The organism is Nibribacter koreensis (assembly GCF_039541795.1).
Classification (GTDB): Bacteria; Bacteroidota; Bacteroidia; order Cytophagales; family Hymenobacteraceae; genus Nibribacter; species Nibribacter koreensis.
In genome coordinates, this window is record NZ_BAABGX010000001.1 from 230,686 (window position 1) to 288,356 (window position 57,671).

A 57,671-nucleotide genomic window follows, 5' to 3' on the forward strand; every position below is an offset into this window, starting at 1 on the left:
CACGCATCACTTTGGCCGGCACCAGGGCCATCTTGCGCAAGGCTTCCATGGACTTGCCTGCGTTGTATTCCATGAAGAAGCCAATGGCCGCGTTGATCAGGGTGACCATAAGAATGGCCGACCCATCCAACCACTCCCTAAATAAAAACGAAAGCGCCGCGGCCGCCAGTAGCAGATAGGTAATGGGGCTGGTAAACTGGTGAAGAATAAGAACGAGGACGCTTTTAGGCTTCTGGCTTTCTACTTGGTTTACGCCCCATTGCCGTTGGCGCTCTGCAATCTCCTCTGCGCGCAACCCAGTCTCCAGGTCAGTTGCCAGGGCTTGGGCTAACTGTGCTGGTGGTACCGCATGCGGATGAGAAAGCGCCTCTGCAACTGAGTCCTTCATTGGGTTTGTTTCTCCATAAGTCCAGCCTAAGCGGTACAGCTGATTCTGCTTAGAAGGCGTAACCAGCCCAGCGTCATAGGATTTTAAAGCGGGCCACGGTAGGACAGGGTCAGGTATTTGGGAAAGTGGTTTTGGGAAGCTCGTCTTGGCCGTTGCCTTCGTTTTTGGCCTGTTTTCCAGAAAACAGGCCAAAAACGAAATTGCGTTGCCTGAATGATGGTGTTGCCAGGGTGGTTACAGGTATTCTTCGGCTAATTGGTACAGGCTAAGCCTGAACTGCTTAAAGTCTGCCTCAAAAGCCCTGATCTGGTTCTGAAAGCCTTGGTGCACCTCGCGGTAGAGCTGTTCTTCTACCTGAGCCCGGTTCTGGATTAATTGCATCAGGTAAAACTCATGCTCTCTAATGTCATGGCGGTACTGGTCTAATAGCTCGCCCCTAAAGTAGAGCAGCAGGTTCTGGAAGTGGTCTATTCGCTTTTTGGCTTCCAGATTCTGGACCCGGGTGTTTACCCGTTCTAATAACTTCTGGAAGAAAGCGGTCTCTGTTTTCCAGAAGGCTATGTCTTGGAGCCAGCAAACGCTTTCTTGGTGCAGGTCCTGCAGGCTTATGGATAATAGTAAATGGCCGGAAGTGGAAGTAAGGGTACCCATGTTTTTTTTGCTCAGTTAATCATGGAAAAATAGAAGGTATCAAGAAGCTCCAGGACGCAGGGCAGAGAATTAGGTCCTGGTTCAGCGGCGCACTTGTACTGTACTCAGCAGGAGGTAGAAGTTCGTTTTTAGGCTGTTTTTTCAAAATCAGGCTAAAAACAGACCATAGGTTCAGGGACAATCACACCGGATATTGGCGGAAGTGGGGCGTTCGTTTTTAGGCTGGTTTCTGTAAATCAGGATAAAAACGGAGGTATTACTGTATACTTCTGAGAACGTAAAAGGGTTAAATGCCTTTAAGTAAAACCCCCACCAAGTACGCTACGCTGGCGGCGGCGCCGCCCAATAGCATCGTCTCCAGGCCAGAGGTGTACCAGGGCTTGCTTACAAACCTGCTTTTGAGCGCGCCTATGCTAAAGAAGGCAATGCCGGTGCAGGTACTGCTCCACCAGAATGGGTTGCCCACGCTGTGCACCGACACGTAATTCCAGAGGTAGGGGGCAATGGGTATGATGCCCACCAGCAGAAAAGCGGTAAACGTAGCCAAAGCGGCCTTCCATTCAGAGACCGGCGAAAGGCTGAGACCGTGTTCTTCTTGCAGCATGGTGTGGGCCCATATGCGCTTGTCTGCGGTAATGGTGAGGACCACTTGTTCCAGCAGATCGCCAGTAAAGCCTTTTTTGGCGTATATCTGCCGTATCTCTTCCTGCTCACCCACGGGGTCTTCCTCAATCTCGCGCTGTTCTTCCAGAAGGGTTTTTTCTAGTTGTTGCTTTTCTGTTCTGGTGCCCAGGTAATTGCTCACCGCCATGCTGAATCCGTCTGCCAGCAGATTGGCTATGCCCAGAATGATGACTACCTGTGGCATTAGATTGGCCCCGGCAACCCCAGACACTACGGCAAAAGTGGTCACGGCCCCGTCTACTGCTCCATAAACAAAATCTTTCAGGTAACTGTGTTGCTCCATCTGGCTCAGCCTGAGTCTGACTTGTTCTGGAGTGTGTGATTTTTCCTGGTGTTGTTGTCTTTGGAAAAGTGAAAGCATAGCCAAGGGTATGGGTAAACACAAGAAGAAATAGACCAAGACGGCAGGCGGCGCTGGCTGGAGGGCAGAGAGTATGAAGTTATAACGCGCATCCAAGATTTCTTGTTAGCGCTTAAGAAAGACATTCTACTTTTAACGTTTGCAGGCGTTGCCTCCACCCCTACATTTTGCAGGTATTTATGGGTATTAATCACTGGTCAAAGAGCTTTCTACGCTATTTGTCGGCCAGACTTTGCTGTTAGAAATGTAGAGCTATCTACATTCTGCCTAAAATTGGACGGTGAAATATTAGGCGCACTTGGGCGCTAATTGAATTTATGCGTAAAGAATAGACAAGGGTACTACGGCCCCTGTTTGCCTATTAGCTCTTTATTGGCTCTTGTTGGCCCCGTCATAGTTTGTTCTTCTCCTTTTCATGGGTGAAATGTCTCATGCACCCATTGTGGTTTGCTACAAGGATTGATTACATATTCAGCTTCTTAAAGTAAGTTATGGAGCCCATAGTGTGTGGTACTGATTTTACCTTAAGCTCTATCAATGCGACATTCTATGCTAATGAACTGGCTCATTGGCTAGACACAAAACTAGTGCTCTTTCATGCCACCAAAAGCGCTGCCCCGCCCATCTTAGTGTCAGAGCCTCCCGCCCAGAGCACTGGGCAGGAGCCAGGCCGTGATACAGAGGCGATACGACTTAAACTGCTGGATGATTTGCTGCACAGTCTTCAAAAAAAAGACTGGACCAAACCAATAGCCTATGAGAAAAGGTTGCAGAACGCCTCTTTGACAGAAATGGCGCAAGCGCTGGTACAGGAGGTCCAAGCCGGACTATTGGTACTTGGCAATGAAGGCGCCCAAAATCTGCAGGAAGTCCTGTATTATACCACCGCCGCCAACGTTATTAAAGCTTCTCCCTGCCCTATTCTTATAGTGCCCCCCAAGGCCACGTTCAGGCCGTTGCATACTATAGTCTTTGCCATAGATCTAGAAGACAGGCCCAGGCTGGACACTGCCCTATTGACAGCACTGGCTTCCCTTTTCAAAGCAGAAATCATCTTTTTGTACGTGTTACCCAATCTGGTGGAAGAGGGGTTGGAGGGTTTAAAATCAAGCTTTGTCAACAGGACAAAAGATGTTGCATACCCGCACGTCTCGTTTCATATTGAATTCAATCCGCGCATTGAAGAAGGTATAAGCCAGTACTGCCGCAGAAAGCACGCAGACCTGCTGGTAATGGTCTCCCAATTGCATGACTATACACGCCACCTCATAGACGACTTCTACCACCAGGATCAGTCCTTTCATACCTACCTGCCCATTCTACTGCTGCCCAACCATAGAAAGCTGGACTGATGCAGGTGCTCCATATGCTCCCTTGCCTTCTTTTTATTTTAAGTGCCCGGTTATGGAAAAGTACGTTCTTCCCTTTGCAGAAATAAATTTAAAACAGCTGCCTCAGGTAGGCGGCAAAAACGCTTCTTTAGGCGAGATGTACCAGCGCCTTTCAGGTAGCCAGATAAAAGTGCCCAACGGCTTTGCCACCACCGCCCAGGCGTATCTGGATTTTTTAGAAGAAAATAACCTAACCCACGCCATTCGGCAACACCTGGCCTCACTGGATACCACCAACTTTACTAACCTACATGTGGTCAGCGACCTGATACGAGGGCTTATCCTGCAGAGCGTATGGCCAGTCCCCATAGCAAAGGCCATCAAGCAAGCCTACCAGGAGCTGTGTCAGTTTTATGCGGCTCCCATACAGGTGGCGGTCAGAAGCAGTGCCACCGCAGAGGACCTGCCCAACGCCAGCTTTGCGGGCCAGCATGAGTCCTTCCTTAATATTGAGGGAGAAGACCAACTTCTGGCCGCATGCCTGCGCTGTTACGCTTCCTTGTTCATGGGGCGTGCCATCAAGTACCGGCATGACCATGGCTTTGATCACCTAAAAGTGTACTTGTCCATTGGGGTCCAGAAAATGGTGCGTTCAGATCTGGCCTGCTCAGGGGTGTGCTTCTCTTTGGACCCAGAGTCAGGTTTCAGTCAGGTGGCCTTGGTGACCGGCAGTTGGGGCCTAGGCGAAAACGTGGTGCAGGGAGCAGTGAATCCAGACGAGTTCTATGTGTTTAAACCTACTTTACGCCAAGGCAAGAACGCCATCATCAGTAAAAAAATGGGCTCTAAGGCGCAGACCATGGTGTATGAAAAGACGGGTTCCCAGGCCCAAACCATTGTCAATGTGCCCACGCCAAAAGAAAAGCAAGAAGTGTTTGTTTTAGCAGATGCAGAGATAACCCAGCTAGCACACTGGGTGGTGCGCATTGAAGAGCACTATGGCGTCCCCATGGATGTGGAGTGGGCCAAGGACGGTGAGTCTAATGAGATTTTTATAGTGCAGGCCCGGCCTGAAACGGTGCACAGCCAGGCAGAGAGCCCTTTAAAGATGCACAGCTACCGCCTTACAGAAAAAGGGGAGCTATTGGTGCGCGGCAAAGGCATTGGAGACCGCATTGTGACGGGGGTGGCCCGTATCTTGCATTCCACCAAGGATGCGCATCTTCTCCAACCTGGCGAAATCCTGATCACTGACATTACTAATCCTGACTGGGACCCTATTCTCAAGAAAGTATCTGCTATTGTGACTAACAAAGGCGGGCGCACCAGCCACGCCGCCATAGTGGCCCGCGAGTTGGGGGCTTTGGCGGTGGTAGGTACTATTACCGCCACTAAGGTTATCCAGGACGGGCAGGTACTAACCATTTCTTGCGCAGATGCCCAAAATGGCCTGGTGTACAAGGGGGCATTGGCCTGGGAGAAAGAAGAGCTGGACTTTACAGATCTGCGCACACCTACCACCAAGCCCATGCTTATTGTGGGAGACCCAGACAAAGCCTTTCAGCTGGCAGCTTTCCCTACGGCCGGCGTGGGGTTAATGAGCCTAGAATTCATCATTAACAACAGCATCCAAATTCACCCAATGGCGCTGGTAAAATACCATGAGCTGGAAGATGAGGACGTAAAAGCGCACATAGACCAACTCACCCACCATCACGCAGACAAGCAGGAATATTTTATTGAAAAACTGGCAGAGGCGGTGGCCACCATTGGTGCCGCCTTTTATCCTAAGGAGGTGATTGTGCGCATGAGCGACTTTAAAACCAATGAGTATGCCAATTTGATTGGTGGCAAAAGCTTTGAGCCCGAAGAAGAGAATCCCATGTTGGGCTTTAGGGGAGCCTCGCGCTATTACAACCCAAGGTACCAGGAGGGGTTTGGCCTGGAGTGCAAAGCCATGAAACGGGTACGCGATGAGATGGGCCTCACCAATATCAAACTCATGATTCCTTTCTGCCGCACAGTAGAAGAAGGAAAAAAAGTGATCCAGATAATGCAAGCTTACGGCCTAAAACGGGGCGAAAATGGGTTAGAGGTCTACGTAATGGCCGAAATCCCTAGCAATGTGATATTAGCCAAAGAGTTTGCGCAAGTGTTTGACGGCTTCTCTATAGGTTCTAATGACTTAACCCAGCTCACCTTGGGCATTGACCGCGACTCTTCCATTGTAAGCGATCTGTTCAGTGAGAAGAATGAGGCAGCCATGACCATGATTAGAATGGTCATACAAGCCGCCAAAGAAGAGAACGCGCCCATTGGCTTGTGCGGGCAAGCCCCCAGTGACTATCCTGAATTTGCCCGCTTCTTAGTTGAGCAAGGCATAGACAGCATCTCCTTTAACCCAGACGCTTTTCTAAAAGGCTTGCAAAACATCTTAATGGCCGAGGAAGGACTTACCGCTCGGGTTAGAAAGTAATTTGTATCCGTGAACCTCAGTGGGCGCCTAGCCATTGCAATAAGCTTTCAAAGCCACCTCTAGTGCGTGGTCTACAATAGTTTACAATAAGGTAGGGGAAATGTACCTGTTTTTGCAGGGCTTGCAATACTTGCGCTAGTTTGCTCAAGTCAATTCATTTCCAGAGGGAATGCCGTTTTCCCAGCAATCTAAGGTATGTAGGGTAGTATCTGCTATGTTGCCAAGGGCGTTACTAGTTAAAAATGCTTGGTGGCCAGTGATTAAAACATTGGGCAGTGTCCTAAGCTCTTTAAACAGTTCATCTTCTAAAGGCTGGCCAGACAAATCTCTAAAGAAAATGTTTTTTTCATGCTCATAAACATCTAAACCAGCTGCCCCCACTTGGCCAGAGCGTAAGGCTGAAATAAGTTCTTGGGTGTTGACCAAGCCTCCTCTGCTGGTATTGATTAGCATGACGCCTGGTTTGCAAAGCGCCAAAGACCGGGCATTAATCAAGTACTTGGTTTGTGCGTTGTAAGGCGCGTGCAGGGAGATTATATCTGACTGGCTTAAAAGCGCTTCTAAAGACACAAAGGTAACCGGCACCTTATTGGACTCTGTTGGATTCACGTCATAGGCTAAAATATTGCATCCAAAGCCGTTTAAGATTTTGGCCATGACCTTGCCAATGGTCCCCAACCCTATGATGCCAGCCGTCTTGCCATTCAGGTCAAAGCCAATAAGGGGGTCTAGGCTAAAGTTGTTCTGGTTTATCCTTTCATGCGCCAGAATTAACTTGCGGTTAAGTGCTAAGATGAGTGCAGTGGCATGCTCGGCAATGGCATACGGCGAATAGGCCGGTACCCGGGCAACTTTCATCCCCAGGGCATTGGCCCTAGTTACATCCACGTGGTCATACCCCGCAGAGCGAGTGGCAACGTACTTTGTGCCCAATGCGTGTAGTTTCTCTAACACTGGGCCAGAGGCATCATCTAAGGTGAACAATACTACGGCCTCACTGCCCGTAGCCAAAGCGGCTGTTTCTAGCCGTAAAGGCTCTGTTACATAGGTAAGTTGGTGCCTGTGGTTGGCTCTGTCTAAGTATTCTTTCTCAAAAGGGTGCGCGCTGTATACCGTAACGTGCATGGCGGTAGTTTAAAGATTTAACTTGGTTATACGTAGGCGCGCAAAGTCAATTGATAACAGGGAAGAAGTGTCCTCGCTTTATCAAGTTCAAAACAATGCCGGGGCAAACCGCACATGATTTTACCCCGGCCCAGTGGTCTATTATGATATTTTAACTTGTTTTTTATTAGCGGCAGTCGTTCCCTCTTTTTTAGGAAGAATGAGTTCTAAAACGCCATTTTTATAATGGGCGTCAATCTTGTCTGCGTTAACGTTGTCTGGCAAGGTAAAGGATCTGTTGAAAGAGCTGTAACTGAATTCTTTACGACTGTAATTGCCTTTTTCTTCTTGCTTCTCTTTTTTGTGCTCGGCTGTGATGGTGAGTAGGTTGTTGCTTACATCTACGTGTATATCTTCTCTGTCCATGCCTGGGGTGGCCACCTCAATTTCAAAGTGGTTGGTTTTCTCTTTGATATTGGCTGCCGGGATTTTGCTCATTCCCTTAAAAAAGGGATCCTTGTTGAAGTAGCGATCCATGTTTCCGAAGAAACGGTCTGCGTTCATGACATCTGTCAAGAGGTGAGTCATAGCCATAGGCTCTTCTGACATTCTTTTCAATTTTGTCATAGGTTTAAAATTAAGGGTAAAAATAAAGGATGATTTTAGTGCTTGTAATGGATCACGAGCATGGGGAGGAACGCGTGGGAGACAATCTCCTGCATGGGGTTTTGGGAGAATAAATGGCGCCAGAAGGAGTGCGGATGGTATCCCATTACCAACAAATCAGCGCGGTGCTGTTTGCAAAATTGGCTGATGCCCTCTTCAATGTGGGCACTTTTCTTTTTGTGAAAAGAGGCCCTCGGGAATAGAAGGCGTTTGTGAAGCAGTTCTAACTCATGCCTGGCCATTTGCTTGGTGTCTTGGTCGTCTTCATGGAAAATATGTAAAAACAACACCTCAGCTTGGAACACATCAGCCAGCCACAGAACATACTGTATGTCTGTAAAGGGCTCACCCTGCAGGTCTGTGGCGAAGACAATTTTTCTGAAAGGTATGAAAGAGGCCATGGGGGGCACAATCAGGACTGGACAACGAATACTTTTGATTACATCCAATTCTAGTGACCCTGTCAGCATTCCTTGTAAGCCTTTTAGGTTTTCACTACCCATTACTACCAAGTCAGCGTGTTTCTCTCGGGCTATTTCTGCCAAGGTGTCTTGGGTATAGCCATACCTAATCTCTGTGAAATAGGGCACCCGCCTTTCCAGATTGGCCACTTCTATTTGGTTTCTAGCCTCTGTTAATTTCCTTTGCACCGCCTGCCGTACAGATTGGTCCCGAATAGGAACCGTATAGGGCATGCCCCCATATCCTATAAAATCGGTGCCTACCGGCTCATAAATTGAATGGAATAGAATTACTCTAGCGTTAATCCTCTGCGCTAGGTCATTGGCGAACCGTGCTGCATTCTCAGAGCTTGGTGAGAAATCATAATTGCATACAATGGTTTCCATCCTGATTTACCGGTAGTTGATAAAATAAACAGGCAAGCCAGAGCTCAGCAGAAGTGAGAAATAGCTTAGTCCCTACTGTAATCTATACGATAATAATTGTATTATGGTATTGATAATCAGTATTTTGCTGTGAGAATACTTGCCTTAAGGATGGTAAGCACCTGTGGCAAGTAATTATCGCTTTTATTGAAATACTACTAGTTACTAGCCATATAAGAGCCATTATGGAGGTATTAGGAAAATATATGATGATCAGGAAGCAAATTTAGCTTAGTCATTGGCGTAGGCTTTCTGTTAAAAAATCATGCATCTAATAAAACCGCTCATCGTTAAACTGTTCGTGTATTGAGGATATTTCTTTGACAGGGGTAAGCTCCCCAATAGTTATCATGCACTTCATTAAAATTGACTATCATGAAATGGCAAGGCAGAAGAAAAAGCAGCAATATTGAAGACCTTAGAGGCCAGTCAGCAGGAGGCGGGGGCAGGGGTATTAGTCCTATGCTCATTCTGCCTTTGATTCGGCTTCTTTTCTCTAAGGCAGGTTTGGTGATTGTAGCCATTCTGGCGCTGGTGTTTTTTTTAACAGGTACCAACCCATTGGCGTTACTGCAGCAGTTTGTAGGCGGTGAACCGCAGTATGCCCAATCCTCTAACGCCCAGCAGAGCCCAGAAGAGCAGGCCTTAGCAGAACAAACCGCCATCGTACTGGCAGATACTGAAGACGTCTGGAATAAGCTCATTCAAGGTTACAGGGAGCCCACGTTGGTCCTGTTTTCAGACCAGGTTAATTCGGCCTGTGGTACGGCCTCTTCCGCCTCGGGCCCGTTCTACTGTCCCGGCGATGAAAAGTTGTACATTGACCTGAGCTTTTTTGAGGAGATGGATCACAAACTTGGGGCCGAGGGAGACTTTGCACAGGCATATGTGGTGGGCCATGAGGTTGGACATCATGTGCAGAAACTTACAGGTACCATGGATCAGGTAAACGCTATGCGCGGCAAGTTATCCGAAACGGAATTCAACAAACTCATGGTTCGGGTTGAGCTGCAGGCCGATTTTTATGCTGGTGTTTGGGCACACCATACGCAGCGCTCCACAGGATTCATGGAACCCGGCGACCTGGAGGAAGCCTTGAATGCGGCAAGTGCCATTGGGGATGACCGCTTGCAGCAACGGTCTACCGGCCGGGTAGTGCCGGACTCTTTCACGCACGGTACCTCTGCCCAACGGGTGAGATGGTTTAAAAAAGGATTTGAGACAGGTGACGTGTCACAGGGAGATACTTTTAACGCCACTGTTTTATAAAACTACAGGAGATAAGCAAAGGCAGATAAAACACTAGGAAAGGATGGTATAATAGATTTGACTACTCTTTTTATAAGTATGTTTTTTTTCAAAAATAGTAGTTTGATTAACCAAACCAGATAGCAAAAAGGTAGAAACGAAAAAAGCCGCTTCATGTACATGAAGCGGCTTTTTAGTAGTCCGTAGGGGAACACAATATATAAATATTTGTAACTATTTGTAATTAAAACCCTCTAAATGGCTTTTAAATAGAGTTTTTATTGCTGGTGTTTATGGATATTTACAGGTGTTAAAATAAAAACTGTTACTTATTTGTTACTCATATTCCCTTTTCCTACGTTTGGTGCGTGCTAGTTGCACCCTCTGAAAATCCAATAAAACTATGGCAAAGAAAAGCCCCGCCGCCGAGGCGGGGAAGGTATCCCAGACGCGCGTGGTCGTGAAGGGAAAACTGGTGAAGCTGCGCGCCCGCAGACTACCGGCGGGCGGCGAGACGCTCTACCTGGACTACAACGAGGGCGGGAAGCGCCGCTACGACTTCCTGGGTCTGCACCTCATGGAAAGCGCAAAAACTTCAAAAGACCGGCAGCAGAACAAGGACAACCAGCTGCTGGCCGAGCGCATCCGCTCTGAAAGGGAGCTACAGCTCTCCAAGAACAGCCTCATCGTGAAGGCCTCGGTCCAGCGCCGGGCGGACTTCCTGGCCTACCTGGACGAGTACGTAGAGTCCTACCCCAAGAAGGACCTGAGGGTGATGGAGGCGATGAGGAAGCAGTTCAAGGCCATGCTGGGGGAGACGGGCGCGCTACCCTTCTCGGAGGTGACCGTTAGGCTCTGCTCCAGGTTCCGCAGCCACCTTGAGGCCAAGTGCTCCGGCTCCACGCCCTACAACTACTTCAAGAAGTTCCGCAAGGTGCTTAGGCAGGCGGTGAAGGACGGGCTGATCGACCGCAACCCGGCAGAGGAGGTGGAGAACCGCTACGCCGAGGGCATCGAGAAGGAGGTGCTCACCACGAAGGAGATCCAACTGATGGCCAACGTGGAGTGCTACCTGCCAGAGGTGAAGCGGGCCTTCCTCTTCAGCTGCGTGACGGGGCTCAGGTTCTGCGACATCCAGGCACTGGAATGGAAGTGCATCGCGGGCTCTGTCATCCGGCTCAAACAGCAGAAGACCTCCAAGGAGGTGGTGGTGAACCTCAACGGCACGGCAATAAGACTTTTGGGAGAGAAGACAAAGTCGAACGGGAAGGTGTTCGAGCTGCCCTCCAGCACGACCTGCGCCAAGCACCTGCAGAACTGGGCCAACAAGGCTAAAATTGGCAAGAAGGTGACCTGGCACTGCGCCCGGCACTCCTTCGGCACGAACCTGCTCATCTCCGGGGCGGACGTGCGTTCGGTCTCGGGCCTGCTCGGGCACTCCAGCCTGGTGGAGACCCAGAAGTACGTGAGATTGGTTGAGTCGCTCAAGGAAAAAGCAGTAGAGAAGCTGCCCGAGATTGTTTTCTAGTTTAAGTGGAAGTATCTTAATTTAGATTGGGTTAAGGTCATTTAAAGTACCATACTTTAGTAATTCCCTGAAATATTTTCGGTCTACGGGAAAAATATTTTAGGCCATTTCTTTTCACTTTATTTACAGGTAATACCACTTTACTGATAGGTAGTTTGCTTTTATTGGAAACAGCTTGTCTTTTGTATTTAGGCGACGTTTAGTATGGTTGGTTATAAGCTTTATGAGCTTTAAATTGCATGCGTAATCAGATCATATAGCAACAGTGATTATGATGCAACGTTCTTATCCCTATTCGGTGAATTGTAGTGGGCAAGGCTACATTCGATCAGAAAGGGCATTAATTTATTTGTTAAATGAAGAAGGCCGTGATTATTGAGTATATCAATTTCCACGGCTTCCTTCGGCAATCTTATTAATGATGAATAAAATCGTCAACTATCTTGCCCAGATTGAAGCTCTATTAAAGGTTCAATCAGCATCTTCAAAAAAGGTGCTTACTGTAGATGAGGCCTCGAAGTACCTTGGCCTATCCGATTCCATGCTCTACAGCCTCACAAGCCAGCGGCTCATCCCTCACTCCAAACCATCCGGGAAAAAGGTTTTCTTTGATAGGGAAGACCTTGAGCGCTGGGCGCTCAGCAACCGCGTCCGCACCATTGAGGAAATCCAGCATCAGTCCAACGGGAGGAAACCTAAAAGCAATTAGCCATGCAAGAGATTAGACTGATCCAGCTCCAGACACAGGAGCTGCGGATGATCGTGCGCGAGGAGTTGCGCCGGGTACTCTCCGAGACTGGGCTTCTTAAAGCAATCGGTTTGCACGAGGAGCTGCTCACCATCGAGCAGGCCGCCCAGATGCTGGGCCTGGCCAAGTCCACCATCTATGTGCTCACCTCTAGGCAGGAGATCCCCTGCTTTAAGAAGTCCCGCCGTCTTTATTTCAGGAGGAGCGAACTCCTCACTTGGGTAGAGGCTGGAAGAAGGAAGCCTGACGGAAAAGAGACGGTTTCACCCTCTAACAGCCACTCTGATGAATAATGAGAACCCGCTGCTGCAGATCAGCCAGCTGGTCGAGAGTACTGCAGCCATGGTGGCCTTACACAGCAGAAGGTTGGAGGTATACCTGAAGAGCACCTATGACCCGATGGAGGTGAGGCAGAAAAGGATAAACCATGTGCGGGAGCTGGAATCGCTACATCAGAAACTCGTGTCTGTGCGACACCTTCTGCCTCAGTCCCTTTTATCGGAACTACTGACAATCCATGCCCTCTTTATGGAAGATCCGGAGCTGACCGGAGCCATTGTGGAGATAAGGCGGAAGGGCGTGGCCTTTGTCCCGTCCAAGGCCGGGAGAACCACCCTCACCATCACTTTATATTAATTCAAATCAATGCAGATACAAGTTAACACATCAATGGATCCCGACTCGCTGCAGACTCTTATGCTCCTGAGAAATTCCCGGGAGCGCCTGAGGGAACGGGTGAAAGGAGAGATCATCTTCGCAAAGCCTCTGCTTTTATTTCAAGAACGGGGCATCATCTACCCGAACACCATAAACATCATCCAGGGAAAGACGGGCGTGCACAAGAGCCGCCTGGTGGAGGCGATCTGCGCCACCCTGCTGGCCAGAGAGCCCGGCCATTCCCCGAACTCCATCGGATTCAGCCGGGTGGAGCCCGCCCAGCGGTTCAGGGTACTGTACGTGGACACGGAGAGGAACGAGCGGGACCAGTTCCCGTTCGCCCTCCAGCAGATTAAGCGCATGGCAGGTTTCGGGATGGGGGACGAGGTGCCCGAGTTCGATTTCTTCTCCCTCATCCAGGTGCCCAGGCTCCGGCGCTACCAGGCGCTTGAGCTCTACCTGACCTTAGACCTGGAGAGGGTGCCGGGCGTGGAGACGGTGGTGGTGTTGGACGTGATCACGGACTGCGTGGCCAACTTCAACAACCCCGACGACAGCATGCTCCTGCTGGATTTCCTGAACCAGCAGATCTCCCACCACAACATCACCTTCGTTTGCGTGATCCACGAGAACCCGGCCGGGGGAGACAAGCCCAGAGGGCACGTGGGCACCGAGCTGATGAACAAGTCCAGCTCCCAGGTGCAGATCGCCTTCGAGCAGGACAGCAAAAGGAAGGAGACTGAGCTGATAAAGGTGACGACACTCAAGAACAGGGTCATGGCCAAGCAGCCACCCGTGTACATGCGCTTTGATGCAGACAGACACGAACTGGTGTTGGCCGAGGAGGAGCTGATCCGGCAGGGGGAGGATGACCGAAGAACAAAGCTCAGCCAGGGGACATTGCTATCATTCCTCTCGGTTAATCTGAAGGAGCCCATTGCCAGCGGGGATTTGCTCTCGCTGGTGATGGATGAGTTCGACTGCAGCAGGACCACCGCCCTGGCCCGGGTGAAGGAGCTTTTGCAAGAGGGGAACCGGCAGCTTATCTCCGCGAATGTGACAGGACCAAGGCTGGAGAAGCAGAGGCGGGGGAGGAACGAGTTCTACTCGATAGTCATCCCCAACTAGGTGTCTTTAACCGATAGGTACAGGTGCAATGGCCCTTATAGGCGCGTTGCACCTGTACCTATTTTTTTATGACTGATCCGCATGCCTTTTAGGCCTCACTTTACGCAAATCCCATATAAAACCAAGTCAGAGCAATAACGAATTACTTTAATCTGCTTTGACGGAGATTGATCCCAGATGCACTTGGATATAGGTTAAAATAACCATAACACCACCTACTGAAAATGAGGTAGAAAATAAGTGTGAAGGATCTGATGCGGCTATTCCTAAGCTTTAGGTTTGGGGAACCAACTTAAAGCATAAAAACTATGGAAAAAAGACAGGATCCCCTCACCGGGGAGGAGTTCATCCCGGCCAGGCGCAACCAGCGCTTCGCCAGTCGGGAAAACCAGGTGCGCTACAACAACCTGGTCGCTCAGGGAAAGCGTGATGCCAAACGCGAAGTGGACAGGGTCTTGGACATGAACCGGACGATCCTTTTGCGCTTGCTTGGGGAGGCCAAGAGTGCGACCCACAGTCAGGAGTATCTTGCCGGGGCCGGCTTCGATTTCAGTGCCTTCACCCAGGTGTTTAAGGTAGACGGGGGGCAGCGCATCTCCGTCTATGATATGGCTCTAAAGCCGCTGGGAGATGGCCGATTTACCATCACAAGATGTTAAGATGGGAGAAGTATTGGAAATCGGTCAGTTCGGGGATTTGCTACCATTGGCGTCCTTGCCGCCAGTTGTACATAAGGATAATGGATCAGGATTTTTGGTTTTACTACTCTTCCTGCTTTTGGCTTTTTTTGTTCTTTGCCTGGTCCTGACCCTTTTAAAGAAAGAGGACCAGGCGAGAAAAAAACACTAAAGTATTTACTTAATCAACTTGTACTTACCTGCCTTAATTTTTTTATAAGGCACAGTTAGGAATTGGACTTGGTTTTTCTAGCAAATTTCTAAGTTCGATTTTCTAACTGAGAAAGTTACAGTTCCTTTTTAGGAAGCACAGTTGGACTTGGTAGCAAACCGAACACAAATCGACAATAATGACCCTTGAAAAATAGAAAATAACTAAACAATCAGTAATTAGAAAGCACGTCTTAGGCAAGCTTAGCAGGCCTCAATACAAAGAACTGATGTTGACTTGGCCAGTGAGTTTAACAACCCCATTGGAACCGACGCGCATGAAGTTTTCATCATCTTATTGCTCACGTTATACGATAGAGCCATTTGATCTTTCAGAGGAAGAATTAAGGCTGTATGTTAACCTACTTTTCTTTAAGGCAACCAACTTTCTTGAATAATGCATTACAAGGATACATGGAATCTTCATATCATAATCAAATTACTGTATTCGCCAATTCATAAAATAGTTTCAACATATAAGCTTCCTTTCTTAAATAAAGTTAATAAAGCTACAACGCTATTAAAGCCAGTGTCTATTGGGCCTTATTTGACAAGAACCTGGAAGTGCCGTACGGTGAAGAGGAGTTAGAGCTGAAACAGCTACCGATGCTGGTCATTTTATAAACTGAGCTTGCCTACCAAAATAGTATTGAATTAATACTTACCTTTTCAATATTGAGGATATGAAATATTAAACTCATCTAACTTATACCAAACCCTTTATGAACAAGCATTATTTACTCTCTCAGACCAAATCAACTGGTTCTGCCTATCTGTTCTTCCTGCTCTTCGGCGCGCGCTACATCTATCTTGGCAAAATAGCCGTCCAGATCCTATTTTGGACCAAGCTGGTGGCCTTGGCATCTAGGCGCTGATAGACCTTTCACCATGCCCGGCAAAGTGGCTAGGCACAACGCCCCTATCTTCCAGCAAGTGGAGCAACTTGAAAACAGGAGAAGGAAGCTAAGCACTTAAGACAAATGCAGATGATGCCTGTTGCATCTGGAAGATAGCCGCAACCAGCAAATTTTGATCTTTTCTTACAGCCTTCTTATTATTGATTAACACTGGCTATAGAGCAGACGATGAGGATGTAATCAGGCTTCAGTTTGATTTAGAGATGTGTAAGATGCCGCATGATGGACTTTTCCAGCAGATAAAGGGAAAAGAGTAAATTATCCACCTATTAAAAAACAAATAATCGCATGAATAGAATATTTACTAAAGATGAAATCAATAGTGTATTGGGGAAAGAGAGCTTTTGGAATCCAACAAGGCTGGTGAACACGGTTGGGTATGTCTATGGCATCCCAGCTTTTGACACCTTGTTGGATGGGAAACTTTTTACTGAGGCTGGTGCATTAATCAACATTATGCAAAGGCCCAACGGCTTACAAATAGAGATGGCCAGAAATCTTAAGTGGCACTCTGTTCCGCTTCTAACGTCTAACATCACTGAAATCTCCCTGGAAGACAAAGAGCAGATCAAGGTGCAGAAAGAAAAGTCTGTCATCGGCCGCTCCATTGTGGGCGGTTTGCTTCTGGGGCCGGTGGGTGCTGTCGTTGGCGGGATGAGCGGAATAGGCACAAAAGAGGTGAAAGGCGAAATGCCCGACTTGATGATTTCCATCAAACACAACTCTAATGGACCGGAGGAGGTGATCGTATTTTCTTGCAAGTACAAGGACCGCAAAGAGGTAGAGAAGTTTTTCAAAGCGCAAAGTGCATTTGTAAAAACACCTGCAACTACCTAAGTCCCAACCCGACCATGGAAACGAAAATAAAGCAGCTCCAGCAGTTATTGCTGTGCCAGGAGGAGATGCGTGCAGTAAAACAGACTGACCCGCGCCCAGTGCTGGACCAGATAAAGACAACCAAACATCTTATTGAAAGCATTGAGGAGACGGTGCCCGGTTCCATACGCCGCGCAGAAAGAGAGCTTTATTATGCTGAAGACCAAGCATTAAAAGCCCAAGGGGATGATGCCGTCTATACAGCGTATGCCGCCGTTACCATGTTCCTTTCTGAAATAAACTCCTTACCCGAATAAATCCACTCCTCCATGAATGTTGAAAGCATTTTACAAAAGATAAACCTGTTTGAAGAGCTAGTCACTAAATCAGGCTTTAAAAGAGACCTGGTTGACTTCATAAACGCCTTGCAACAGCCTCAAAACAGGAATATAAAATTCATGACAGAGGTCTCAATTGCAATTGAGCGTCATTGGATGCAAGCGATGAACAACTCCCTTCCTACGGAATTGAAGCTTATTTTAAAGGATTCCGAGCCGTTTACAGAAACCGACTTCCTTGCTCAGATTGAAGATATAAACTCTGATGCAACTCTGGACGCTGCATCCTATTATAATAAGCTTTACGGCACAATCACCTCCCTCAATCAAAAAATGGAGGTGAACATCACGGAGCTAAATGTTGTAAAAAACTTCTTCAAGAAATATTCCAACGCTGTAGACGAGTCACTGGCTTTGGATGAGCAACACGCTCTGATCTCGCTTATATTCAAAGACCTGCAGTCGACAGGGAGTCTCAAGGAGTTTTCCAAGGTACTCCACCGTTGGAACAGAGCCCTGCTGGTTTACCACACGCTTCTGCAATCAGACCCGCCAAAGGATATTGAAATAGCTGAGATCCAAAACGGATCAATAGATGTGGTTTTAAACCTGAACTTTGACATTGCGGTTGATCTTGCAAGCTTGGTCCAGACGGGAATGACTGTATATGGGTTGTATCTGGCCTATAAAAAGGGACTCGGCAAGCAGATAATTGAAAGTTACATGGGTAACCAGAAGCTTATCGCCAATGAGGCAGAGAGAGAGAAGCTAATGCTTGAAAATGTGAAAGAGTCGGTATACAACAAAGCCTTGGAACAGCATGCGGAACGGTTAAAAAAGGATAAGAAGATAGAAAAAACGGGGGTTGAGAAGAAGGCAGCTGAAATCACAAGGATCATAACCGATCACATCGTTAAGGGAAACTCTGTCAAGCTGATGTTGCCTCCCTTCCCTGATGTAGATGAAGAGGACGGGGTTGATCCAGATGAGTACAAAGAATGGGTGGCCGCCGATGAATTATCAAAGGGCTTGAGACAGGCTACCGCCGTGGCCAATGCCAATTACAAGTTGCTTTCAACCGAGGATAAACAGCTATTATTGGATAAATATTCTATTAAAGAGGACGGGGAAAACAAGTAACAAAACCTGCTCTAACATCTTGTAAACTAATCATATAAAGCTACGGAAAACCGTGGCTTTTTTTCGCACGCGCTTTCCTGAAAGGCATTCTACGACTCTAATCAAACCTTTAGCCCCATATATACCAGACCCCAAACAAGCGTTCCCAGTGTGATGATGATTGCCAACCAAGTGGATGACAATTGCTAGTTAGCCTTTAATAAGTCTTTCAATTTGGTGGTGTAGCATGGCGAGAGGTTGCTGTTCTGCATCTGCCATTTGCCGCTGGTGCCCTGCACCCCATAGAACACTGACTTGAACCCGTAGCGCTCCCTAAGCCCGTCCAGCGTCTTCATTAAGTTAGAATCCCTCTGTCTGGTGTCCGGCTCAAAGAGGCTCTGTTGCACCTGGTTGGCCGGGCAGATACCGGAGACGATGACGCCGGTCTTCTTGTAGCGGAAGCCTTCACGAAAGATGACTCTTAGCGCTTCCAAGGCGGCGGGCAAAATCACCAGCTCACTGCTGCTGGGGCTGTCCAGTCTCACCGTGCGGCTGTTGAAGTACATCTGGCTATCCTGCCCGAACCGGCTCGTTTCCAGAAAGACAGTGAAGGCCATGGCGCAGCTCTTCTGCTTCCTCAGCTTAAAGGCACAGCGCACGGCGTGGGTGCTCAGCGCCTCCTCAATATCGCTCAACTCAGTCAATGCCTCCCCGAAGCTGCGGGAGGTGCAGATGTTCTGCTTCGCGGGTGGCATCGTCTCCAGATCCAGGCACGGCTCCCCCCTAAGTTCCTTCACGGTTCTGAGGCCCAAGATGGTCAGGTGCTTTTTGATGAAACTGTCTGTCTGCCTGGTCAGGTCATAGGCGGTGTTTACGCCGAACTGGGAAAGCTTCCTGGCGTAGCGCCGGCCGATACCCCACACGTCGCCTATCTCCGTCGCCTTCAGTGCCGCCTCTATGTGTTTGGGATCCGTCAGCACCAGCATCCCGTTCGCCTTCTTTGATTTCTTGGCCACCCGGTTCGCCAGCTTGGCCAGAGTCTTGGTCCGGGCCACGCCCACGGCCACCGGGATGCCCGTCGCCCGGGGCACCCGCTCCCAGATGGCGCGGGCGTACTTCTCAATATCGACGTCCAGGAAGTTGCCCAGGTCCAGGAAGGACTCGTCGATGCTGTAGACCTCCACATGGGGGGAGTACTCAGAGAGCACCAGCACCACGCGCCGGCTCATGTCCCCGTACAGCTCATAGTTGCTGGAGAACACGTGAATCCCGTGGAAGGCAATGGCGTCCTTTATCTCGAACAGCGGAGCGCCCATCTGGATGCCGCAGGCTTTGGCCTCGTTGCTGCGGGCGATCACGCAGCCGTCGTTGTTGGAGAGCACCACAATTGGCTTACCGTTGAGCTGGGGCTGAAAGACGCGCTCGCAGGAGGCGTAGAAGTTGTTGCAGTCCACTAGGGCAAAGAGGCTGGTCATGGCCCTACAGCTTACGGTGAATGCCCACCACCACGCCCCAGAACATGCCCTGCTCAGGGGAGTCTATTCTGATGGGCTGGTAGGTTGGGTTCTCAGAGTCTAGGTAGGTGGCTTCTTTTTCTATCCTCAGCCGCTTGATGGTAAAGCCCCCGTCCACGAAGGCCATCACGATATTCCCGCTGAAAGGCTTTATGTCTTTGTTCACGATGGCCAAGTCCCCTGGGAGGATGCCAGCACCAGTCATTGAGTCACCTACTACTTCTACTAGGAAAGTGGAGGCGGGGTGGTTCGAGGCGTAGGTGTTGAGGTCGATCGGCTCGGAGCCGTAGTCTGACGCGGGGCTGGGGAAGCCGGCCCTGACGGTGGTGGTGAAGAGCGGCAGCGTATTTCCTTGGTCTATGATGACTAGGAACCGGTGCTCCTCAATCGGGTGTAGTGGGATGACAGTTGCCTCCATGCGTTCTTGCTTTAAAGTCGCATTTTACGAACAATATTAGCAAAAGCTATAAATTTGGCTAAAAATACTAGTAAATATAAATGTCAGATTATTAATAGGACCAAGTATCAAGACGCTACCAAGAGTACTAAACTCTGCACAAGAAATTGCCATCCAATGCCTTAAGGCTATCCCATTAAGGCCATAGTAAAAATATCTGTACTCTACCTTACTGCCCAAAAAGCTTTAGATAACTTTATTTAGACTTAGAAAACCACAGAACTATAAATACTTCTAAATAGCTTTCCCATACGGTATATGCATGTAAAATAAGGTCTTTACAACTTTAAAATTAATTCTAAGATTAAATAGGGTATTGCATTGATTATGAGCCGAATTAAAAATTTTTTGGCCAACGACAAGTTCACAATAGAGAAGCTCGAATAAAGGATTTCATTTTCTTCCTCTAACTTGTAAGGTTAATCTGGTATCAAGTACCACAGCGCCCTTTCATTACCCATCACCCGCATGTCTGAAAACAACAAGAAACAACTGGAACAGCAACTCTGGAACATAGCTAATACCCTGCGCGGCAAAATGGACGCCGATGAGTTCCGGGATTATATATTAGGCTTTATCTTCTACAAGTACCTGTCTGAGAAGATGGAGCTGTACGCCAACAAAATCCTGACGGAGGACGGCCTTACCTACCATGACATAGACGAGACCACCGAAGAAGGGCAAGAGTACCTGGAGGCTATTAAGGAAGAGGCGGTGCATAGCCTGGGCTACTTCCTGAAGCCGTCTGAGCTGTTTAGTGAGATGGCGAAGAAAGGCAACTCTGACAACAAGGAAGAAGGCGCCAGCAACTTTATCCTGGACGAGCTCACGCAGGTGCTCAAGCACATTGAGCAGAGCACCATGGGCACTGAGAGCGAAGATGACTTCAACAAGCTGTTCGAGGATTTGGACCTGACTTCTACCAAGCTGGGCCGTACCGAGGCCGCCAAGAATGAACTTATAGCCAAAGTGCTGGGTCACCTGGACAAGATTGACTTCAAGCTGGAAGAAACCGAGGCCGATGTGCTGGGCGATGCCTATGAGTACCTAATTGGGCAGTTCGCGAGTGGGGCGGGCAAGAAGGCCGGTGAGTTCTACACGCCGCAGGAAGTGTCTAAAGTGCTAGCTAAGCTGGTGACCACGGGCAAGACCAAGCTAAAATCTGTGTATGACCCTACCTGCGGCTCGGGCTCGCTATTGTTGCGTGTTGCCAAAGAGGTGCAGGAGGTTTCCAAGTTCTACGGACAGGAGCTGAACCGCACCACCTACAACCTGGCCCGCATGAACATGATTCTGCATGACGTGCACTTCCAGAAGTTTGACATCAGGCAGGACGATACCCTGGAGCACCCGCAGCACCTGGGGCAGGAGTTTGAGGCCATTGTGGCTAATCCGCCTTTTTCGGCGCAGTGGAGTGCTAACCCTTTGCATATGTCTGATGACCGCTTCAGCCAGTACGGCAAGCTAGCTCCAGGTTCCAAAGCAGATTTCGCATTTGTGCAGCACATGGTGCATCACTTGGCCGAGAACGGAACTATGGCACTGGTATTGCCACATGGCGCGCTGTTCAGGGGCGGTGCCGAAGGGCACATCCGACAGTATCTTATTGAAGACCGAAACTACTTAGATGCTGTGATTGGCTTGCCGGCCAACATCTTCTACGGTACTTCTATACCAACCTGTATTTTGGTGCTTAAGAAATGCCGCGAGCAAGCTGATAATATTCTTTTCATAAATGCCAGCCAGCATTATGGCAAGGAGAAAACGCAGAACTATTTGCGGGTAGAGGATATTGAGAAGATTATTTCTACCTACCGTGAGCGCTACCCTGAAAATAAATATAGCTATGTAGCCCCTTTGAGCGAGGTAAAGGAGAATGGCTATAACCTGAACATTCCGCGCTACGTGGACACTTTTGCCGAGGAAGAAGCAACAGACTTGCAGGAAATAGCAAACTCCCTATTTGAACTGGAAGAAGAAATGCAACAGACAGACAGCATTATTGCTGGTTTTTGTGAGGAGTTGGGAATTACTAAACCTTTTTAAATGATGGAAGCAGAAGTAGTAGAATTAATAACAGAGGTGAAGAAAGTGCCAATGTTACGGTTCCCTGATTTTAAAGCTGAATGGAAAAAAAATCAACTGGGTTCTTTTACGAAGATTTATGATGGTACCCACCAAACTCCAATATATACAGAAACTGGAATCCCATTTTATAGTGTTGAGCAAATAACAGCAAATGACTTCGAGAATTGTAAAAAGATTTCTGAAGAGGTATATGAGAGGGAGTGTAAAAGAGTAAAATTAGAGAAAGGAGATATCTTGATGACAAGAGTTGGAGATGTTGGTACCTCTAAATACTTTGATTGGGACGTAAAAGCTTCTTTTTATGTAAATGTTGCAGTAATTAAAAAATCAGAAGCAGCAAATAATAGGTTTATTGACCAATATATAAAATCTTCTTTTTTTCAAAAAGAGCTTTATAAAAGAACAATTCATGTAGCCTTCCCAAAAAAAATTAATTTAGGCGAAATTGGAAAGTGCAGCGTAAATCTCCCTTCTTTATTAGAACAAGATAAAATAGCATCATTCCTTACTTCTGTTGATGATAAAACACAGCAGCTTGCCAAAAAGAAAGACCTGTTAGAGAAGTATATGAAAGGGGTGATGCAGCAAATCTTCTCTCAGCAGATTCGCTTCAAGGATGAAAATAGGCAGGATTTTCCAGAATGGGAAGAGAAGAAGCTAGGACAGGTTTTTGAACGGGTAAAGACCAAAAATGCAAAGAACAATAAGAATGTCTTAACTATTTCGGCGCAGCAAGGCTTAGTCAATCAAGAAGACTACTTTAATAAATCTGTTTCAGCTGAAAATGTAACTGGTTACTACTTGTTACATAAAGGTGACTTTGCATATAATAAAAGTTACTCAAAAGGCTATCCTATGGGTGCAATAAAGAGGCTAACAAAGTATGACAAAGGTGTTGTTTCAACTTTATACATCTGTTTCAAAATCAAAGATGGAAGTTCTGAAGCATATTATGAGCAGTACTTTAATAGTGGTTACCTAAATAGTGAATTACAAAAAATAGCCCAAGAAGGTGCTCGTAATCACGGCTTGCTTAATATGAGTGTGGTTGAGTTCTTTAATGACATTGAGCTACCAAGGCCTTCGGAATCTGAGCAACTAAAGATTGCTGCATTTTTGTCTGCTATTGATAATAAAATAGAATTAGTAACGACCAAACTGGAACAAGCCAAGCTGTTCAAGAAGGCCTTGTTACAGCAGATGTTTGTATAAAAATATGGTAACAACAGAAAACTTAAACCATCTTCTAGGCCATTCTAAAACTATCATTAGTCATCAACGCGAGTTAAAAGCCGCACGAGGAGAGACCTTCAATGTTTTCTCTGTCCTTAGTTTGGAGCGTAGAGAGAATAAGACGCATTCAGCTTTCTTAGCCGAATTATTGAATCCCAAAGGCACTCACTTGAAGGGAAGTATATTCTTAAAGCTTTTTCTGAAAGTAATTGGTGATAAGGACTTAGATACTTCAAATGCACAAGTTAAGGTAGAGCATCATATCGGAACAATAAATGATGTGGCAAAAACGGGAGGCAGAATTGATATTTATATCTGTGATAAAAAAGGATATTCCATATCAATAGAGAATAAAATTGACGCTGGTGACCAGAATGCCCAAGTAGAACGATACTGTAATTTTAAGAAGGGTACTAATAAAGTATATTACCTCACACTTAAAGGAACAGAACCTTCTAGCTCTAGTTGTGGCGAGCTTAAAAGTGGTCAAGACTTTCAAGTTATTTCATACAAGGAGCAGGTTCATGAATGGATGACAGCCTGTTTAAAGGAGTCTGTTGACCATCCTATACTTCGGGAAACCATAAAACAATACAAGATTCTTATTCAGAAACTAACCTCTATAATGGACAAAAGCCATCAAAACAAGCTGAATGATTTAATGCTCACCCATATTAGGGAAGCTGCTTACATATCTGAAAATTTTGCAAAGGTTAGTGGTGCCATTAAAGAAAAATTAAGACAAGCAGTCATTACTAAACTAAAAGAAGTACTTGACCCTAAATATGTGGTATATCCTGGACATCCGGCTGATAAGTACTACTCCCAAATATGGATAAAATATGATGGGCTTGAAAAAAGCAATATGTTTTTTGGGGTAGAGTCTTTCAGTGGCCAAGGTCACAAGGGTGGAGCCCTCTTTTTAGGTGTGTACAGTTTGAACGGTAAGAAAAACGAGTATACCATTAAAAGTGAACGCTTTACAAATAATTGGTATAACCTGTCAGAGATACCTAATTATGAACAGTTTAGTATGAATTTAGCAAATCCTGAAACCCTTCAAAAGCTTCATTCAGATAGTGCCTTTAAGGAGGAGCTTGTTAACCATATAGTTTCTGAAGTTGAAGCTTATCTTCAACTCAATGATAAACCATTACATGACTTTTTAACGTCAGTAAAATAATGGGCACACAACCGGAGCAGGTACTGGAAGATAATTTGGTAAAGCAGTTGCAGGAGCTGGGCTATGCCTTTGTAGCTATCAAAGACGAGACCGCTTTACTGAAGAACCTGAAGAGCCAGCTGGAGAAGCACAACCAAGTCACCCTCACCGATAAGGAATTCGGGCGCGTGCTCAACCACCTGAACAAGGGCGTTGTCTTTGACCGGGCCAAAATCCTGCGAGACAAGATGCAACTCACCAAAGACAACGGCGAGAGTATCTACCTGGAGTTCATTCAGCAGGAGCACTGGTGCCAGAACCAGTTCCAGGTAACGCATCAGGTAAGCATGGCAGGCGCGTACAAAAACCGCTATGACGTCACACTGCTGGTGAACGGCCTGCCTTTGGTGCAGGTAGAGCTCAAGCGCCGAGGCCTGGAACTGAAGGAGGCGTTCAACCAGGTAAACCGCTACCAGCGGCACTCCTTTGGGTCTTCCCATGCTTTGTTCCAGTACGTGCAGCTGTTTGTCATCAGCAATGGGGTTAACACCAAGTACTACGCCAACAACAAGCACCAGACCTTTAAGCAGACCTTCTACTGGGCAAACAAGGAAAACAAGCTCATCACGCAGCTAGAGGCCTTCACCAAAGCTTTCCTGGAGCCTTGCCACCTGTCTAAGATGTTGACCAAGTACATTGTGCTCAATGAAACGCACAAGGTACTCATGGTGCTCAGGCCATACCAATATTACGCCACCGAGGCTATCATTGACCGCGTGAAGAACACAGACAAGAACGGCTACATCTGGCATACCACCGGCTCGGGCAAAACGCTTACCTCGTTCAAGGCCAGCCAGACTCTCATGCAGCTACCCAAGGTGAATAAAGTGGTGTATGTGGTAGACCGCAAAGACCTTGATTTTCATACCAGCCAAGAATTCAACAGCTTCTCGGCGGGAAGCGTAGACGGCACCGATGACACCAAGGCGCTGGTGAACCAGCTTTCGGGCAACACCAAACTTATTGTCACCACCATCCAGAAGCTCAACACGGCCATCAGTAAACTGCGGTTTTTGCCTAAAATGGAAAAACTACAGGAAGAACGCATCGTCTTCATCTTTGACGAGTGCCACCGTAGCCAGTTCGGGGAGACCCACAACCGCATCAAGAAGTTCTTCCCCCAGGCGCAGATGTTTGGCTTTACCGGCACACCCATCTTTGCTGAGAATGCCGTGAAGAATGAGCTAGGCAAGCGCACCACCAAAGAACTCTTTGACGAGTGTCTGCACAAGTACCTCATCACTGATGCCATCAAAGACGAGAACGTGCTAAAGTTCAGTGTGGAGTACATTGGCCGCTACAAAGAGAAGGAAGGTAGTACTACCAACATTGACATTGAGGTAGAGGACATAGACACCAAAGAACTGCTGGAATCACCGCAGCGCCTGGAGAAAATAGCGGATTATATTCTGGAGAACCATGCCCGCAAAACCCACAGCCGCAGCCTTACCGGTATGTTCTGCGTGAGTAGCGTAGACGTGCTCATCCGGTACTATGAGCTTTTCAAAAAGCGCAAAGACGAAGGCAAGCACAACCTCAAAATAGCTACCATCTTCAGCTTCACAGACAACGAGGAAGACAAAGGCGCCAACGGCATCTTGCCAGACTATGAAGAGGACGGTCTATCTATGGCCGCTGACCCGGCCGCTCCCTATACTGCCAATAGCCACACCCGCGAGAAGCTGGACGCGTTCATCACAGATTATAATACCCTGTTCAATACTAAATTCTCTACCAAAGACAGCCAGAGTTTCTACAACTACTACAATGACATCTCTAAGCGGGTAAAGAAGAAAGAGATAGACCTCCTGCTGGTGGTGAACATGTACCTTACCGGCTTTGACAGTCCGCCGCTCAACACGCTCTATGTAGACAAGAACCTGAAATACCACGGGCTCATTCAGGCCTACAGCCGCACCAACCGCCTGTACACCGAGCAGAAGTCGCACGGCAACATCATCGTGTTCCGGAACCTCAAGCAAGCGACCGATGATGCCATCGCGCTATTCTCTAATAACAATGCGAAAGAAGACATTGAAGCTATCATCTTAGAGCCATATGAAGTCTATGTGGCCAAGTTTAACGAGGCTTGCCTGGACTTATTGAAGATTGCGCCCACTGTCAAAAGCGTAGACTCCCTGCCCAGCGAGGACGAGGAACTGGAATTCGTGAAAGCCTTTAGGGAGCTCATGCGCCTAAAGAACGTGCTCACCACCTTCGCCGACTTCAGCTTCGAGGACCTGTCCATGGCCGAGCAGCGTTTCGAGGACTACAAGAGCAAGTACCTGGACCTCTATGACAAAGTAAAGACCGGCACCGCCAAAGAGAAGGAGTCCATTTTGAACGATGTGGACTTTGAGCTGGAGCTCATACACCGCGATGAGATTAATGTCGCCTACATCCTCAAGTTGCTGGCCAAACTAAATGGTGCCACGCCTGAAGACCAGCAAAAGCAGAAGAAAGCCATCCTGGACATGCTCACCGGCGAGGCCACCCTCCGCAGCAAACGCGAGCTGATTGAGAAGTTCATAGAAGAGAACCTCCCCCACATTGAAGACGCCGACGAAGTGCCCGAAGCCTTTGAAACCTTCTGGGCCCAGGAACAGCAAAAAGCATTAGCCGCCATCAGTCAGGAAGAAAAACTTGACCCCATGAAACTGCAAGCTCTGTTAGGTAATTACCTGTTCACAGAACGTAAGCCGCTACGGGATGATGTAATTGACATGGTGGAGGTAAAGCCATCATTATTGCAAAGGAAGGCAGTTTATGAACGGGTACTGGATAAGGTGGTAGGTTATGTGGATACTTTCATTAACGGCATGGGCGTCAGAGTTTAGTTTATTATTAGTAGATATATTAAGTGAAAAATCTATTTCTTAAGCATTTATAAAAGACATGTACTTAATAAATCCAGATACCAATAGCCTCTCAAAAGTAGACCAGGTTACTTTTACTGACTTACAATATTCTGAGAGATATCATTTGCAGGAATGGCTTGCTAAAAACCCAGAAACCCTAGGCGAGGACTTTCTTATCATCCAAAAGGAGTTCAGTGGCTTTGACGACACGTCAGAGCGCTTGGACCTTTTGGCCTTGGATAAACAGTACAACCTTGTGGTGATTGAGAATAAACTAGATGATTCAGGGAGGGACGTTGTTTGGCAAGCGTTGAAATATGCCTCCTATTGCTCCACATTGAGTGGAACTGATATCATCCAAATCTACCAAGGGTATTTAGAAAAGTACTTTCCCGGGGAGCAAGCAATTGAAAAGCTTCATACATTCTTTGAAAACGATGACGATTATGAGCAAAAGCTAAACCAGGAGAATAGCTTGAGAATAGTCTTAGTCGCTGCCAGATTTAGGAAAGAGGTGACATCCACTGTGTTATGGCTTTTGAATTATGGTATCAAGCTACAGTGCCATCGTGTGACTCCCTATAAGATGGGGGAAAAAGCTCTCTTGAATGTCGAGCAGATTATTCCATTGCGCGATGCTGAGGACTACACAATCCGATTGGCCAAGAAGGCGCAGGACTTGGCCCAGGTCCGCCAGACAAGCAGTCATCGCCATGATCTGAGGAAGGAGTTCTGGTTGCAACTCTTACCTGAGATTAACAAAAGAACCTCTCTATTCCAAAACATCAACGCAACTAAAGACCATTGGCTCTCAGCAGGATCTGGAATGCGGAGCTGTCCGTATTCATTTAATATTACCTGGCAGTCAGCATCTGTGATGCTGAACTTCACAAAGGAAAGCAAGGCAGAGAATGATGCCCTTTTCCTTATGATGTTAACGCGCAGGGACGAGATTGAGAAAGCCTTTGGAGAAGTACTTATATGGGATACACTAGACGGCAGAAAGTCCAGCAGGATTGAATTCAAAAAAGAAGGCCTTAATTATTTTGAAAAGAGCCAATGGCCTGAGATAATATCCTTTTTGGTTGATGCAATGGTGCGTCTTGAAAAGGCATTAAAGAAACAACTATCACAAGTGGCCTCTCAGGTTTCTACGCAGAATTTACATGCATTGCCTTCAACAGTTTGAAGCAATTAAACCTAGGTCTAAGTGTCTATTCTGAAACTAGTTTACTTTGGGCAACGCCCTAGCTTTGGGATTAATTTCCATGATGAAAAATAAGCTGGCTTTTGTAACTCCATTTAGTAAAGGTTTAGCCAGAGTAATATATAATAATGATTCCAGGGTCCACCGCTGATTCTGGGGTATTTGTAAGCAGGGTGGGAGTTATAACTGATTTCCCCAACTGAAAACTTTAAGAAGACTTGGAGATTGTAATAGGTCACTTTCTGATTAAACATATCCTCCGTTATAGGAAGATAAACTCATAAAAGTGGGAAGGCATTTCTTCATTTTATATAAAATAAAGAGGCCACCCTCCCGAGGTGGCCTCTTCTAGATAAGGCGTAGAAATACGCCTTGCAAAGGCTGTTAGCGAGCAATCACAGAAAGTTGACTAGGCTCTCCAATGTAAGCATGGCAACCATTGTGGGCAAATTTATGGTTTTGATCCATAGACTGTACACCCGTTACCAGGAACTCTCCTTTTTCTGCTTCTACTAGGTTGAAGGCTCCTGCTGGTACGACCATTTACCTAAACAAAAACATGGCTCTGGTCAGAAAGTCAAAGAGAAGTAGACAGAGGATGTGTCATGCCCTAGGAGAGGAACCGCGGTTAGTTTACTTTTTCCCTTAGATAGTTTTCGTTCCGCCAGGTTGTACAACAGCAAAGAGCCTTTGGCAGACAGATAACCAAGGGCTGCACCCGCCATCACATCGGTAGCCCAATGGGCGTTGTCGTTGATGCGGGAGATTCCCACCAGCGTAGCCAAGCCGTAGGCCAAAGGTGAGACCACCCATTGTTTACTGCCATACACGGAAGAAACTGAGGTGGCCAAGGCGAAGGCCACAGTGGTATGCGAGGAGGGGAAGGAGGTGTTGTCTGACACTTCCATACCCCAGTCATAAAAATGGTTTTCGTTGGTACTGCTGGGCCGGTAGCGGTGCACATAGTTTTTTAGAAGGCCCGTGGCACCGCCACTAATTAGCAGGCTGCCCATAGAAACAAACCCCACCTTCTGTAAGTTGGCATTTCTTAGGGCAAGCCCCACCACCGCCACTGTGCCGGAGACGGGCAGTAGCAGTCTATGTCGGCCAAGCGGTTCTACTGCCTTTGCGAACAAATCTACCGGCTGAGTTCGATGGCTTTGCATGTATTTCTGAAGCGGCTCGTCCACCCATGCATACGTGGCCGTCCAAAGCGCCCCACCACCAAGCACCAAACCTGTTACCTTAAGCGCATGTATGCTTTTAGGTTTGTGCTTGTCAGGAGCCAGTGAATCCAGGTGCGCGGATGATAATGCCAGTGAATCTACTGAAGTTGCTGGCTTTGTCTCCCCATTGGTTGGTATGGACTGGCCAAACGACCTTCCTGACAATAAAAGCAATAGGATTATCTGTGCGCTAAACAATTTCATATTGGTTGGCCAGTTTAATTATTAGTCCTTGATGATTAAGGAGTTCCCTTACTTTAAAGTAATTGCCAAGGCTATGGCATCTGCCACCAATCCTGTGTCTCGGTTGTAATGGTCATACCGTAGCTCTAGGGTATTCAGTTTCTTGATGCCCAAGATGCCATCGGCTGAGTTGTAGCGTAGGTTCAGGCCAAAGAGATGGCTCACAAACTCAGACAGGTCATAGTCGCTGGTGTAGAATTCGTTCTGACGGTCATGTTCTTTGTAGGGCGCAAAGTAGTCTGCCGCAGACTGGGTGTAGTACCGGTAGAACGGGGACACAGACAGGAAAGGCGTCAGCTTGTAGGGTAACTCTACCTCAGCGGTATGCGCGGTGATGCCCCAGTCATCTGTGTAGAAGCGGTAAAAAGTCTTGACCAGGATGCGGTCCGTGGCGAAGTAGTTTAGCCTGATGCCTACCGGAATTTTAAAACGCGTGTCAGGCAGTTTTTCTACGTTCACAGAATTGTCCGTAAAATACACCCGTTGGTAGGGCGTGGCCAACTGTCCCGTTTGGTACGCCAAATCCAGCATAGCCGACGCCTGTAAGCGTTTATTGATGACCTGAGCCAAAGAGACAGAAGCATTGTAGGAGTTGCGCGGATTAGTGCCGCCGGCGTCTGGGTTGTCAACCGGCCCCGAAGGCGTTTCCAGGGTCCTCAGTTCAATGGGGTATATCATGCTCCAGGAGTCCAGGAAAGCGCCCAGGGACAAGCCCACCTCGCGGCTGCGGTCCTTAGAGAATTTAGCGAAGTTCACGTTCACCCCTTTGGAGAAATAATCATATTCGGTAGAAACTGACAGTCCCGCGCCTATGGTATACCCTTTCACGTCGTCCTGCATGGCCCATGACAGAGAAGGGTAGATGCGGTTGTCTCTGGCCGAGGCAGAGGAAATTGTGGTAGGGTCTATCAAGTCTGAAGACGCCGAAGAGTAATGGTCGAACCCAACCTCCAGCCTATAAGAGTGCAGTCGGTTTCGGGCATCGCCGCGGGCCATGGTGATGTCAAAGACGGTGGCAATGTCGGTGAGCTCTTCGGTGCCTATGCCGCCGGTCACGGCAGAGTTGTTGCCGTCCTGGGTGTAGTAGCTGGACACGAAGTTGATTTCCTGGGTCTTGAGTTTGCGGCTTTTAAAGGCCGTGCTGTCTTGTTGAGTGACCTGCCCAAAAGAGCTGAGAATGGAGAGAAAAAAGAGCGAGGCGTGCAAATAGATCTTCTGCATCTTTTTAAGTTTTAGTTACAGCCGCAACCACCGCCCGTCTTGCCGCCGTTGGCTCCAGAAGCACCCTCGCGGTACAGCAAGAAATTCAACTCCGTCTTCTGCACCTTGCGGGCGCTCAATACCATTTCGGCGTCATTCAAATACATTTTGTTGTATTCCTGCACCGTCTGGCACGAAAAAAGGCTCCCCGCCGAAAAGAGTAGTAGGAGCCTTGCAAAAAGCCTGGTGTTATTATTCATGCGGTCACCCTTATATTTTTTGAGCAGTGTACACGGTTATCATCATCCACCACTAGGCAGGCTATGTCCCTCATCTGGTTGATGAGTTCCAGGCCCACTTTTACGCCCATTACCATGACGGGCGTGGCCATGGCATCTGCCAATTCTGCGTTGGGGCAGAGAATGGTGACGCTCTTAATACCTGTAACGGGCAATCCGGTTTTTGGATTAATGGTGTGGCTGTATTTTTTACCGTCAATGACGGCAAACTTCTCATAATTGCCAGAAGTGGCCACGGCCATGTCAGAGATGTTGAGTTGCGAGAAAGGCTGATGCTTGGCGTTAGGGTCTGCTATGCCAATGGTCCAGGGCTGCCCATTAGGCTGATGGCCCCAGGCAGTCAAGTCACCCGCGGCGTTTACAATGCCGCTTTGGACGCCCAGCTGTTGCAAGATCTGCTTGGCGCGTTCAGCGGCGTACCCTTTGCCAATGCCGCCAAAGCCAATGCGCATGCCTTTGTGCATTAAGAGTACGCTTCTTTTTTCTGGTTCAAGCAGTACGTTTTTATAATTGACCAGCCGCACGGATGCCTGGGCTACTTCTTTAGAAGGCAGGGTCGTCATGGCGGTGTCAAAGTTCCAGAGGCTTTTGTCTACGCTACCGTAGGTGATGTCAAAGGCCCCTTGGGTGAGGTCAGAGATGCGGATGGAACGGTAGATGAGGTCGTAGACCTCAGGGGAGGGGATGACGGGCGCAAGGCCGGCCATGGCGTTAATCTGGTGGGTCTCGCTGGTGTCTGAGAAGGTGGTGAGCAGCTTTTCAATGCGCTGGATCTCGGCAATGGCGGCGTCAATGACGCTATCTGCCTCCTGTTGGCTGCCGCTGGCCACCGTCAACTCAAACCGATTCCCCATCAGCTTCTGGACCCGTCTAAACAACTGGGGTGCAGGGGCCAATGGGGAATCCGAGGAGGTCATTATTTAGCAGATTTCAGTTGGGCTATAAAGGCCGGGGCGTCTTTGGCGGGAATGCCTTCCCATTTCTTCACCACTTTGCCGTTTTCGTCTAAGAGCAATGTTAAAGGAAAAATACCGCTTTTGTTATACTGTTCGGCTAGTTTTTCATTGAGGCCCATCTGTGCCTTGTCCAGCTGGTTCTTCTTCAACCTTGGGAAGTCTGCGTTCAGCAGCACCAAATTCTCAGATGCGAACTCCTGGAACTCCGGATTCTCAAAAATCTGCTTTTCAAGCTTTATGCACGGGCCGCACCAGTCAGAGCCTGAGAAGTTAAGAAGGATGTAGGTATGCTTGTCATGCGACAGCTTTTTGGCCTGGTCTAGGTTTTTCAACCAGGTAGGATTGCCGGACAGAAGCCAGGCGCTCAGGAATACAAATAGGAGTTTCATAATTTTATCAGGTTAGCAGTAGGATGTATTAAGAAAAGGCAGCGTATATCACTAAGACAACAACCATGCCTTGCTTGGTTCCTGCCAGCCATTAAAGTGGTATTTATTAGAAGGCTGAAGAGAAGATACTTACCTTGGTTATATAAAGCGATAGACCTACTTGTAAGATAGAGTTTTGATCCGAAGGCGTTTTTTGGCTGTTTTCGTTAAAACAAGCCAAAAACGATGTATAGCAATTCAAAAACGATGTATAGCAATTAAGAAACTAGCCCTATAGTCTGTATAAAGTCATCCTTTCGCATAAACTCAGGCGCCAACTCTGTTCATGAAGACCAAAGGGATTTCAGTTAGTGATGCATACAAGCAAGTATTTAATTTATATAGTTGGCAGAAGATTAAAAGGCATACCAGCAACAAGAAAATGATAACCATTGACAACTACCTAGACAGCCACTACATACACCGGAGTAACTGGCTGAGGGCCGCCGTGCTGGGGGCTAATGACGGCATCATATCCATCTCCAGTCTGGCCATCGGCGTAGCGGCTGCCAGCACGACAAGAGACCCAATTCTTCTGGCAACGGTTGCCGGACTGGTGGCCGGGGCATTGTCCATGGCGGCTGGCGAGTATGTGTCCGTTAGTTCCCAGACCGACATCGAAAAAGCCGACATTGAAAGAGAGAGAATAGAGCTGGAGACAATGCCCAAGGCTGAACTGCAAATACTTGCGGAGATTTATGAGAAAAGGGGGCTGAAGAAGGAAACGGCCTTACAAGTGGCAAAAGAGTTAACCGAGTCAGATGCCTTGGGCACCCACATACGGGATGAATTGGGAATTAACGAGATAAGTCAGGCCAATCCCATACAAGCGGCCTTTGCCTCGGGCGCGGCCTTCACGGCAGGCGGGCTTTTACCTTTGTTGGTGATACTCTTTGCACCCGTTCATAGTATGGAGTATTATCTCTACGGTTTCACGATCCTGTCACTCATTGTTCTCGGGGCTGTTTCTGCCAAGACAGGGGGCTCAAGTATGAGTATGGCAGTTTTGAGAATTGTAGTCTGGGGATCGATAGCCATGGGCTTGTCCGCCCTGGTTGGATATATTTTTGGCGTCAATGTATAGTCCTAAACCCCAATAACATGAACTAAGCGCATTTTCACCTAGTGGTAAACCACTTGCCGATCATTCTACCGATCGTGGGGATAACTTTACTGTTGGTAGGCTTTCTATTTAAATCAGATTCAGTAAAACGAACGGCCTTCCTGGTTTTTATCATAGGTTCCCTGACTTCTATCGCGGCAATGACAAGCGGCGAGGGGGCGGAGGAATTCTTAGAGAATATCAGTGGCGTAACTGAAAATTACATTGAAGAACACGAAGAGTCTGCCGAGCTGTTTTCAGTCCTAACCTATGTTTTAGGCGTGATGTCAATGATTGGGATGTGGGCAAACTATAAGCAAAAGTCATTTTCTAACGTCGTAAGCATGGCCGTCCTGGTTTTCGCGCTGGTGGTGATTTATTTCGGCAGGGAGACTGGAACGACTGGCGGAGAGATACGGCACACGGAGATTAGATCAGACTTTAAGGCCCCATCGACAAAAAATAATGCTAAAGCCGAAGAAGAACTATAGAAGACTAATTTAGCCTCTCTTGAACAGCAAGAAAAGTTGAATAAATCATTTAATATTCCTGATCTATAAGACATAACATCACTTCTAATTTAAATAAAAATTTAATGCTTGCCGTTTTGATAGGTCTGTTATACTTTTGATCCTCAGATGAAAAAGGCGCTCATAAAGTTTCTTTTATCGCTTTGTATCCTGCTTTTGGGTGGGTTCAGTTACCTGCATGCCCAACCCAACAATGAGAGTGCCTACCTCTCTTCTTCTAAACCGGGCATAGGTGCGGGGTATTTAGCCAGTGTTGGTGAATTACAGCAAGACTTGGGCTATTCCCTTAAGTTCTCTGAACCGGCTACCAAGGAAAACCAGATCAAACTCTATTCGCCAGAAAATGAGGCGGAGGAGGAAAAGACTTCTTTATTTAAAAAACTGGCTGAGAACAGCATTTACCTAACTGCTGTCTTCTTCGCCCATGTCTTAGCATTCCTTTTAGGCTCTCTCACAAGGATCTCCCTTCTTTGCAAGGGCCTTTTTTATTGCCCTTCCAACAGAATACACCTCCTGCTTCAGGTTTTCAGGAATTAAGGCAAACTTTCCTAGGCTTCTAACTCCGCCTAATCTTATCCTTTTTATTTCTAAATGGTTGGCCTTTGCTAGCAAATGCTAATAGACAGGCAAAGGACAGTCTTGTTCCTACCGTGTAAATGCCATTTAGATTTTCATCTCTTGCTCAGAAAGATTTGATATAGCAACCGCGCAGGTTGTGGATATGGCCTGCGCTCCTCTTGATTACCAAAACAAAATGCCCCTGCCGTCAGGCCAATGCGGTGCGCCTAGCATCAAATTTTACATCCCATACTTTTAGTTTAACCCAAATTACCATGAAGAGAATTTTCATGCTCCTGAGTTTGAGCACCTTGTTCTTTCAGACAAGCTGTGAGTCAAAAATAGAAGCAAAGGAAGAGAAAACAGAGTTTCTAGTAACCAGCCCTCTTAAAAAGGACACCTTGATTTCTAAGGACTATGTAAGCCAAATACACGCCATAAGCCATATTGAGGTAAGAGCCCTGGAAAAAGGCTACCTGCAGAAGATCTTTGTGGACGAAGGGCAATTGGTTAAAAAAGGGCAACTCATGTTTCAGATTATGCCCAACATGTACCAGGCAGAGCTGGAGAAAGCCCAGGCCGAAGCCAGTTTTGCCCAGATTGAATACCAAAACACCAAGAAGCTGACCTCTAGCAACATTGTGTCTCCCAATGAATTGGCCATGGCGCAGGCCAAATTGAACAAAGCGAAAGCAGAGGTGTCTCTGGCGCGGGTCCATCTGGGTTTCACGCAAATACGGGCCCCGTTTGAAGGGATAATGGACCACTTTGAGGTTAGGTTGGGTAGTTTGGTAGACGAGGGCGAGTTAATGACCACCCTGTCTGACAACCGCCAGATGTGGGTGTATTTCAATGTGCCTGAGTCTGAGTACTTGGACTATAAAACCAGCCAGAAGGGCAACAACATGAAGAAAGTCAAGTTGATCTTGGCCAATCAGCAGGTGTTTGAGTACCCGGGCCTAGTGGAAACCATAGAGGCTGACTTCAACAATGAAACCGGAAACATTGCCTTCCGAGCCACTTTCCCAAATCCAAACGGCTTGCTACGCCATGGCTCCACGGGCAACATCCGGATGGAGGTACCCATGAAAAACGCCCTGCTCATTCCGCAGAAAGCCACCTTTGAGGTGCTTGACAAGAAATATGTCTATGTGCTAGATAAGAACAATGTGATACACTCAAAGGAGATTACCGTAGCCGCCGAACTCCCCCACATTTACGTGGTGCAGAAAGGTCTGGGCGAAACCGACAGAGTCCTTCTGGAAGGCTTGCGTCTGGTGAAGGAGAATGAGAAAATCCACCCCAAGTTTGTGGAGCCAGGTAAAGTAATGTCTCAGTTAGAATTATATGCGGAGTAGGTCCCTATTCCCAAAAACCAGAAGACATGTTTAGTAAATTTATACATAGGCCCGTATTCGCGATTATAATATCGGTCATGATTGTTTTTGTGGGCGGCTTGGCCATTAAACAGCTGCCCATTTCCCAGTTCCCGGACATTGCGCCTACCACGGTCAATATTTTCATTGCCTACCCAGGGTCCAGTGCAGATGTGTTGGTGAACTCTACGCTCATTACCTTGGAGCAAGCCATTAACGGGGTGGAAGGCATGCGCTACATTGCCTCAGATGCCACCAGTGCGGGGGAAGCCACGCTCAGAATCATCTTTGAGCCGGGCACCGACCCCAATGACGCGGTAATTAGGGTGAAAACCCGGGTAGACCAAGTTATGCCACTTCTCCCAGAACTGGTACAGCGAGAAGGCGTGGTGATCACGCCCATCCAGCCCAGTATGTTGATGTACGTCAACCTCTATTCTAAGGAAAAGAGCATGGATGAGAAGTTCCTGTTCAACTATGCCACCGTGAAGATGATTCCAGAGATACAACGGATAAAAGGCGTGGCCCGAGCACAGATATTAGGTAGCCGCCGGTACGCCATGCGCGTTTGGCTGAACCCAGAACGTATGCGCGCCTATAAAATCTCTGTAGAAGAAGTGATGGAGGCACTGGCCGAGCAAAGCATAATCGGGAGGCCGGGTCGTTTGGGGCAAAGCTCCGGTATTGCCGCCCAGTCCCTGGAATATGTGCTTACCTACAAGGGTCGCTACAACAAGCCAGAGGAGTATGAAAGCATTATTGTAAGGGCTAACTCAGAAGGGGAGAGCGTCCACCTAAGTGACATTGCCACGGTAGAGCTGGGAAGTGAATTCTTTGACATTTACTCCAACCTTGATGGAATGCCCTCGGCGGCCATTGTATTGAAACAAAACTACGGCAGTAATGCAAGTGACGTAATAGCAGACGTAAAAACGCAGCTGGAGGAAATGAAAGCCTCCTTTCCTCCGGGCATGGACTACAAGATCAGCTATGACGTGTCGCAGTTCCTGGATGCATCCATTGACCAGGTATTGCACACCCTGCGGGATGCCTTTATCCTGGTGGCGCTGGTAGTGTTCATTTTTCTGGGCGACTGGCGGTCTACTTTGATTCCTATTCTGGCGGTGCCGGTGTCCTTGATTGGTACCTTCTTTGTGATCCAGTTCTTTGGGCTTTCCATTAACCTTATCACGCTGTTCGCACTTGTGTTGGCCATTGGTATTGTGGTCGATAACGCCATTGTGGTTGTGGAGGCGGTTCACGCCAAGATGGAGGAAACCAACCTTTCACCTTACAAGGCTACCATTGAGGTGTTGCGGGAAATTGGCGGGGCTATTATTGCCATCACGCTGGTTATGACGGCGGTGTTCGTTCCCTTGCTGTTTATGTCAGGCCCGGTGGGTATTTTCTATCGGCAGTTTTCCATCACCATGGCCAGTTCTATTGTCATTTCAGCGGTGATAGCGCTTACGCTTACACCTGTGCTGTGCTCCATGCTGTTGAAGAACAACCACGGGAAGCCTAAAAAGCGAAATCCTTTGAACAGAGCATTAGACAGTTTTAATAATGGTTTTGATAAACTGACGGGCAGATACGTGGGACTGCTCAGGACCATTGTGAGCAGAAGATTGCTCACCTGGGGTATTCTCCTTGCTTTTTGCGTGGGAATCTTCTTGCAAAGCAAGTTGCTACCCGCAGGCTTTATTCCTAATGAGGACCAAGGCACCATCTACGCCATTGTGCAGACGCCGCCTGGCTCTACGCTTGAGACCACTAACCAGGTCTCGCACAGACTTCAGAAAATTTGCGAAGAGATTGAAGGGGTAGAGTCCGTGTCTTCTTTGGCCGGGTATGAGATCATGACCGAGGGACGAGGATCTAACGCCGGCACCTGTTTGATCAACCTCAAGCCTTGGTCTGACCGGGAGCATACGGTGAAGGAGATTATGGAAGAGTTGGAGGAGAAATCTAAAGGCCTGGGCGCAGTGGTGGAGTTCTTTGAGCCTCCCGCCATCCCAGGGTTTGGTTCTTCGGGTGGTTTCTCCATGCGTCTGCTGGACAAGAACTCCAGCACCGACTACCAGGAGTTTGATAAGATCAATAAGCAGTTCATGGAGAACCTGGGCAAGCGGAAAGAGCTGACTGGTTTGTTTACTTTCTTCGCGGCCAACTACCCTCAGTATGAACTGCAGATTGACAACAACCTAGCTATGCAGAAAGGCGTGTCTATTGGCAAGGCTATGGAAAATTTGAACATTATGATTGGTAGTACCTATGAGCAGGGCTTCATCAAGTTCAACCAGTTCTTCAAGGTGTACGTGCAGTCAGACCCTAAATTCAGAAGGATGCCCTCTGACATCTTGAACCTGTTTGTCAAAAACGACCAAGGCGAAATGGTGCCTTACTCTGCGTTCATGAAACTGAAGAAGACGCAGGGGCCTAATGAGGTAACACGTTTCAACTTGTATAACTCTGCCCCCATCCAAGGGCTTCCAGCTAAAGGATACACAACGGCAGACGCTATTCAGGCGGTGCAGGAAGTTGCGGCGCAAACACTTCCGAAAGGTTATGACATTGCCTGGGAAGGCCTTTCTTATGATGAGTCCATCAGGGGGAATGAGTCCTTGTATGTGTTCCTGGTGGTATTGCTGTTCGTCTACTTCGTGTTGGCGGCCCAGTACGAGAGCTTTATTCTGCCGTTTGCGGTGGTGCTTTCGTTGCCCGTCGGGATTTTTGGCTCCTTCTTGCTCCTGAAGCTGATGGGACTGGAAAACAACATTTATGCCCAGGTAGGTATGATCATGCTGGTGGGTCTGTTAGGAAAGAACGCGGTATTGATTGTGGAGTTTGCGGTGCAGAAACGTCTACAGGGCTACACCATTCTGGAGGCCGCCATTGAAGGAGCCAAGGTACGTTTCCGTCCCATTCTCATGACCTCCTTCGCGTTTGTTGCCGGTCTGATTCCTTTGATTGTTGCCACGGGCGCAGGAGCCATTGGTAACCGTACTATTGGAGCCTCGGCTTTGGGTGGTATGTTGTTCGGGACCATTTTCGGGGTGGTCATCATTCCGGGCTTGTACTACATCTTCGCTAAGATGGCGGACGGTCGTCACCTAATCAGGGATGAACATGAAACCCCTTTAACCGAAGGGTATGTCTACGCAGATGAAAGTTTATCCCTCATTGAAGAAAAGTAAAATCATGTATAGAAACAGAATTTATAAATGGGTGGGGGTAGCTTTTGCTTCCCTCACGTTTACGGCCTGTAATTTGCCTACGCTGGTGCAAAAGACAGCCAATACGGCAGTGCCTGCAAGTTTTGTCAACTCTCAGGATACTACAAACACTGCCCAAATGAGGTGGCAGGAGTTCTTTGCTGATCCTAGCCTAACTGCACTGATTGACACCGCCCTTCAAAACAACCAGGAGCTGAACATTACCTTGCAGGAAATCCAGATCGCCCAGAACGAGGTGCTTGCGAGAATAGGAGAGTACCTGCCGTCTGTGGGACTGAGAGGCGGTGCCGGCGTGGAGAAAGTGGCCAGGTTCACCAACATTGGCGCCATGGAAGCCAACATTGATATGGAGCCGGGCCATAAAATGCCCGAGCCACTAACGGATTTGATGGGAGGCGCCTACGCCACCTGGGAAGTGGACATCTGGCACAAGCTGCGCAATGCGCGTAAGTCGGCCGTGAACCGGTACTTGGCCAGCGTGGAAGGCAGAAACTTTATGGTCACCAACCTGATTGCCGAGATAGCCAACTCCTACTATGAATTGTTGGCCCTGGACAACCAGCTGGCCATAGTGCAGCAGAACATGAAGCTGCAAAGCAGCGCCTTGGAGATTGTGAAGGTGCAGAAAGAGGCGGCCCGCGCTACTGAACTTGCCGTGCGCAGATTTCAGGCCCAGGTGTATCATACCCAAAGCCTGCAATATGACATCCAGCAGAAGATTGTAGAGACAGAGAACCGAATCAACCTCCTGGTGGGCAGGTTCCCGCAGCCGGTGCAGCGGGGCAGCCAGACGTTTGAGGACCTAGTACCCAAGACCATTCAGGCAGGTATTCCGGCGCAGTTGTTAGTTAATAGGCCGGATATTAGGCAGGCAGAGTTACAGTTGGAAGCATCCAAGTTAGATGTGCAGGTAGCCAAAGCCAGGTTTTACCCTTCTTTAGGTATTTCAGCGGGAATAGGCTTGCAGGCCTTTAGCCCAAGCCACCTACTGGAGCCAGAGTCTATCCTGTTTTCATTGATAGGAGATGTGACCGCCCCGCTGGTGAACAAGAATGCCATTAAGGCCATGTACTTAGGGGCCAACGCCCAGCAGTTGCAGGCCGTGTACAACTATGAGCGCACAATTCTTAACGCGAACATTGAGGTGGTGAATCAATTGGCTAAAATCAATAATCTGGAGAGAAGCTATGACCTAAAGGCGAAAGAGGTAGAAGCCCTTGCCCAATCCGTTGATATTTCCAATCAATTGTTCCGGTCTGCCCGGGCAGATTATTTAGAGGTGCTACTTACCCAACGCGAGGCGCTGGAGTCTAGGTTTGACCTGATAGAAACCAAAATGCAGCAAATGAATGCCATGGTGAATATTTACCGGGCATTAGGCGGCGGCTGGAAGCAATAGATTCTAACTAAAAAACTATAATCAAAGCTCAAGGCAAATCTTCTTATTTAGAAGTTTGCCTTGAGCTTTGATTATAGTTTTAAATGCTGTTCTATTATATGAAATAGAATTTTCACTTTAATTTATATAGAGTGTTAAAGAAATTAAATCTTTATCTCATAAAATGGCCGTTTCTTGAGGCCGTTTAATATTTTGACCAGTTGAGCGTGACTTACTCTATAACGTCTCAATCATCCGTCTCACGAATCAAAACAATTATTTGATTCGTGAGACGGATGATTGAGACAACTAATAAGTCGAAACGGTATTGATCAATAGGTGCGATAAGGCTTAGATTTGAGGCCATCCCTATTCTAGGATTGGGGTCCTGAAGGAGCAATCATGGTTTTGAGTACTGCCGTGATAGCTGGATAAATCCTGGCGAAAGTACAAAGCCGGAAAATGAGGTCTGACTTTGAATTGGGGAGAGTAACAGAGGATGAAAATTTATTTGTTACTTTTTTGTTACTCTAAGATGAAAAAAGCCGCTTAAACGTAAGTTAAAGCGGCTTTTTGAATGTTAATCTGTAGTCCGTAGGGGAATCGAACCCCTGTTACCAGAATGAAAATCTGGTGTCCTAACCCCTAGACGAACGGACCATCTGTCGGTTTTGATGGTGCAAATATAGCGGGGTGATTTTGATTTGCAAAAGCCAAACCAAGAAAAAATATAGAATATTTGCTTTGTTTCCTTGCTAAAAGAAAATGACAGGGCGCTAAGTTAAAGTAAAATATTAGGTGTCAGATTGTTAAAAGTCAGGATTGATAAAAGGTGGCTTTTAAAAGTTTTTGCATCTGACCGCCAAAATAATCTTTTGTGGTGCGATTAAACAGCTTCAGTTTTTTTAGACTTGAAAAGCTTACGAACCACTTTGACTATTTTCTCAATGATAAAACCCAGTACAATACCCGCCAAGGCAGACACCAACACTTTCACCAACCATTGAAGAATAGGAACCTCGGGTAATGAAAGGATTAAATTCTCTAAAGCATGGTGCAGGAAGGGAATACCATGAATCACGATTTCGGCACCCACCCAGAGCATAGCCGCCGTGCCCACATACGCCAATATTTTAAGAAAAGCTGGCATTCTTTTAACCAAGCCACGGCCAAATTTTTGCACTGCCGGATGGAATTTGTCTTTGGCCATGTGCACGCCCATGTCATCGGCTTTTACAATGAGGCCTACAAAACCGTAAACCGCCACCGTGATAAAGACTGCCACAGCCAACATGACAATGATTTGGTTAGCCAGTGGAGTATCTGCCACGGTGGAATAGGTGATGGCTACAATCTCAGAAGAAAGGATTAAGTCTGTTCTTACGGCACCATCAATCCTCTCTTTCTCTAGTTCTTCGGGCGTAATGACCTTCATCTGCTCCACGTTCTCTGCCGTCCCGTCACCATGGTGTTGACTAAACATAGAGTGCACTTTCTCATATCCTTCAAAGCACAGATAGGCGCCACCAAGCATGAGTATGGGTGTGATGGCCCAAGGAGCGAAGAACCCCAGCAACAAGGCCGCCGGGCTTAAGAAAATGATTTTATTAAAGAGTGATTTCTTTGCAATCTGAAAAATGATGGAAAGCTCCCGAGACGGGTCCAAGCCCACCACGTATTTTGGTGTTACTGCCGTGTCATCTATCACAATGCCAGACACCTTTCCGGTGGTTTTTGCCACCTGGGCCGGCACGTCATCCAAACTGGCCGCACTCACTTTTACAAGCGCCGCTACATCATCTAATAAGGCAAGAAGACCTGAAGCCATTAGGTAGTTCTTAGGTTAAATTGTATTTTGTAACATGCCCATGGTAGCAAAGGCAATCATAATCTGAGGTAAATTATCCTGCCAATATACTGTTTTTTGCCTGTTTTCCAGAAAAGAGGCCAAAAACGAAGTAGTATTTAAGGACATAAAAACGGCAAAAGCTGGCAGGAAGACAAAGCCTAAGCAGAGCTATCTATGCATGACATGTAGCGCTAGCCAAACACCTTAACGGACTATCTTAGAGCTACGCCTATATGCTTATTATTCTTGAATGAAAGTGGGTAGCAACATAGGCAAAAGATAGTTTTTAGCAAATATCCGATAAGACTAGTGGTTGCTTATGCTTTTGGTATTACCGCCTTTAGGTTTTCCAAGTTATTGATACTTAAATTAATATCTGAAAAGGAATTTTACCTGCCATGCTTGTAAGAGGCACCTACGTATTTGTGAATTCTATTGCGCTAATTGGGTTGGCTTTTTAGAAATCCTGAATAGAACCGTGGCTACCAACACACCAATAAGCCCTATGCCTACCCAGGCAGTTGCTATTATCTGAGGACTATCTGGCAGGGAGAGGGTCTGATGCTTTACTATGATGCCATAGAATGCCCAGATACCTACCAACCCTACGGCTATGTTTGTCCTGGTATAGACAACAAACAAGACAATGCCCGTGGCTACCGCAATCATGATCATAGTCCATAGACTGGGGCTTAAGGTAAACCCATTCCAACCCAAGCCCACCAAAGCTGAGCTGACATTGGCAACCGTCGCGATGATGATCCAGCCAAAGTACAAGCTCAAAGGAACCTGCGTTAGCCACCGCGAGGCTCCTGACCTGCCAGCATTGTAAATGCCTATGCGTAGGTGAATGGTTAGTAAGGTCGCTAACTGAAGGAAGATAAGCAGTACAGACAACAACAGCCACTCATACACCCAGGCAATGGTCCAGGCGCCGGTGGCCAAATTGTTCAGCATAAACAAAAAGCCAATCCGTTGCAGGTCTGCATTTGCTTCATGTTCCATTGCCTCTTTGAAGGACTTTACTAAGTGGTACACGCAGAAAGCGAGCAGTGCCACGTAGATGACTCCCCAAATAGAGAAGGTGATGCCTGCCGGAGTGAATAGAGCTGGATACTTGTCTGACACATCACCAATGGTCTGGTCATTGAAAACTCTTGTCTGCGTTAGTTGAGAGGGGATAAGATGCAGGAGAAAAAACAAGGTATTCAATACAGCCAATGTCTTAGGGGATCTTATCATATAGGTTCTTGGTCCTTAAAGTAAACTTCTATAATAGGGTTAAACATGCTCTTAACCAGAGCCAGAGACTCTTTGTTTTTAAGTAAAAAGCGAAAGAAATGTACTTGCATCTGGTCTTTACTATCATCAATGCTCTTAGCGCCTCATGAAACCAACAGGACTTTAAATGATGCTAAAGCATAGAAAAGGGTAAGATAACCTCAATATACTGGAACGCTTCCTTGGAAAAGCTTACCTATCTAGCTCCTCTAGCAAATGGCGCAGGTCCAGGGGCTTGGTGTACATTTCTAAGGTTCCGTCTGGTTTAGAAGGCCATGCCTCTTTTGGTTTATCCCAATACAACTCCACGCCATTGCCGTCAGGGTCATTGAGGTAAATGGCCTCAGACACGCCATGATCGCTGGCTCCTGTAATGGGATATTTGAGTTGCCGCAGTCTGTCTACTATCTTTGCCAGATCCTTTCTGGTAGGGTAGAGGATGGCGGTATGAAACAAGCCCACCCCCTCTTTAGTGGCTGGTGGAGCGCCTTGGCTGTACCAGGTATTTAGCCCAATATGGTGGTGGTAACCGCCAGCAGAAATGAAAGCAGCCTGGCTGCCGTAGTGGGTGGTAATTTCAAAGCCTAACACATCGCAGTAAAACGCGAGTGCCCTGTCCAAGTCGGCCACTTTGAGGTGTACGTGCCCTATGCGGGTGTGTGCGGGTACTACATAGTCATCAGCCATTCAATCAAAATTTTGGTTGGATCATAGTTTCAAGTAAATGCTACCTTATGATGCCCGAGTGCATTTACTTTTTCCTTCAACTTTCATGACCAATTTCTGACAAGATAAAAAGAGACAATTGCTAAGCCTTGGGTGATAAGCCTGTTGCCAAGCTAAAAACAAGCATCCTCTAGCTAGTAACTTTTATGGTGGTAAATGTTAATAGTGCTTGCTAATTGTCTTTTGCCTGCCATCTTTTTTTTAATCATGTTCAACTTTCTTTACCACATCAGGAAAAGACATTGAGTTAACATGAAATCACAAGCATCCTATTAGTTTATGTAAGCTTAGGTAACCTGCCGAACAGTTGGTTATTGAAACGTGAAAACTATCATTTTGGATAAATTTTATAATCCTTTGCGAATAGAAGTCTAGGCCTAGATTTGTTCTTTTCTTGATTATAAAAAAAGGTGAAAAGGACTTCAACGATGCTTCTCACAGCCGTGCCTTTATTATAAAAGGAATGATTATGCAATAGAATTGACAATCTAGTTGAGTGAGCGTGCTAAAGCCCTAGGATCAAATTCTAAAATTACTATGGCCATCTGCCTGTGAATAGGTTTTTATACTTTTTCTAGATTAGAAAGCAGTGTTCTGCCAACGAATCATGTAAACTGGCAACGTAGATGTAGAACATAAAAAAAGCCCGCCTTTTAGTAGGCGGGCTTTTTTTATGCATATGTTGTTTAACCTATTCAGCTTTCTGGTTAATGTACCCTTTGGCAAGCTTGTTTAGGAGCGTATCTGTCTTTTGCTCCTCCTCCAGAGTAAGTCTCAATAATTGAGCAGCTTCTGCGTGGCCTAGGCGTTCAGCATAGTGAGCGGCGGTGCCGTACCCGGCAATCTCATAGTGCTCAATGCGTTGGGCAGAGGCAATTAGACCGGCGTCTTTTACTTCTGGTTCTGCATCTTCTTCAATGGTCTCTTCGCCTTCCTCAACCAAACCTTCCATGGCCTTGCACTTCATGCGGCCTGGGCTAATGCCAACCAATTCGCAAACTTTCTCTAAGCGAGCTTTCTGTTCCTTGGTTTCTTCTAGATGGGTTTCAAAGGCCTTGCGCAATTTGGCATCTTCGGTGGCCTTCGCCATTTTAGGGAGTGCCTCAATCAATTGCTTCTCGGCGCTGTAAAGGTCTTTTAATTGATGTTCAAAAAGGTCTTCTAATGTTCTTAATTTAGCCATAGCGGTATAGGTTCTGTTGGTTTGTGTTCGGAAGGTCTATACGCGGAGGGCCCTAAAGAGTTGATGCCTGATATGCAGGCCTTAGCCATTTGCTAGGCAAATAATCTCACTTCTTAAGCCTGTTTTATAGCCTTAAGCATCTGTCAATCATGGTTTGATAGCCTTCTCAATAAGGCAGTAACTAATACCGAACCACTTTTTCCTAAATATAAAAATACAAGAAGTAGAGTTATAGCGATCGGGGATGGCTTGTAATGGTTTTTTTTACTGCGTGGACGGCAGCCCATCCCAGATCTTCCCTGAAATTTTGTTTTGATCTTTATTGCTGAAAGGCCGTGTCCTTATAAGCAATGCATAGGGAGTGGTAGGCGTGTTGCAGTCTGTCTGCGCAAATGCAGAAAAGATAAAACTGCCAGGCAGAGACTCAGTAATGTAGGTCTCATGATTGAGGCGCAAGAAACAGTCCTTAACTATTATGAAAGTGTTAAAACGAAAAAAGCCCCTCAGAATGAACTGAGAGGCTTTTTAGTAGACCGTAGGATGGAATTATCGAACCTTATTCACAGTGACTTGGCTTTGTTTTGTCAGTTTCTTCAGCTGGAAATCAAACTCTGAAACCCTTTGAAGTCATCTGGCCATAACTTCTGACATACAATTGCGGATAATAAAATTAGAATTTCAATTTTAACGGTCTCCCAATTTAAACTTCATTCACATAAACCCTTGAAAAGAGCCATGTATATGATGCAGTAAAATCTAAAGGGAGCCCAGCCTAGTCGTTTAGGTCGCGGGAGTCTGTGGTAACGGTGTTGTCTGGCGCGATGATGATGTCATATTCGTGGCACTCGTCCATTTGCACGGTCTTCACTACCTCGGCCTTGTCTACCGTGATGGTGAAAGTGACCGTTCCCGCCGCATACTGCCTGGCGGCAGAGGTGGTACCGGCCGCCACGTTGTTGAGGTTCTCGGTGTTGCCGTTGGAGGTTTTAATCTGCACGCTGGCTTCCTTCGTGCCTCTGTTGATGATGCGCGCGCTTGGGTTCTCGCCTTCGCACTTGTCGCAAGCGCTCAGCGTCGCCAGGGAAATACCCGCGGCTAAAATAGTAATGAGGGTTTTGAAAGATTTCATATCGTTTCGTAGTTATGATGCCCGGGTAAGGCATGTCTTACCGAGTTGATTGCAATCCATTTGCATATTCATTTTCAACCATGGTTGTACTCCCGCAACCTTCAAATATAACGATTTCTTCTGGGCGTGAATAATCTGGGAGAATTTTAAAATTAGATGCTGGACATATTTCCATTACCCATCAAACCAGCTCATTCAAGCTTGAGAAGGAGCCTCTTATCATCAACTCGGCTAAGAAGATACAGCTAAAAAGGATATAGTAAGCTCAGCTATAGCCCCGGTAGCAAATTGGAATATTCAGATAGTTTGGAGTTCGTTACAAAGTACCTGGCAGAGTCATGTTTATGCCAGCAATAAAAAGGCACCTCACGATAATGAGGTGCCTTTTTTGTTAAAGCGTTGCCAGATGCTAAACTACAGTGCGTCCACTCTGGCTTCCACCACGGCCTCGACGCTGTCGCTGATGAGCGAAAGCAAGTCATAGCCTGTCTTGGCCTCGATGGCGTCTACCGTGGTCCTGTACTGGCGCCAGTCAGAGGTAACGGTCTGGTTGTTGGGCATGTCCACGGCAATCACCCGCGTGCCGGTGGTCACCCGGGTGGCGTCATTCTCGCCGTCGGGGATGATGACCACTACCTTCCAGGTGTTGGAGGGAACGGTCACCCTGCCGTTGGCGATGGTGGTGGCGTACCCGTTGGAGCCGGAGCCGCCCACTCCGTAGCCACCGGAGATGACGTAGACCTCATAGCCGCCCGTGAGCAGGGAGCGGCTGTAACTCTCCAGGTTCGCCCAGCCCGTCTGGTTGTTGTTGGGGGCCTGCGGGATCATGTTGGTCATCAGGAAGGTGCGGGAGTTGTCGTCCACCGTGAGCGTGCGGTCCGCAGACGGACACATGTGGCCCCGGTCGAAGCCGCTCAAGCTGTAGTCGGAGGCAGTCACCTGGTACCAGCCCGCAGGAAGTGTGACGTCCGCCCGGAAGTCATCCTGGCGCGGGGTGCTTCCCAGCCAGGACTCGTCCAGGTGCCAGCTCACCCAGTTGGCCGTTGCCTTGTCCCTGCTGTAAGACATCACGAACTCGTCCTTTCTCAACAGGTAGTTGTTGTAAAGGGCTACGTCCGTCATTGCGTTGGAGGGGTTGCCCAGACTCAAATGAACTGAGCCTGCCGTACCCGTGGTGTCTGCCGTGCCACCCCCAGTTGAGCCACCCCCGCCGGTGCTACCGCCGGCCGTGCCGCTCACGCTGAAGTCGTCGATGTTGATTCTGAGGCCAGAGCCGGATGTCTTCTGTATTCTGAACCTCACGCCAGCGGTGAAGTTAACGGCAATGGTTACCGGTTGAAGGGTAGTGGTGGAGGTAACAGTGTTGCCCTGCTTCACCCAGGTGGCGCCGCCGTCTGTGGAGGCCTGGAGTTCCCAGGTGCTGGAACCGTCCGTTCCGTAGGTGGCGTGGCTCACCGTTACGCTCTGCGCCTCCTGCACGTTGAACTGCATCTCCAGAGAGCCCAGGTCTCGTATCCTCACCGACTTGAGGCCCGTCTTGCGGTCGGAGTCCAGAGTCCCAATCAGAGATTCATTTAGGAGCCAGTTACCGGAAGGGAACGTTACCACTCCTGCGCCGTAACTCCCCTTGGAGCCGGCCTCGTAGTCCTCGCTCACCGCAGGGGCCACGACCGCTGGGTTGGACTCCACGCTGACATCATCCAGGTTCAGGCGACTGGTGGTGGCGTCTGTCTTTCTTATCTCAAAGCGCACCGGCCCTGAGACGTTCAGGCTGATGGTGGCCTGTTGCAGGGTGGTAGAGCCCGCGGTAAGGCGGCTACCGGCCAAGGTCCAGGTAGCCCCCGAGTTGGTGGAGTAGTACACCTCGAAGGAGGTGGACTTGTCCTTGCCGAACTTGCCGTAGTGGACGGAGAAGGACTTGGCCCCGTCAGGGTAGTCGAACTGCATGGTGAGCTTGCCGCTGTTCTGCAGGCGGGCCGAGGCGGTCCCGCGCTTGGCGTCGGAGGTGCTGTTCCCGATGAGCGCGTCTTGGAAGTTCCAGGAGCCGTCCGTGAGGGCCACCGTGCCCAAGGTGTAGCTGGTCTTGGTGCCGGTCTCGAAGCCTTCTTGGTGCAGGACGCTGGCGGCCTGGGTGCGGCTAGCAGAAACAGGGGAGGCGGGGTTGATGAGTTCCTGCTCGCATCCAGGCAGGAAGAGCAGAGTCTGGAGGGCCATGAGCCATCCGAAGAGGTAGAGTTTTTTCATAAGTGAGGGTTAGGTTTGAAAGTGGGCTAAAGCTGAAAAATCCCTGGCGTCTTTCAAAGCCATACACCGAAACTTAACAAATATTTAACCCTCAGTTATATATGGTTTCTCTATCTAACAGAATTTGTCAAAGTGGATTACTAAGTTCATTGCCCTATTAGACACAGGCCACAAAGCAAAAGTGCTAAGTCACCTTATACAATACAACAATTTTTATGAGTGCTGAAATAGTGACATAGAATCTTATGATTTACATAACACATGTTGTATCATAAGATTTGGCTATGGGGTGTAGTTAGGCAATAAGGTTAACTAAAGGTAGGCTAAAAGTATCCATCCTTTCCCGATTAGCCATAAATCTCCCAGCCATCGTTAGTGTAGATCAACCAAATTTAAACTTGATGGAAGACCAAGCTCGTCCAAAGGATGAGTCCTATCTGAGCTTTTAATCAAGCTACATTTCCATTCTTCAAAGCCCCCCTCCAAACCACACTTATGCACCCGAAGTAGACGTGGCAGATATCACTTTGCGATTGCCATGAGGGGCTCCTTAGGATTTGGGCCAGCCTCACCAAGGGGCTCGGCAATCAGACCCTCACTCCCTCCGCGTGTGCCTAGGCACCTCTGCATATTCTGCCATATTACCTTATGGGCTTTTCTCGTTTGGCCTCCCGCTTAAAAGGCTTTCAGGCGTCCTACGAGTTAATAGATGTTAGCTGATGTTTTGCCACCTAATCTGGCACCTTTTTTAAAGGGCGGATTTTATTCCATCCTCGTAAAAAGATGCCTCACCATGGTTGTGCCCTCGGTAGTAGTTGATAAAGCAATTAGACATGGGTGCTTTAAATTAAATGAGATCAGTGGCGCGAGTATTTATTTGGCTAGGGTAAATGTGTGACTTTTAATAAATTGCGCCAATTTTTTTAAATCATACAATTTACATGAAAAACATTTACCTGTTTATTTGTGCCATGCTGTTCTCATTCAGTGGAATAGCGCAAACAATGGTCATCACAAACGGCGTTGTATCCGTTGACGGCCAGAATCTTTTCAAGATCAAGAAGACCCAGAAGGGCAACATGCTTCTGCAAACCATGCCAGAGTTCACCATCTATGACCTGCAAGACGTGCCTCGCTTAAAATGGGAAGGCGACCAGGGGACCCTTGTCTTTTTGGATGACAACAAGTCCCATCTTCCACGCACGGCAGACGCCTACGAGAAGAGCATTGCTAAATTCATCATCAAGGACTCCATCTTCACCAAGGCTGGATATAACGCCGGGTATAAAAAAGCTTGGATAGAAAAATACGGGGGCTATTACCATTCTAACAAAGCCGTCACCTATGACAATAAGGGACTGATAGTCCGGGATAAAAGCAAGTCGGTAGAAACACTAGAGAACAAGATATTGCAAGACGGCCTGATCATAGGAACCCTAAGCAATCACACTGTCCCTGGCAATGAGGGCAGGCGTGAACTTCGCGTATTTAATTCAAAGGAGGAAAACGTGTTGAGGGCCTTTTACGACTGGAGCTCAAGTATGAACCAAGGCGGGGATTTCAAGATTGAAATGAACCTGGTAAAGGAAAAGGAGACTGATGAACTAAAGGTGACAGGCGTTAACAACCTGAACAAGAAGATACTGGAATATCTCGTCGTGAAAGGGTATTTGTAGTATATAGATAAGAATTTGCCTGTTGTTGCAGGTATTCTATAAATTAAGAAAAGGCCGCTCTTTCACAGAGCGGCCTTTTTTATGAAAAGCAGAATACTATAAAAGATTTTCCTTTAGCCGGCCTCAGTAAATAAGTCAGTAATTGGTTTTGCTGATTGTCTCTTTGAATATTCAAAAACACACTGCCTAAGCCTTTTATCGTTCTTATTTGAAAATCCAGGTATAGTAGTTATTTGTCTCGCCAGCCTTTCCTTTTTCTGCGGTATACTTGACTAAAAGAAAAAGCACCATACGGTCACCAGGCATCACTTTGCTCTTCAATTCTGCCAAGTCTAGCATATTCCCACCTACAGTTGTTTGTTCCATTGCAATGTAACCGCGCGCCAGGGTAATGTTAAACGCCTGCACCTCATATTTGACGCCTTCCTGGCAAGCATTGTTCTTTTTAAGGCGCAGCGTGACCTTGCCAGTTGGAATGGCACCCTCTGTAAGCTTAACTTGTTTGTCGTCGTAAATCTCAAGCTCCGGAGATAAGCATGGGGGCTTGGTTTGCGTAGTTTTGTTTTGGGCAAACGATACTGCGCCCCAGAGGAGGAGCGCCAGCGTGCAGAGTACTTGTTTCATTTGGTTCATAGTGGTAGCAAAGGCAACAGGGAGGGCTACTTGGCTCGCGACTGCACCGGCCAGGGGAGGATGAATGGGAATACTCGGTTTAGGTTCAGTGCCCCAGCCATTCATATGGTTTAGGATTGCCTTATCTAAAAGTGATGATCTTGATGACGGGCTTGGTGAAAGCCTTCTTCTGGCCCTTGGCGTTTGTGCCATAGAAATGCGTGACTTGGATAGTCACCCTGTCACCGGGCTTCGCATTGTCGCGCCATGGTACGGCTACGAAACTGCTCCCTTTGAAGCTTCTCTCGTCTACCAGCTTACCGCCTTTCATATAATATGCCATGCCTTCTACCGCTTCGTAGGCGACGGCGGCGGGGCACGAGGTGTTAGGCTCCAACCTGAAGGTGAAAACACCAGGAAAGTCCAAGATCGGGGCCGTGTCAGCCAATGCTTTCTCTGATGCACCAAAGGCTACCATGGTGGGGGAGTCGCAGTTGGTCTGCGCTATGGAAGTGAACGATATGGAGAGTAGTAGAAGCGTGAGTAACCTTATCTTCATACAGTTGGGATTGAATAGGTTGTCAGTCTAGAGAATGAGTGTGGGTGTTATTCGCAAAGTTATGAGTTTTGGTTAAAATTATAAACCGCTTTCGTTGAGCAAGGTGAGCACTGTGTTCATCTAAAGATACCTTGTTTAAAACCTTTTTGCGAACGTCCAAAAACTGAGTGTGTTTTGTGAAGATTTACGCCTTTTTATCTCCTGCCTTATCATTCATTAAACATATCTATTAGACTTTCTGCAACTTGGAGCATGGAAGAAACTTTCAGTAAATCAACTGAAAATGATTGCCGGTATTAGGTTATTGATTTACGAATTATGACACCAAAAAGTCTTGTGAAACACCTGACAATAGATACCTACTTTTAGGTATTTGTGGATTAGAAACCATTTTTTATTTTCGCCAAAAAGCATAACTCTCTTATGTTTAAAGCATTATGGCTGTGAGGTGCGCACCATTCCTGTAATTAGATACAGTTTGTATTTCAAATCAAGTACTGTCATGAAGGCAAACAGCAGTGCTAAAAAAACTCTTCCCAATACATTGACCTGATTTTCTTGATATGTCCCAGTCCTAAGATGACACAGGAAAGATTGCAAGTCCACCTGAGCCTGTGGCCATTTTCGGAAATACCTTTGGGAATCGCTTAATCTGTACACCAAACTTTGTTATATGAATAGAATATTTACACTAATCTTCCTATTCTTACTCCTCGTGCTCTGTGCCAATGCGCAGGTAGGCTCCTGGGTGACTAGAAAGTCCCTAGGCAATGACATGTCTGCCAGGGAAGAGCCCGGCATGGCGTCCCTCAACAACAAGCTCTACATCTTAGGCGGCTACAACAGTTGCGGGCCAAAAGATTTTACGGAGTATGACCCTGCCACTGGAGTATTGAGGAAGCTACAACCCCTTGGTTCAAGTTGTGCCAATGCTATACGGGGGCGCAGTCTATTTACCGTAAAAGGTAAGATCTATTCCTTTAATGCCTACGGCACCGGCGTGTCTGTGTATGATTTTGCAAAGAACGAATGGACGCATGAAAGGCACCTGCCGGCAGATTTAAATCCAGATGCAGGTTTCGTGGTGAACGATACCATCTTTGTGACCTCCCAAATGGGTAATCACTTCTACTCCTACAACATAGTGTCTAAGACGTTTACGAAGAGAGGTAATTACCCTGGCCCCAGTAATAACAGCGGCACCATTGCTTTCAGTGTAAATGGGAAAGGCTACTGGGGGGGAGGAACAGCAACCAACACGAACCCATTTTATGAGTACAATCCCACCACAGACTCCTGGACTCCAAAGGCTGCCATGCCTTATCCCTATACATATGGGTCTGCCATTGGCCTCAAGGGAAAAGGCTACGCAGGCCTGGGCGAGCACCCTACCCAGAAGTCCCAGCTCTGGTACGAGTATGACCCTGTAGCCAACACGTGGACCAGAAGGCAGAACGTGATGGACGTGCCTGACGTGGGCACCAATACGCCATATCGCATCACCAAAGCTGGGATTGCCGCCATCGGGGATGACATATTCATCTTTGGTGGTAGCTTCGGCACTAATCCTCCTAAATATTCAGACAATCTTTTTCAATATAGCACCATATCCCACACTTGGCAAACTACGGATGAGGAGTTAGGTGGTAATAGAACCGAAGCCGCTGGTGTCTACCTCAATGGGAAAATATATGCGGGTGGCGGGCATGACAGCGAAAGCCTAGACGATTTCTGGGAATACAACCCAGCTACCAATCAATGGGCCTCTAAGACCCCATTCCCTTCCACCCACGCCCAAAGAGCCGCAGTGGAGCTGAATGGAAAAGGATACTTCATTGGCGGTTATGATAGAAACATTCCGTATGGTTCAAATGGTCAAAACTACACAGATGCCTTGTTAGAGTATGATCCAGCTACCAACCAATGGACTTCTAAGGCGCCCTTCCCCGGGGGCAGAAGGACAAGAATGGTAGCGTTGGTTTACAATGGAAAGATTTACGCGGGTATGGGAGCTAACACAGGTAACACTTCTACCAAAGATTTTTGGGAATATGACCCCGCCACAAATGCCTGGAGACTTTTAGGGAACGCCCCTTTTGAAGCAAGCGATGGACATTCGCTCAGCTATTTTGTTTTAGGCGACGCCGTCTATGTGTTAAGTTACAGAGGTACTTCCGCAACTGTCAATATGTTCAAGTATTCCTTCTCAACCAATACCTGGCAAATCATTCCAGTGTCGGTTCCAGGATATAATACTACAGCTACTACTAACCAGGCTTATGTCTACAACGGGAAGGCATATTTAGTGCTCCAAGGCAACGGGTATGATGAGAAAATCACGGTATTTGATCCTGTGGCTAATACGTGGCAGTATATTATCAACAAACCCTTCAGTACTAACAGCAAGACCATTGTCTCAACTCCATCAGGAATCTATTTTGGATTCGGTGAGAACGGTAGCAATCAAACCTATGGAACCTACTCCTCAAACGCATGGCATGAGCTCAAGTTTGACATGGGGGTTTCACAACAGGTAGGCCTCTTCACGCCAACGGTAGGCAGTATTTCCAATCCTCCAGAGTCTTGTGGTTCTTACATGCTTCCTCTCAACTACGCGCATACCATTTATGACCTGGACGGCAAATTGTTCTCAGCGGTCATTGCCGCTACCAGTGGCGGTAGTGGAGTATGCCATGAGGTCAATTCCATAGATACTCAGCAACCCTACAGAACCATGGTAGGCAAATTCGACCAAGCTTACAGTGAGCACGTTATGTTCTTGAACAAAAGCATCTTGTTTAAAAACAGGTCAAGCCTAGCGAACGGCACCAATTTAAGGCTGTACTATACTACCACTGAGCTGAACAAGTTTGTGCAGGCATTCAACACCAAATACAACACCAGCAAAACCATCAATGACATCAAGATCATGCGGTACTTTGGGAGTACCAATGACCATGACCCATTGAATAACATGAATCCGCAGAACTTTGGGGTATTCACTTCGCTCACTGGAACATTCAACAACTATGGTCCTGACAAATATCTGGAGCTTACCAGTGTAGCCAGCAAGGAAATAATGGGCGAGTTGTATGCCGTCCTGACTATGGATGCCACGCCGCCTGCGCCAACCGTGACCACGCCTGTTACCTATTGCCAGAATGCAACGGCTAGTGCCTTAACGGCCACGGGCGCTAATCTAAAATGGTATGCCACGGCCACTACCAGCACCAGCCTTTCCTCTGCACCGGTGCCTGCCACCACGTCGGCGGGGACGGTTTCTTACTGGGTGAGCCAGACGGTAGAAGGGGTGGAAGGCCCAAGAGCCAAGATAGACGTAACGGTCAATCCTTTGCCAGGTCAACCATCTGGCGCCGGAACGTGGGCCAGCACTATCACATATGGTACAAACGCCACCTTTACGGTCAACTCTGTCGTGGGGGCCACTTCTTACAACTGGACAGTGCCTGCAGGGTTTGAAATTGTAGCAGGACAGAATACGAATGCTATAATCATAAAATCCACTAATGGATCAGCGACCGGGGCAATCTCTGTGAAGGCGGTGAATGCCTGCGGGGAGGGCATTGCCTATTCAAGAATCATCGCTTCCTCAAAAGCCACGCCAACCGTTGCCTTCGATGATGTCACCAGGACCTATAGCCCAAGCACGTTTACCTTAGCGGCTACCACCAATTCTTCAGGAACGGTTTCTTATCAGGTGCTGGAAGAACTCACCGCTACTTATCCAGGGGATGTCGCGCTCTCTGGTGCTGGCAACAGTGCGGTGACCGTTGTCAAGTCTGGGAAGGTAAAGGTTAGAGCCACTGTGGCCACAGACGCCAACTACCTGGCGGGCTCAGATGACATGGAGCTCACCATCAATAAGGCTACGGCCACAGTTACGCTCTCTAACCTCACGCAACAGTTTGACAACACGCCCAAGGCCGTTACTGTTACTACCAACCCAGCCAACCTAACAGTGCAGACTACATATAACGGCTCAGCCACGGTGCCTACGGCGGTTGGTACGTATGCTGTGGTGACGCAGGTGGTAGACGTTAACTACGCAGGCACAGCCAATGGCACCTTGACCATTAATACGGTCACGTCTTCTGTTGACTTAGAAGAAGCTCCAGTGATGAAACTGTACCCTAACCCGTCCACCGGAAAGTCGCTACTGGAGTTGGGTAAAGGAAACAAGGCCGTTGTGACAGTGACCAGTGCATCTGGCAAACTTGTTAGCCAGTCCACAGTGAAAGACCGTATCGAGATAAATCTGGAAGCCTTGGCCACAGGAATCTACTTCGTGACGGTGCAGGTACAGGACAAGGTGCCAGTGGTACTAAGATTGTCTAAGTTTTAAAGGAAAAAATATCCATCGCATTTAGTAAATAAATTGAATAGCCTCGGTTCTTTCTATATATGAGAGCCGGGGCTATTTTTAAGTATAGCATTATAGTTCAATACGCTTTTATCTATACATCATATCCACTTTACCGGAAAGTCTTCCTTCTTATATGTTTTGTGTCCCAGAAAACGGCCTTCATATGAAACGGAAACTGACCATGTAGAATTAAGCCATTATCAGTGAAGTTGGCACCTTAATAACTCATCTCATTATAATAAGATAGTTTTTCGACTCTGTGACGGGCTCAAAATGTTTTAGAATTAAAATGGTAAGCTTAGAAAGTTGTACGTATATCTTTCCGCATACCAAATAAAAAGGTCTGTAAGAGATTATCTTACAGGCCTTTTGAGATTATAATTGAAGTCTGTGGTATAGAATTGTCGACCCTTATCCAAAAAAATAGCTTTACGATTTTCTTGAGCATTAAATCATAACCTGAAATCCTATAGCGTCTGCTGAACATAACCTCCGTTCTTGGACTAGCTATACCTAAATATTTATCATATAATAGCTTTGGTATTTTTTTTGGTAAAGGCTAGGTATAGAAAGCTTGTGTAATCCGATTCATCATGAAATACCGCCTACGGGAAAAAGCTCCCCTTCCCCGATAAGTTCGGAGAGAGCTGAAAAGGAAACCCGATAACCCACCGAGGCGGTGTCTATCCTGAACAGCCCCCTGGCTTTGGAGGCAGGCGCAAGGCCCTTGGACCTATCCCCGCGCCTTGTCAATATCCCGGTGGGGTCTTCCAGCTCCCATGAGCAGCGTCGGCAGGGAGGGAAGTCCCCTGCACGGACAGGGCTGGGGCAACAGTGGCCAGAGCCAATCCGTCGCAAAGCCCGCCGAGCATTTTTCGCCGGATCACTAAGTTTTACTCATCCATTATATTTTGAACGCCCTATTTGAAAATTCTGGGTAATGAACCGGCATGCTTCCAGAACATTTCCGCAAATCAACCACT

48 protein-coding genes and 1 tRNA gene (1 of these 49 running past the window's edge) are annotated in these 57,671 nt (G+C 47.5%); 26 read left to right on the forward strand and 23 right to left on the reverse strand.

All coding sequences use genetic code 11. From position 1 onward, the window contains the following. The 3 genes from ABD880_RS00875 to ABD880_RS00885 all read right to left on the reverse strand — a co-directional run. Positions 1-388: the beginning of a cation-translocating P-type ATPase gene (locus ABD880_RS00875; protein WP_345161367.1), read on the reverse strand. The gene continues 2,318 nt to the left of window position 1, outside the view; only the first 388 of its 2,706 coding nucleotides appear in the window; its start codon is at positions 386-388; its stop codon lies off the left edge, out of view. Positions 389-622: 234 nt separating this feature from the next. Continuing rightward, positions 623-1,039: a hypothetical protein gene (locus ABD880_RS00880; protein WP_345161369.1), complete on the reverse strand. Its 417-nt coding sequence runs from the start codon at positions 1,037-1,039 to the stop codon at positions 623-625. A gap of 286 nt (positions 1,040-1,325) precedes the next feature. Then, the gene (locus ABD880_RS00885) at positions 1,326-2,084 is read right to left on the reverse strand and encodes a VIT1/CCC1 transporter family protein (RefSeq protein ID WP_345161371.1); all 759 of its coding nucleotides are present in this window, start codon (positions 2,082-2,084) and stop codon (positions 1,326-1,328) included. 491 nt (positions 2,085-2,575) lie between these two features. On the opposite strand from ABD880_RS00885, the gene ABD880_RS00890 reads away from it, so the two are divergent. Together ABD880_RS00890 and ppsA are read left to right on the forward strand one after the other, a co-directional pair. Further along, positions 2,576-3,436, forward strand: a complete 861-nt coding sequence (locus tag ABD880_RS00890) for a universal stress protein (protein WP_345161373.1) — start codon at positions 2,576-2,578, stop codon at positions 3,434-3,436. A gap of 52 nt (positions 3,437-3,488) precedes the next feature. Beyond that, on the forward strand, positions 3,489-5,891 hold the full coding sequence (gene ppsA / locus ABD880_RS00895) for a phosphoenolpyruvate synthase (RefSeq protein ID WP_345161376.1): 2,403 nt from the start codon (positions 3,489-3,491) through the stop codon (positions 5,889-5,891). Between the two features lie 144 nt (positions 5,892-6,035). Here ppsA and ABD880_RS00900 read toward each other — a convergent pair whose 3' ends face one another. The 3 genes from ABD880_RS00900 to ABD880_RS00910 all read right to left on the reverse strand — a co-directional run bounded on the left by ABD880_RS00900 (position 6,036) and on the right by ABD880_RS00910 (position 8,509). Further along, complete coding sequence (locus ABD880_RS00900) at positions 6,036-7,016, reverse strand: 2-hydroxyacid dehydrogenase (protein ID WP_345161378.1); 981 nt, start codon at positions 7,014-7,016, stop codon at positions 6,036-6,038. A 141-nt stretch (positions 7,017-7,157) separates the two neighbouring features. Continuing rightward, a complete protein-coding gene (locus ABD880_RS00905) occupies positions 7,158-7,622 on the reverse strand; it encodes an Hsp20/alpha crystallin family protein (protein ID WP_345161381.1) in 465 nt (154 codons plus the stop codon). Between the two features lie 35 nt (positions 7,623-7,657). Beyond that, entirely contained in the window at positions 7,658-8,509 is an 852-nt protein-coding gene (locus tag ABD880_RS00910; RefSeq protein ID WP_345161383.1) for a universal stress protein, read from the reverse strand. 414 nt (positions 8,510-8,923) lie between these two features. On the opposite strand from ABD880_RS00910, the gene ypfJ reads away from it, so the two are divergent. From ypfJ to ABD880_RS00970, 12 genes are all read left to right on the forward strand, one after another. Continuing rightward, complete coding sequence (ypfJ, locus tag ABD880_RS00915; protein ID WP_345161385.1) at positions 8,924-9,817, forward strand: KPN_02809 family neutral zinc metallopeptidase; 894 nt, start codon at positions 8,924-8,926, stop codon at positions 9,815-9,817. A gap of 382 nt (positions 9,818-10,199) precedes the next feature. Beyond that, positions 10,200-11,324, forward strand: coding sequence for a tyrosine-type recombinase/integrase (locus tag ABD880_RS00920; protein ID WP_345161387.1), 1,125 nt, complete (start codon positions 10,200-10,202; stop codon positions 11,322-11,324). Between the two features lie 418 nt (positions 11,325-11,742). Next, positions 11,743-12,033: a helix-turn-helix domain-containing protein gene (locus ABD880_RS00925; RefSeq protein WP_345161389.1), complete on the forward strand. Its 291-nt coding sequence runs from the start codon at positions 11,743-11,745 to the stop codon at positions 12,031-12,033. Between the two features lie 2 nt (positions 12,034-12,035). Next, the gene (locus ABD880_RS00930; protein ID WP_345161391.1) at positions 12,036-12,365 is read left to right on the forward strand and encodes a helix-turn-helix domain-containing protein; all 330 of its coding nucleotides are present in this window, start codon (positions 12,036-12,038) and stop codon (positions 12,363-12,365) included. Further along, the gene (locus tag ABD880_RS00935; RefSeq protein WP_345161393.1) at positions 12,358-12,708 is read left to right on the forward strand and encodes a hypothetical protein; all 351 of its coding nucleotides are present in this window, start codon (positions 12,358-12,360) and stop codon (positions 12,706-12,708) included. The genes ABD880_RS00930 and ABD880_RS00935 overlap by 8 nt, the downstream gene beginning before the upstream one ends. A 33-nt stretch (positions 12,709-12,741) precedes the next feature. Then, complete coding sequence (locus tag ABD880_RS00940) at positions 12,742-13,857, forward strand: AAA family ATPase (RefSeq protein WP_345161395.1); 1,116 nt, start codon at positions 12,742-12,744, stop codon at positions 13,855-13,857. 308 nt (positions 13,858-14,165) lie between these two features. Then, positions 14,166-14,516, forward strand: a complete 351-nt coding sequence (locus ABD880_RS00945; protein WP_345161397.1) for a hypothetical protein — start codon at positions 14,166-14,168, stop codon at positions 14,514-14,516. Continuing rightward, positions 14,488-14,706, forward strand: a complete 219-nt coding sequence (locus ABD880_RS00950) for a hypothetical protein (protein ID WP_345161399.1) — start codon at positions 14,488-14,490, stop codon at positions 14,704-14,706. The genes ABD880_RS00945 and ABD880_RS00950 overlap by 29 nt, the downstream gene beginning before the upstream one ends. A gap of 760 nt (positions 14,707-15,466) precedes the next feature. Beyond that, entirely contained in the window at positions 15,467-15,619 is a 153-nt protein-coding gene (locus tag ABD880_RS00955) for a hypothetical protein (RefSeq protein WP_345161401.1), read from the forward strand. A gap of 330 nt (positions 15,620-15,949) precedes the next feature. Beyond that, a complete protein-coding gene (locus ABD880_RS00960; RefSeq protein WP_345161403.1) occupies positions 15,950-16,498 on the forward strand; it encodes a hypothetical protein in 549 nt (182 codons plus the stop codon). A gap of 14 nt (positions 16,499-16,512) precedes the next feature. Continuing rightward, on the forward strand, positions 16,513-16,794 hold the full coding sequence (locus ABD880_RS00965) for a hypothetical protein (RefSeq protein ID WP_345161405.1): 282 nt from the start codon (positions 16,513-16,515) through the stop codon (positions 16,792-16,794). Positions 16,795-16,806: 12 nt separating this feature from the next. Then, positions 16,807-17,955, forward strand: a complete 1,149-nt coding sequence (locus ABD880_RS00970) for a hypothetical protein (protein ID WP_345161407.1) — start codon at positions 16,807-16,809, stop codon at positions 17,953-17,955. 185 nt (positions 17,956-18,140) lie between these two features. Here the strand turns inward: ABD880_RS00970 and ABD880_RS00975 are convergent, their stop codons facing one another. Further along, the gene (locus ABD880_RS00975) at positions 18,141-19,409 is read right to left on the reverse strand and encodes a Y-family DNA polymerase (RefSeq protein ID WP_345161409.1); all 1,269 of its coding nucleotides are present in this window, start codon (positions 19,407-19,409) and stop codon (positions 18,141-18,143) included. Positions 19,410-19,413: 4 nt separating this feature from the next. Then, a complete protein-coding gene (locus tag ABD880_RS00980; RefSeq protein ID WP_345161411.1) occupies positions 19,414-19,866 on the reverse strand; it encodes a LexA family protein in 453 nt (150 codons plus the stop codon). A 507-nt stretch (positions 19,867-20,373) separates the two neighbouring features. Here ABD880_RS00980 and ABD880_RS00985 point away from each other — a divergent pair. Genes ABD880_RS00985 through ABD880_RS01005 form a run of 5 tightly spaced genes read left to right on the forward strand, consistent with a single transcriptional unit; the run spans position 20,374 to position 28,495 of the window. Continuing rightward, the gene (locus ABD880_RS00985) at positions 20,374-21,951 is read left to right on the forward strand and encodes a type I restriction-modification system subunit M (RefSeq protein ID WP_345161413.1); all 1,578 of its coding nucleotides are present in this window, start codon (positions 20,374-20,376) and stop codon (positions 21,949-21,951) included. Beyond that, complete coding sequence (locus ABD880_RS00990) at positions 21,952-23,205, forward strand: restriction endonuclease subunit S (protein WP_345161416.1); 1,254 nt, start codon at positions 21,952-21,954, stop codon at positions 23,203-23,205. A 4-nt stretch (positions 23,206-23,209) separates the two neighbouring features. After that, positions 23,210-24,409, forward strand: coding sequence for a PDDEXK-like family protein (locus ABD880_RS00995; protein WP_345161418.1), 1,200 nt, complete (start codon positions 23,210-23,212; stop codon positions 24,407-24,409). Then, positions 24,409-27,285, forward strand: a complete 2,877-nt coding sequence (locus ABD880_RS01000) for a type I restriction endonuclease subunit R (RefSeq protein WP_345161420.1) — start codon at positions 24,409-24,411, stop codon at positions 27,283-27,285. The genes ABD880_RS00995 and ABD880_RS01000 overlap by 1 nt, the downstream gene beginning before the upstream one ends. Before the next feature lie 58 nt (positions 27,286-27,343). Then, on the forward strand, positions 27,344-28,495 hold the full coding sequence (locus tag ABD880_RS01005; RefSeq protein ID WP_345161422.1) for a DUF4268 domain-containing protein: 1,152 nt from the start codon (positions 27,344-27,346) through the stop codon (positions 28,493-28,495). 587 nt (positions 28,496-29,082) lie between these two features. Here the strand turns inward: ABD880_RS01005 and ABD880_RS01010 are convergent. Genes ABD880_RS01010 through ABD880_RS01030 form a run of 5 tightly spaced genes read right to left on the reverse strand, consistent with a single transcriptional unit; the run spans position 29,083 to position 32,826 of the window. Continuing rightward, positions 29,083-29,943: a phosphatase PAP2 family protein gene (locus ABD880_RS01010; RefSeq protein ID WP_345161424.1), complete on the reverse strand. Its 861-nt coding sequence runs from the start codon at positions 29,941-29,943 to the stop codon at positions 29,083-29,085. Between the two features lie 48 nt (positions 29,944-29,991). After that, entirely contained in the window at positions 29,992-31,203 is a 1,212-nt protein-coding gene (locus ABD880_RS01015) for a DUF3570 domain-containing protein (protein WP_345161426.1), read from the reverse strand. Positions 31,204-31,214: 11 nt separating this feature from the next. Beyond that, a complete protein-coding gene (locus ABD880_RS01020) occupies positions 31,215-31,442 on the reverse strand; it encodes a DUF4266 domain-containing protein (protein ID WP_345161428.1) in 228 nt (75 codons plus the stop codon). Next, a complete protein-coding gene (locus tag ABD880_RS01025; protein ID WP_345161430.1) occupies positions 31,439-32,398 on the reverse strand; it encodes an FAD:protein FMN transferase in 960 nt (319 codons plus the stop codon). Before ABD880_RS01025 ends, ABD880_RS01020 begins: the two co-directional genes overlap by 4 nt. Further along, positions 32,398-32,826 carry a thioredoxin family protein gene (locus ABD880_RS01030; RefSeq protein WP_345161432.1) on the reverse strand — a complete coding sequence of 143 codons (429 nt, stop codon included), beginning with the start codon at positions 32,824-32,826 and terminating at the stop codon, positions 32,398-32,400. Before ABD880_RS01030 ends, ABD880_RS01025 begins: the two co-directional genes overlap by 1 nt. A 325-nt stretch (positions 32,827-33,151) precedes the next feature. Here ABD880_RS01030 and ABD880_RS01035 point away from each other — a divergent pair, with 325 nt between their 5' ends. Together ABD880_RS01035 and ABD880_RS01040 are read left to right on the forward strand one after the other, a co-directional pair. Further along, positions 33,152-33,949: a VIT1/CCC1 transporter family protein gene (locus ABD880_RS01035; RefSeq protein ID WP_425575813.1), complete on the forward strand. Its 798-nt coding sequence runs from the start codon at positions 33,152-33,154 to the stop codon at positions 33,947-33,949. A 53-nt stretch (positions 33,950-34,002) separates the two neighbouring features. Beyond that, positions 34,003-34,458 carry a hypothetical protein gene (locus tag ABD880_RS01040; protein WP_345161434.1) on the forward strand — a complete coding sequence of 152 codons (456 nt, stop codon included), beginning with the start codon at positions 34,003-34,005 and terminating at the stop codon, positions 34,456-34,458. 480 nt (positions 34,459-34,938) lie between these two features. Here the strand turns inward: ABD880_RS01040 and ABD880_RS01045 are convergent, their stop codons facing one another. Continuing rightward, the gene (locus tag ABD880_RS01045; protein ID WP_345161436.1) at positions 34,939-35,109 is read right to left on the reverse strand and encodes a hypothetical protein; all 171 of its coding nucleotides are present in this window, start codon (positions 35,107-35,109) and stop codon (positions 34,939-34,941) included. Positions 35,110-35,330: 221 nt separating this feature from the next. Here ABD880_RS01045 and ABD880_RS01050 point away from each other — a divergent pair, with 221 nt between their 5' ends. From ABD880_RS01050 to ABD880_RS01060, 3 genes are read left to right on the forward strand one after another with little or no spacing between them, the layout of a single operon-like run. Continuing rightward, positions 35,331-36,413, forward strand: a complete 1,083-nt coding sequence (locus ABD880_RS01050) for an efflux RND transporter periplasmic adaptor subunit (protein WP_345161438.1) — start codon at positions 35,331-35,333, stop codon at positions 36,411-36,413. Positions 36,414-36,439: 26 nt separating this feature from the next. Then, positions 36,440-39,628: an efflux RND transporter permease subunit gene (locus tag ABD880_RS01055; RefSeq protein WP_345161440.1), complete on the forward strand. Its 3,189-nt coding sequence runs from the start codon at positions 36,440-36,442 to the stop codon at positions 39,626-39,628. Positions 39,629-39,632: 4 nt separating this feature from the next. Further along, on the forward strand, positions 39,633-41,066 hold the full coding sequence (locus tag ABD880_RS01060; protein WP_345161442.1) for a TolC family protein: 1,434 nt from the start codon (positions 39,633-39,635) through the stop codon (positions 41,064-41,066). 567 nt (positions 41,067-41,633) lie between these two features. Here the strand turns inward: ABD880_RS01060 and ABD880_RS01065 are convergent. The 7 genes from ABD880_RS01065 to ABD880_RS01095 form a co-directional block, all read right to left on the reverse strand. Then, a tRNA-Glu gene (locus ABD880_RS01065) sits at positions 41,634-41,705 on the reverse strand. Positions 41,706-41,931: 226 nt separating this feature from the next. After that, on the reverse strand, positions 41,932-42,873 hold the full coding sequence (locus ABD880_RS01070) for a DUF808 domain-containing protein (protein WP_345161444.1): 942 nt from the start codon (positions 42,871-42,873) through the stop codon (positions 41,932-41,934). Positions 42,874-43,326: 453 nt separating this feature from the next. Then, the gene (locus ABD880_RS01075; protein ID WP_345161446.1) at positions 43,327-44,136 is read right to left on the reverse strand and encodes a hypothetical protein; all 810 of its coding nucleotides are present in this window, start codon (positions 44,134-44,136) and stop codon (positions 43,327-43,329) included. A gap of 231 nt (positions 44,137-44,367) precedes the next feature. Beyond that, positions 44,368-44,862, reverse strand: coding sequence for a VOC family protein (locus ABD880_RS01080; protein ID WP_345161448.1), 495 nt, complete (start codon positions 44,860-44,862; stop codon positions 44,368-44,370). Positions 44,863-45,592: 730 nt separating this feature from the next. Further along, complete coding sequence (locus ABD880_RS01085) at positions 45,593-46,084, reverse strand: YciE/YciF ferroxidase family protein (RefSeq protein WP_345161450.1); 492 nt, start codon at positions 46,082-46,084, stop codon at positions 45,593-45,595. Positions 46,085-46,856: 772 nt separating this feature from the next. After that, positions 46,857-47,213 carry a hypothetical protein gene (locus ABD880_RS01090; RefSeq protein WP_345161452.1) on the reverse strand — a complete coding sequence of 119 codons (357 nt, stop codon included), beginning with the start codon at positions 47,211-47,213 and terminating at the stop codon, positions 46,857-46,859. Positions 47,214-47,627: 414 nt separating this feature from the next. Continuing rightward, positions 47,628-49,457 (reverse strand): DNA/RNA non-specific endonuclease, encoded by a 1,830-nt coding sequence (locus ABD880_RS01095; protein WP_345161454.1) that lies wholly within the window; start codon positions 49,455-49,457, stop codon positions 47,628-47,630. A gap of 941 nt (positions 49,458-50,398) precedes the next feature. Between ABD880_RS01095 and ABD880_RS01100 the strand changes: the two genes are divergently transcribed. Continuing rightward, on the forward strand, positions 50,399-51,133 hold the full coding sequence (locus tag ABD880_RS01100; protein ID WP_345161456.1) for a hypothetical protein: 735 nt from the start codon (positions 50,399-50,401) through the stop codon (positions 51,131-51,133). Between the two features lie 204 nt (positions 51,134-51,337). Here ABD880_RS01100 and ABD880_RS01105 read toward each other — a convergent pair whose 3' ends face one another. Both ABD880_RS01105 and ABD880_RS01110 read right to left on the reverse strand, forming a co-directional pair. After that, positions 51,338-51,766, reverse strand: a complete 429-nt coding sequence (locus ABD880_RS01105) for a hypothetical protein (RefSeq protein WP_345161458.1) — start codon at positions 51,764-51,766, stop codon at positions 51,338-51,340. A 121-nt stretch (positions 51,767-51,887) separates the two neighbouring features. Then, positions 51,888-52,304: a hypothetical protein gene (locus ABD880_RS01110; RefSeq protein WP_345161460.1), complete on the reverse strand. Its 417-nt coding sequence runs from the start codon at positions 52,302-52,304 to the stop codon at positions 51,888-51,890. A gap of 673 nt (positions 52,305-52,977) precedes the next feature. Here ABD880_RS01110 and ABD880_RS01115 point away from each other — a divergent pair. Beyond that, entirely contained in the window at positions 52,978-56,667 is a 3,690-nt protein-coding gene (locus ABD880_RS01115; RefSeq protein ID WP_345161462.1) for a Kelch repeat-containing protein, read from the forward strand. Positions 56,668-57,671 lie beyond the last annotated feature (1,004 nt).

What these genes read in the sequence shown, in the direction of transcription:
- ABD880_RS00885 (WP_345161371.1), bottom strand. Translation starts at nt 2,084, where the DNA reads ATGCTTTCACTTTTCCAAAGACAACAACACCAGGAAAAATCACACACT.
- ABD880_RS00990 (WP_345161416.1), top strand. Translation starts at nt 21,952, where the DNA reads ATGATGGAAGCAGAAGTAGTAGAATTAATAACAGAGGTGAAGAAAGTG.
- ABD880_RS00935 (WP_345161393.1), top strand. Translation starts at nt 12,358, where the DNA reads ATGAATAATGAGAACCCGCTGCTGCAGATCAGCCAGCTGGTCGAGAGT.
- ABD880_RS00995 (WP_345161418.1), top strand. Translation starts at nt 23,210, where the DNA reads ATGGTAACAACAGAAAACTTAAACCATCTTCTAGGCCATTCTAAAACT.
- ABD880_RS00960 (WP_345161403.1), top strand. Translation starts at nt 15,950, where the DNA reads ATGAATAGAATATTTACTAAAGATGAAATCAATAGTGTATTGGGGAAA.
- ABD880_RS01080 (WP_345161448.1), bottom strand. Translation starts at nt 44,862, where the DNA reads ATGGCTGATGACTATGTAGTACCCGCACACACCCGCATAGGGCACGTA.
- ABD880_RS01020 (WP_345161428.1), bottom strand. Translation starts at nt 31,442, where the DNA reads ATGAATAATAACACCAGGCTTTTTGCAAGGCTCCTACTACTCTTTTCG.
- ABD880_RS01075 (WP_345161446.1), bottom strand. Translation starts at nt 44,136, where the DNA reads ATGATAAGATCCCCTAAGACATTGGCTGTATTGAATACCTTGTTTTTT.
- ABD880_RS00965 (WP_345161405.1), top strand. Translation starts at nt 16,513, where the DNA reads ATGGAAACGAAAATAAAGCAGCTCCAGCAGTTATTGCTGTGCCAGGAG.
- ABD880_RS01055 (WP_345161440.1), top strand. Translation starts at nt 36,440, where the DNA reads ATGTTTAGTAAATTTATACATAGGCCCGTATTCGCGATTATAATATCG.
- ABD880_RS01035 (WP_425575813.1), top strand. Translation starts at nt 33,152, where the DNA reads ATGAAGACCAAAGGGATTTCAGTTAGTGATGCATACAAGCAAGTATTT.
- ABD880_RS01115 (WP_345161462.1), top strand. Translation starts at nt 52,978, where the DNA reads ATGAATAGAATATTTACACTAATCTTCCTATTCTTACTCCTCGTGCTC.
- ABD880_RS00930 (WP_345161391.1), top strand. Translation starts at nt 12,036, where the DNA reads ATGCAAGAGATTAGACTGATCCAGCTCCAGACACAGGAGCTGCGGATG.
- ABD880_RS01070 (WP_345161444.1), bottom strand. Translation starts at nt 42,873, where the DNA reads ATGGCTTCAGGTCTTCTTGCCTTATTAGATGATGTAGCGGCGCTTGTA.
- ABD880_RS01000 (WP_345161420.1), top strand. Translation starts at nt 24,409, where the DNA reads ATGGGCACACAACCGGAGCAGGTACTGGAAGATAATTTGGTAAAGCAG.
- ABD880_RS00975 (WP_345161409.1), bottom strand. Translation starts at nt 19,409, where the DNA reads ATGACCAGCCTCTTTGCCCTAGTGGACTGCAACAACTTCTACGCCTCC.
- ABD880_RS01025 (WP_345161430.1), bottom strand. Translation starts at nt 32,398, where the DNA reads ATGACCTCCTCGGATTCCCCATTGGCCCCTGCACCCCAGTTGTTTAGA.
- ABD880_RS00980 (WP_345161411.1), bottom strand. Translation starts at nt 19,866, where the DNA reads ATGGAGGCAACTGTCATCCCACTACACCCGATTGAGGAGCACCGGTTC.
- ABD880_RS01085 (WP_345161450.1), bottom strand. Translation starts at nt 46,084, where the DNA reads ATGGCTAAATTAAGAACATTAGAAGACCTTTTTGAACATCAATTAAAA.
- ABD880_RS00905 (WP_345161381.1), bottom strand. Translation starts at nt 7,622, where the DNA reads ATGACAAAATTGAAAAGAATGTCAGAAGAGCCTATGGCTATGACTCAC.
- ABD880_RS01015 (WP_345161426.1), bottom strand. Translation starts at nt 31,203, where the DNA reads ATGCAGAAGATCTATTTGCACGCCTCGCTCTTTTTTCTCTCCATTCTC.
- ABD880_RS00925 (WP_345161389.1), top strand. Translation starts at nt 11,743, where the DNA reads ATGATGAATAAAATCGTCAACTATCTTGCCCAGATTGAAGCTCTATTA.
- ABD880_RS00970 (WP_345161407.1), top strand. Translation starts at nt 16,807, where the DNA reads ATGAATGTTGAAAGCATTTTACAAAAGATAAACCTGTTTGAAGAGCTA.
- ABD880_RS00890 (WP_345161373.1), top strand. Translation starts at nt 2,576, where the DNA reads ATGGAGCCCATAGTGTGTGGTACTGATTTTACCTTAAGCTCTATCAAT.
- ABD880_RS01010 (WP_345161424.1), bottom strand. Translation starts at nt 29,943, where the DNA reads ATGAAATTGTTTAGCGCACAGATAATCCTATTGCTTTTATTGTCAGGA.
- ABD880_RS00900 (WP_345161378.1), bottom strand. Translation starts at nt 7,016, where the DNA reads ATGCACGTTACGGTATACAGCGCGCACCCTTTTGAGAAAGAATACTTA.
- ABD880_RS01100 (WP_345161456.1), top strand. Translation starts at nt 50,399, where the DNA reads ATGAAAAACATTTACCTGTTTATTTGTGCCATGCTGTTCTCATTCAGT.
- ABD880_RS00945 (WP_345161397.1), top strand. Translation starts at nt 14,166, where the DNA reads ATGGAAAAAAGACAGGATCCCCTCACCGGGGAGGAGTTCATCCCGGCC.
- ABD880_RS00920 (WP_345161387.1), top strand. Translation starts at nt 10,200, where the DNA reads ATGGCAAAGAAAAGCCCCGCCGCCGAGGCGGGGAAGGTATCCCAGACG.
- ABD880_RS00950 (WP_345161399.1), top strand. Translation starts at nt 14,488, where the DNA reads ATGGCCGATTTACCATCACAAGATGTTAAGATGGGAGAAGTATTGGAA.
- ABD880_RS00940 (WP_345161395.1), top strand. Translation starts at nt 12,742, where the DNA reads ATGGATCCCGACTCGCTGCAGACTCTTATGCTCCTGAGAAATTCCCGG.
- ABD880_RS00955 (WP_345161401.1), top strand. Translation starts at nt 15,467, where the DNA reads ATGAACAAGCATTATTTACTCTCTCAGACCAAATCAACTGGTTCTGCC.
- ABD880_RS01090 (WP_345161452.1), bottom strand. Translation starts at nt 47,213, where the DNA reads ATGAAATCTTTCAAAACCCTCATTACTATTTTAGCCGCGGGTATTTCC.
- ABD880_RS00985 (WP_345161413.1), top strand. Translation starts at nt 20,374, where the DNA reads ATGTCTGAAAACAACAAGAAACAACTGGAACAGCAACTCTGGAACATA.
- ABD880_RS01110 (WP_345161460.1), bottom strand. Translation starts at nt 52,304, where the DNA reads ATGAAGATAAGGTTACTCACGCTTCTACTACTCTCCATATCGTTCACT.
- ABD880_RS01095 (WP_345161454.1), bottom strand. Translation starts at nt 49,457, where the DNA reads ATGAAAAAACTCTACCTCTTCGGATGGCTCATGGCCCTCCAGACTCTG.
- ABD880_RS00910 (WP_345161383.1), bottom strand. Translation starts at nt 8,509, where the DNA reads ATGGAAACCATTGTATGCAATTATGATTTCTCACCAAGCTCTGAGAAT.
- ABD880_RS01105 (WP_345161458.1), bottom strand. Translation starts at nt 51,766, where the DNA reads ATGAACCAAATGAAACAAGTACTCTGCACGCTGGCGCTCCTCCTCTGG.
- ypfJ (WP_345161385.1), top strand. Translation starts at nt 8,924, where the DNA reads ATGAAATGGCAAGGCAGAAGAAAAAGCAGCAATATTGAAGACCTTAGA.
- ABD880_RS01050 (WP_345161438.1), top strand. Translation starts at nt 35,331, where the DNA reads ATGAAGAGAATTTTCATGCTCCTGAGTTTGAGCACCTTGTTCTTTCAG.
- ABD880_RS01030 (WP_345161432.1), bottom strand. Translation starts at nt 32,826, where the DNA reads ATGAAACTCCTATTTGTATTCCTGAGCGCCTGGCTTCTGTCCGGCAAT.
- ABD880_RS01005 (WP_345161422.1), top strand. Translation starts at nt 27,344, where the DNA reads ATGTACTTAATAAATCCAGATACCAATAGCCTCTCAAAAGTAGACCAG.
- ppsA (WP_345161376.1), top strand. Translation starts at nt 3,489, where the DNA reads ATGGAAAAGTACGTTCTTCCCTTTGCAGAAATAAATTTAAAACAGCTG.
- ABD880_RS01060 (WP_345161442.1), top strand. Translation starts at nt 39,633, where the DNA reads ATGTATAGAAACAGAATTTATAAATGGGTGGGGGTAGCTTTTGCTTCC.
- ABD880_RS00880 (WP_345161369.1), bottom strand. Translation starts at nt 1,039, where the DNA reads ATGGGTACCCTTACTTCCACTTCCGGCCATTTACTATTATCCATAAGC.